Origin of the sequence: Wolbachia endosymbiont (group B) of Erebia ligea, assembly GCF_947179575.1 — a bacterium.
In the GTDB taxonomy this organism is placed as follows: Bacteria; Pseudomonadota; Alphaproteobacteria; order Rickettsiales; family Anaplasmataceae; genus Wolbachia; species Wolbachia pipientis_C.
On sequence record NZ_CAMXBW010000001.1, the window covers coordinates 57,672 to 99,973 of the forward strand.

The following is a 42,302-nucleotide window of genomic DNA, read 5'->3' on the forward strand; positions in this document are numbered from 1 at the left end:
AATTTCATTTTCTGACAAAGCGTTTTTTAATACAAACAATCCATTAGCTGCGTCTTTTAAACAATGGCCAAGTCTCATTACTTCACTATTCCAACTATGAGATAACCTCTCGAAATTTCTCAATAAGTGAGCCCAACAAATTTGTCGTTTTTCATCACTGAAGTGGTTGTAAACTGCATATCTGTCAGTAATTACCAGGTTTTTGTAATCACAAAATGCACTATTCTTTAAAAATTTCATTCCTCTTGTATCTGCTAACTTCATAAGACTTGCTTTATTGTTGGCAAACATCCAGCACCATCCCAATTTGCCTTTGTTGTAGTGACTGGTTTCATCAATATGCAAAATTTCGCTTGCTTTTATTTCTTCCTCTATTTGTTCATAGGCTTCTTTACATTTTGACGAAACCCTTGCTTCACTATTGGACACACTACCAACACTTATACTCATGTTAAAGATGTCTTTCATAATATTCGCTATTTCTCGCTTTGAATTCTTATAAAACCCACTTAGTGATGCAACTACTGACTTAACTCTAGGACCAAAGGTATCCGGTGTAACTCCTTCTGGTAATTTGCTACTCCTTCTTTTTCCGCATTTACGACAGCGACCATGTTCTAATTGATACTCAACTACGTAAGGCTTAATTTCTGGTAAATCAACTTTTTGATAGACATATGGTTTTTCCGATATTGCGATTTCTTCACCACACTCGCATCTATTTGGTAACTCTACCTTCACCACCTCATCTGCTTCCATTTTAGCTCGGCAATTCCCCTTATGTCCAACTTGACCACCTATCTTCCTGCCGCCCTCTGACTTATCTTCTGGTGTGTCTTTTTTTATTTTGTACAGCTCTTTTGAACTTGGTAAAGATGAATTCCTTGAGTTTAAGCCGAGTCTCTCTCTTAGTTCAGCATTCTCTATTTCTAAGATTTTATTTTTTTCTTCAAGCTTTGCTACTTTCTGCTCTAAGTTTTTACATAACTCTACAATACTGATCAACAATTGAAGCATCTAGCCTTACTTTACTATCAACATTTTGTGTTATTACTACTTTAATATATTATGTCAATTGTTTTTTATCCTTGCCACACCTCTGAACGGATACGTTATCAGTTCTTCCATAATAGAGTCATTTGGAACTGCTGCACCGGCGTATTACGTGAAGATTTGCTTAAGAAACAGACGATAACTCCCTTTTTTGTCCTTATCTTCTGTAATGAGATTTTCATATTTTAAATATAAATTTTTAATTAAATCATTAGTTATTGCCTTCCCATTAATAACAAGGTCACAAACAAATTCATATTCACTATTGAAGTCCATATCCAAATCTTTATATGTTCTATAATCAGAACTCTCTGTAGACTGCAAATCAGCATATCTCCTCTCCCTCGCCTTATCTTTCAGCTCATTAATCACTTCTTTTGACATATATACTATTAATAGCTCTTATACTATAATACGTATATAATTATTAACCTTTTAATAATATAGACTATCAACTGTAACCTGAGTTACTTTCCGGTTTACACTTGATTACTCTAACGATAGATTTTCCAATTCCATCTGATCTACTTGTACTTTTTCTAACTCACTTTTTACCTGTTTATGGTATAAGTTTGCTCCTCTAACCCAAGATAGGTCACCATTTATTGTACAAACGTAATTGCCATTGTTCTTTTCAAAAAAAAATAACCCTATTTTGCTTTCGTCTTGACCGATTAATCCATTACGGACTACTTCTACGGTATAAAATTGACCTAAATTTAAACCTATTTCACGATACCTAGAATAATGACACACTAGCGGCTCATATAGTTCTCTGATCTTACCATTTCTTAGATCAACTATTTTGTGCTCTATCTTATCTAATTCCTCTATAACACTCTTCCCTTTTTTCTTCGCTTCATCATCTAACAGCTGTTTCTCTCCCAACCCTTTATAAATAGCAAAAAACCGTAGTTTTTCTTTTTTCGAAAAATTAGATAAACGCTCTGCTAACTCATAGCACATTTTTTCTTGACTCAGTATTGCGCTTTTATATTGAGATAAAATATTAATCGCTATATGTGGACAACTTACTGCAATCAGATCATTATTTAAATCCGTTTTAATAATTTTGCCGGTCTCTTGATTAACATGTGCAGTAATTTGCCCTAACAAAATTCCCTCAGGGATTGTTATATCCTTCCCTATATGAGAGTTAATGGCTTTTAAAGAATCAAAATCTATATATATTCCATCTTCATGTTCTGTAAACTTCTTCAAGAGTGCCAGAGCAATTAATCTAAAAGTATCTATTTCAACAGCAAAGTATGTTCTTTGTTCATCTGTCATGTTATACATATTTTTGAAGAAGTCCTTTATGCTAATGTCTTCGCCATCTATCTTCCATCCCGTATCTATTTCGCTCCAGTCATACTGATGCAAGTCTATAACATGTACTCCTTCAATTCCTTTCAGTTCACGCTTTAAATCATCTATTTGATTTTCTTCGAACCCAGGACCATTGATAACCAAATATATGTCCCTCTCCTCTTTATTTTTTAATTTATGATTTTTGATTATATCTAAGTAATTAAGTTCGCTGTTCTTACCATCAGGTAGAGATGCACCATATACTCTTGGCACCCATGTTAGTATTATTGGTGCTTCATTTGATAATTTACCGATCATTATTCTACCTCAACACACTTATACTATAATAAGCTTTTAGCAAAAAAAGTCAACCGAAAATTCTCGCTTCTGATTAAATTCAGCGCTCTAAGCCATTGACAGCATATATATCTGGTTCATCTATCACCTTCAGTGGCCTGCCAAGGTTGTGCTCTATGTTTATATTACGCTCAGAATTGTACTCTATTTTTGTATCAAACTTAAAGCCCAATTTCTCGCAGAGCTTTTTTAAATATTCAACAATCTTGTTAATAATATCAGTAAGCTTATCAAGCAGACTGTCATCGCCAGCTTTGTAATCTTCTAACTCTTTAGGAATTGTAAGCAACACTTTACCATCTTCATATGTCACATTTCCATCTTTATATTTCAGTTTAAATTCTACTGAGCCGGATAAATTGCACAACTCATGAAAATGACCAAAATACTCAATTTCAGTATCAGTTACAGGAATTCTTTCCATACTAAAGCTAAATTTTAAACGATTAGGGTCATAGCAATCCATACGAAAGGTTCTTTCGCCATTACAATTCGTCAATAATTTGAGTCCAGTTTTTTCCCAATCCTCTATTGAAGAATAACTTTCATAAAGAAATTTAACATATCCTGACTGATTATAGTGAGCTGCCAACTCCTTAATAATCAAATCATTTGGAACTGTTGCGCCAGCGTACCGAAACATTTCATGAAAAATTGTGCTTTCTCCTCTCATACCTCCTAGAAGCTGACGAATAACCTCATTGGTTACTACTGTACCATTAATGATAATGTTATTCACTCTGATAAGATCAGTATATGTAATATGATAGTCAATTTCCCTAGCTTTCAAATTTTGATATTTAAGCTCTTTTACTTTAGCTTTCAGTGCATTAACTATTTTTTTTGACATATTATTCCCTCTATCACATAGATTAATACTAGTATTATATTTTATTGACTGTCAATTATTTAGAACCTTTGCTTTAAAGGACTTTCTATTTTTAATATAGAAAAGTCCTTTGATAACTGTTATGCAAGCGATAGCTTTTCCATTGCTACCCTGTCTACTTCTGTTGCTTCTAGCTTTTTATCCACCTGCTGACAGTATAAACTCTCACCCTTCATCCAGGATAAATCACTTCCTAGTACGGAAACATAATTACCATTATTACAATTAAAAGAAAATGATGGACATTTGCTTACTTTCTCACCACTTAATTGAACAAGAAGAGGTTTTATTGTACTCATTTGAGCAGAATTTAAGCTAAATTCACCAAGTCCGGTGTTAATATAATGAAAGTTTTCAATATTATATAGCTCTTGTATTCCATTGCTTTCAAAGTCTGAAATACATTTTTTTATCTTTTCCTTTGCTTGCTTAATTGTTTCATTTTTGAGTTCTTCATCTTTTATGAATAAGGAAACTCCTCTATCTAATTCTTCTTCTTGTTCTAAGGCTAGAGATAAGCGCTTTTTAACCTCATTACAAGCTTCTTTTTGGCTCAGTATTCTATCTTTATAATTAGACAAGATGCTAACTGCTACACTTGAATTATTTACCGCAATGCAATCATTATTTGTAAAAATCATTAGGTTTTTATATTCGTCGTAATGATTCGAGTTCTTTATATCTACTGCACTTGTGTAGTTCGTATTTCCTTCTTGATCAAGAAAACACGCTATAACATTTCCTAATAAAATTCCCTCAGGAATTGTTATATCCTTCCCTATATGAGTGGGAATGGGTTTTAAAGAATCAAAGTCTATATATTGCACCTTTCTCTCCTGTCATTTTTTCTGAAAGAGCAAGAGCAATTAATCTAAAAGTATCTATTTCAATAGCAAAATACATCCTTTGCTCCTCCGACATATTATACATATTTTTGAAGAAGTCCTTTATGCTAATATCTTTACCATCTATTTTCCATCCTTCATCTATCTCACTCCAGTTATATTGATGCAAATCTACAACATGCACTCCTTCAATTCCTTTCAGTTCACGCTTTAAATCATCTATTTGATTTTCTTCGAACCCAGGACCATTGATAACCAAATATATGTCTCTCTCTTCTTTATTCTTTAATTTATGGTTTTTGATTATATCTAAGTAATTAAGATCACTATTTTTACCATTCGGTAAAGATGCACCATGCACTCTTGGCACCCATGTTAGTATTATTGGTGCTTCATTTGATAATTCATTTACACTATTAGTCATAATTTTACCTTACTATATTGCTATGTTAATATTATAGTGGATTTTTTAATGAAACACAAGTTCCTGCTGGTAAGATCTCATTTATGAAGTCCTTCTCTCCTAGTTCACAATTTTTGTTTCCGTATTTTCCAATGAATCACCATAAGTGACTGCTTTTAGGTAAAATTTTCTTCCTTCTTGCACTTCGAAAGAAATTATTGAATCATCAAGCAGAATGAATTTTTCACCTGCAGTGTGTTCATATTTCTTAGTCCCTTTTTGACCTCTAATTAGGTTGCTAAGCTTATATTTATTTTTATCTATAAGCTTGGCATCTTGGAATTTTATTATCTCTTTGCCAACCAGCGCTAACACAGTTGGATTCATGACGTCTAGCTTACCAAAACGTAGCACTACTGTAATTCCCTCATCGGTAGATTCGATTACATATCCGTAAATAGATTGTGTATTTGCGCTCGCGATGGGCTTATAATTTTTATCATCATACGAAATAAAAAGCGTTGCTCCTTTCCAACCTTCCTCTTCACTAATTAAAGTAAAACTTGCGATATTACCTTTAATATGCGGTAAATCTATCATTTCTACGATAGATTTACTGATGTGAGAAGGAGGGTATTCTTTAAGCATAAGTGATCTTGTTGAAGGAAAGGAGAGCTTGTATATAGAGGGATCATAACCAACTCCTATTACTTGAATGGACATGCTTTCAAACTTTGTTTTTATAATTCTCATCGTATGTCTTTTCTCACCATCTGAAATTGCTATTACATCACTTGGTAAAAGCCATGCATATTTTATCGGTAGCTTAAAGTTGTATAAATTTCTCTCTTGCCACGAAGAATAAAGTAAAACTTCAGCTATATTTTGCGCCTCCCCTTCCTCCATAATGAGCGGTATTGGAACTGTTGCAGCATTGCCCTGCCTTGGGAGTTCAGCATATTTCACATCAATTGGATAGCCAAAGATGTTAATCCTATTGTTTAAATCTAATTGACTAAGCTGTATCAGCTTGGGATTGTGATTGAAAACAGTTTCGTCAACTGGTATACCAGTTGTCACTCCCCTGCCCTTTTGAATAAATTTCAGTTTTGAGTTCTGTTCAACCACATCAAAAAAATAGCACCTTCGCAGCATTTTAATAATTGAGCGTACGGGTTGCTGATCATTTATTACATACCCAGATAGTAATCCTTTAACATCACTTGTATCAAACTGATCGCCTTTGAGACCTACCTTTTGCAACAGATCAGACAAAACATCGGAAACATTAAGTTGTGAAATTTTTCCCTGAATCCAGTGCCCGGTCTGCCAGTTATGGCAGTCAGCCCACATGTCACATAAATTGGGGAAATAAGGAAATGGCCTTGCATCCCACGCCCAGAGGAACATTTTCTGTATCCGTTCAGAGGTGTGGCAAGGATAAAAAACAATTGACATAATATATTAAAGTAGTAATAACACAAAATGTTGATAGTAAAGTAAGGCTAGATGCTTCAATTGTTGATCAGTATTGTAGAGTTATGTAAAAACTTAGAGCAGAAAGTAGCAAAGCTTGAAGAAAAAAATAAAATCTTAGAAATAGAGAATGCTGAACTAAGAGAGAGACTCGGCTTAAACTCAAGGAATTCATCTTTACCAAGTTCAAAAGAGCTGTACAAAATAAAAAAAGACACACCAGAAGATAAGTCAGAGGGCGGCAGGAAGATAGGTGGTCAAGTTGGACATAAGGGGAATTGCCGAGCTAAAATGGAAGCAGATGAGGTGGTGAAGGTAGAGTTACCAAATAGATGCGAGTGTGGTGAAGAAATCGCAATATCGGAAAAACCATATGTCTATCAAAAAGTTGATTTACCAGAAATTAAGCCTTACGTAGTTGAGTATCAATTAGAACATGGTCGCTGTCGTAAATGCGGAAAAAGAAGGAGTAGCAAATTACCAGAAGGAGTTACACCGGATACCTTTGGTCCTAGAGTTAAGTCAGTAGTTGCATCACTAAGTGGGTTTTATAAGAATTCAAAGCGAGAAATAGCGAATATTATGAAAGACATCTTTAACATGAGTATAAGTGTTGGTAGTGTGTCCAATAGTGAAGCAAGGGTTTCGTCAAAATGTAAAGAAGCCTATGAACAAATAGAGGAAGAAATAAAAGCAAGCGAAATTTTGCATATTGATGAAACCAGTCACTACAACAAAGGCAAATTGGGATGGTGCTGGATGTTTGCCAACAATAAAGCAAGTCTTATGAAGTTAGCAGATACAAGAGGAATGAAATTTTTAAAGAATAGTGCATTTTGTGATTACAAAAACCTGGTAATTACTGACAGATATGCAGTTTACAACCACTTCAGTGATGAAAAACGACAAATTTGTTGGGCTCACTTATTGAGAAATTTCGAGAGGTTATCTCATAGTTGGAATAGTGAAGTAATGAGACTTGGCCATTGTTTAAAAGACGCAGCTAATGGATTGTTTGTATTAAAAAACGCTTTGTCAGAAAATGAAATTAGTATTTCAAAGTTCACTAAGCAAGCTAAAGAATTACGAAGATACATACAGTACTGCATGATAAAAATATCTTATATACTTGAAGCAAAAGGAGCTTCACGAACGGTAAAGGGTATTATAAAATCCGAGTCAATGATGTGGACATTTTTGGATGACCCAGAGAATATTCCATTAACGAATAACCATGTTGAGCGACAGATACGGCATTATGTTGTCTATCGTAAGAATTCATATTTTGCACAGTCAGAGCGAGGGAATAGATTTCTTGAGCGGATAATTTCGTTGTATCTGACTTGGAAACAAAAGGAATTAAACCCTTTTCAAAACCTGCTAGCTGTTGTTTCTTAAACCACACCTCTGAACGGATACAAAAAAACTACAACAAGAATTGAGCCTTGTTACAGATAGCTTGAAAAACTTTTCCTCAAGTGTTGAATCAAAGCTTGATCAAGTGGATTGGCAGACTAAGCAAAATATTATTAGAATGTTAATTCATCAAATTGAAATCAATCACAATCACTTGTATATAGTATTTCGCATAAAAAGTCTTGCAAATTTTGATCAAAATAGCCATAATAGAATTATGCAATGTTGTACTAGCAGTCAATATTGTTGGACTGCCGGATAAAACTGTTGCAGAATCGAGAGAGCGTATCAGAGCAGCGTTAAATTCAATCAATCTTCTGTTACCTCCAAAAAGGATTACGGTTAATCTTTCCCCTGCGGATTTGCTTAAAGAAGGTAGTCATTATGACTTAGCTATTGCTGTTGGATTACTTGTTGTAATGAATGTGATACCAGTTGAAAAAGTTCAGTCTTATATAATTATGGGCGAGCTTGCACTAGACAGCAGAGTCATACCAATCTCAGGAGTACTTCCAACAGCAATCAATGCAAAACAGGTAAATAAAGGAGTAATTTGCCCAAGGGGAAATGGAGTAGAAGCTTCATGGGTAAAGAATGTTTCTATTCTAGCTATAGAGAAATTAACCGATATTATCAGACATTTTAAGGGTGAGCAGTTAATTCAGCCGGTAACTTTTAACTATAGCGCTGCACCCAAAGAAAAAAATTCAGTTCTAGATATAAAGGATATTAAAGGTCAAGTTGTTGCAAAAAGAGCAGCTGAAATTGCAGCAGCAGGTGGACACAATATGCTTCTTGTTGGACCTCCTGGTACTGGAAAGTCAATGCTTGCTAAGCGATTTATAGGGCTATTACCCGATTTGACTGAACAAGAGATGATTGATGTTAATATCATCTCTAGCATAACAAAAGCCGGTAACGAAACATTTAAAGTAACTCGTCCCTTTCGTGAACCTCATCACTCATGCTCGATGTCAGCGATGATAGGAGGAGGAAAAAATGCAAAGCCTGGGGAAATCACCATGGCTCACAATGGTGTGTTATTTCTTGATGAGCTACCTGAATTTCCAAGGCTTGTGCTTGATTCTCTACGCCAACCACTTGAAGATAGAAAGGTAACTATTGCACGTGCAAATGTTCACATTACTTATCCAGCTAATTTTCAACTTATAGCTGCAATGAACCCTTGCAGGTGCGGTTATTTAGGTGATGCAAGTAGATCGTGCAACAAAGCTCCAAAGTGCGGCACAGATTATAGAAATAAAATATCAGGACCTTTGCTTGATAGAATAGACATATGCATTGAAATGCCAAACGTCAATATATTCTCTCCTGAAATTTGTTCAGAAGGAGAAAGTACTAAGACGATAAGAGAAAGAGTGATATCAGCGAGAAAAATTCAAACTGAGCGTTATAGTAAATTTAATATTCGTTGCAATGCAGAAGTCAGTGGTGAAGCATTAAATAAATTCACTGAACCAGATCAGGAAGGGTTAGAATTGCTAAAATACGTACTGAAAGAAAATTACATTTCCAATCGAGGCTATACACGTGTATTAAGAGTCGCAAGAACCATTGCAGATCTTGCGAAAAGTGAGGAAATAAAAAGAGCACATATCTCAGAAGCGCTGAATTACAGAATAAGAATGTATAAATAAATTAATTTACTTGACAGAAAACTTTTTTTTGCCATATACTACCATTAGTGAAATTTTAATATTTTTGGAGTAGAGTTATGTCAAGAATGGAAGCAATAAAAAGTAAATATAAAAAAGAGGTTTGGCTAGCGGTTAAAGAAGTGCCTGTGCAAGGTTGGGATCTCGTAAAAGAACATAAAGGCAAGACAATTGGTATTTCTTTAGCAGTTATAGCAGTAGCCTCGCTTACAGCTGCTTATCTCTTAAGCCCAGCTTATGCAACTTTTGTTGGTACAGTTGGAACAAAAGCTGCAACACTTGTTAGTCCTGCTATTACTGCAATGTCTGCATTTGCAGTTGCTCATCCACTTGTTGCTAGTTTGGTAGTTCTTGCTGCAGTAGCAGCTTTAATAACTGCACCTGTGTATGCATATAAAAACAGTAATAAGACAGCTAAAATTGAGGAAGTAAAGCAAGATATACTTAATGCTTGTGAAAAAAATAGTGATGGTAGTCTTAAAACTAGTAATGGGAGTAATCTAACACTTGTTAGTGGTAAAGATCCATCAACAGTATTGTACGGAGTTGCGGAAGCAATTGGATTGGCACTAGCACCGCACCAGCAAAATAAGTAATTTCAACAAAGCAAAAGGGATAGAAGCCTATCCCTTTTTCACAATTTTTTTTTGCATCTTAAGCAGTATGATCTGAAAATCTATAATCATTACATCTATTAATGTTAAGAATAAGTAAATCTTGTTTACTATTTGTATATATCAAAACGAAAAATGTTTGCATATTGTTAAAAAAGCAGTAACTTGTTATTAAGTGAATTCACTAATATTTGAGTAATTTAAATGTCAATTGACCTTAGTTTACCAGAATTACCCATATTGCACCCAAGGATTACTGTTGTGGGAGTGGGTGGTGCTGGCGGAAATGCTGTAAACAACATGATCCAATCCAATTTGCAAGGGGTAAATTTTGTTGTAGCAAATACCGATGCTCAAGCGTTAGAGAAGTCGTTATGTGATAAAAAAATTCAACTTGGTATTAACTTAACTAAGGGCCTTGGTGCTGGTGCTTTGCCTGATGTTGGTAAAGGTGCAGCAGAAGAATCAATTGATGAGATTATGGAGCATATAAAAGATAGCCATATGCTCTTTATCACAGCAGGTATGGGTGGTGGTACTGGAACAGGTGCTGCACCGGTAATTGCAAAAGCAGCAAGAGAAGCAAGAGCGGTAGTTAAAGATAAAGGAGCAAAAGAAAAAAAGATACTGACTGTTGGAGTTGTAACTAAGCCGTTCGGTTTTGAAGGTGTGCGACGTATGCGCATTGCAGAGCTTGGACTTGAAGAGTTGCAAAAATACGTAGATACACTTATTGTCATTCCCAATCAAAATTTATTTAGAATTGCTAACGAGAAAACTACATTTGCTGACGCATTTCAACTCGCCGATAATGTTCTGCATATTGGCATAAGAGGAGTAACTGATTTGATGATCATGCCAGGACTGATTAATCTTGATTTTGCTGATATAGAAACAGTAATGAGTGAGATGGGTAAAGCAATGATTGGTACTGGAGAGGCAGAAGGAGAAGATAGGGCAATTAGTGCTGCAGAGGCTGCGATATCTAATCCATTACTTGATAATGTATCAATGAAAGGTGCACAAGGAATATTGATTAATATTACTGGTGGTGGAGATATGACTTTATTTGAAGTTGATGCTGCAGCCAATAGAGTACGTGAAGAAGTGGATGAAAATGCAAATATAATATTTGGTGCTACTTTTGATCAGGCGATGGAGGGAAGAGTTAGAGTTTCTGTTCTTGCAACTGGCATTGATAGCTGTAACAACAATTCATCTGTTAATCAAAACAAGATCCCAGCAGAGGAAAAAAATTTTAAATGGCCTTATAATCAAATTCCAATATCAGAAACAAAAGAATATGCTTCAACTGAGCAAACAAATGAAAGAGTTAAGTGGGGCAGCAATGTTTATGATATACCAGCTTATTTAAGAAGAAAAAAATAATGCAATTTTGGCTACTAAAGTCAGAGCCAAGTGAATACTCGTGGCAAAAAATGGGAAAGGAGCAGGTGACGCAGTGGAATGGTGTATGCAATTATCAAGCTCAAAATTACATGAGAGCTATGAAATTAGGCGATCTTGCATTTTTTTATCATACAGGTAAAGAGAGAGTTATACTTGGAATAGTTGAAGTATTAAAGGAGTATTATCATGTTTATAACTCCAAATTTGGACTAGTGAATGTAAAACTTTTAAAACCTTTAAGTAACCAAGTGACGTTAAACAGTATAAAACAAAACCCACTTTTGAAAAATATGGTTATATTAAAACAATCACGTTTATCAGTTTCTCCGGTTTTAGAGACTGAGTGGAATGAAATAATAAGGATGAGTGATGTGTAATACCTGTTGCCAAACAATATTACCTCAGCACACAACATACAGCTGTATGAGTGTTTGTTTCGAAGTAGCCGATTTTGCATCAAACACAAAGCAGTGCTTGACACTGGAATCCAGCTGTAATGCAACCACATTAAAAATGTTGTGTTTTAATATAGCTTTTATATTCACTCACCTAATGTCTAATCAGAATTCCTGGATCCCAGTGTCGGAGCACTGGGATGACATACTTCTAGTGTACAATATTCGTATAGTTGTGTGTATGATACGATGGTCTATAATTCTTCTTTTTTGGGTTCCAATGTCAAGTGATGGGATAATGTCAAGTGATGGGATAATGTCCTTTCTGGTGCTTTATTCATGTTAGAAGTAAATATTCTTGATAAGAGGTGGCATAGTATTACGAAGGACCCACAGAGTTTTGTATTAAATATTATTAATGCTTCTCTAAAAGAATTAAAAATAGATCATTATAAACCAAATATATCAATAGCTCTCGCTGATGATAACTTGCTACATCAACTTAATCTTAAGTTTAGAGAAATAGATAAGCCAACTAATGTACTATCATTTCCATGCGAACAGTTATCTAGTGAATGTGATCTAGGAGACATAGCAATTGCAGTAGATACAATAGAAAGAGAGTCTCATGAGTACTGTATATCTATCCTCACTCACACTGCACACATGTTAGTTCATGGATTGCTGCATTTACTTGGCTATGATCATCAAAAAGAAGATGAAGAAATTATAATGAAAAGTTTAGAGAGCAAGATTTTAGCTTTGCTTGAATTTGAAAAGGAAAAGTATGGTAGATAATACCAAAATATGTTATTTACAAAAAAGGGGTTTTAGCTGTAAAAGGTAAGCAATATGGTTCAGTTTTCTTTACCAAAAAATTCTAAAGTTAATAAAAAGGGCAAGGTTTATCCTACTCCTACTGGAGCAAAAAATATTAGAAGATTTCAAATTTATCGTTGGTCTGCTGATGATGATAAAAATCCAAGAATAGACACATTTTTTATCGATATGGATAATTGTGGCCCTATGGTACTTGATGCATTAATAAAAATAAAGGATGAAATAGATTCAACCTTAACTTTTAGACGCTCTTGCAGAGAAGGAATATGCGGATCTTGTGCAATGAATATTGATGGTACCAACACTCTCGCATGCACTAAATCTATACATGATATAAAAGGTGAAGTAAAAATATATCCACTACCTCATATGTATATAGTAAAGGATCTAGTTCCAGATCTAAGCCAATTTTATGAGCAATACAAATCGATTAAACCTTGGTTACAAACAGATAAATCTGCCTTACAAAATAAAGAATACTTTCAATCTCCTGAAGATAGAAAAAAATTGGATGGTCTGTCTGATTGTATACTATGTGCTTGCTGTTCGACTGGTTGCCCAAGCTATTGGTGGAATGGTGATAAATTTTTAGGGCCAGCGATATTACTGCAAGCTTATAGATGGATTGCTGACAGTCGTGATAATAAGAAAGAAGAAAGACTTGCTTCTTTAAACGACCCATTTAAGTTGTATCGTTGTCATACAATAATGAATTGTACAAAAACCTGCCCGAAAGGGCTTAACCCAGCAAAAGCGATAGCGAAAGTAAAACAGCTTATGGTAGAGAGAGGAGGAATTTGAGTGTTATTTCTGGCACTCTTCGTAAGAAAATAGTAGACCCTCTGAAGCATAGGGTATTGTTAATACTCTAAACGTTCTTCCGTTCATGAAATGTATTGTTTCACCATATGATTCCAGTAATCTTTTGAACAACTCATGTCTTTGATTATTAATAGTTTGAAAATCATTTTTTCCTAAAAGCTTTTTAGATTCAAATAGGTGAAGCATAATCTCGTGATAAGTTGGATAAGACTCCAAAAATTTTGGATCAAACTGAAAAGTTTTTATAAAAGCATTATTATAAAATTTTAGCTTTTGATTCTTACTATATATCGCTACAGCAATCGATAGCTTCTCAAGCAAACTTTCTTGTGCAGCTAAACAATTGCTTAGCTCAGTATGTAATTTTTTTTCATCACTAATATCTTTTCCATACATTACTATGCTATTAGAATTTTGCATTGGAACTTCAACAAAATTAAAAACCTTAGGTTCGTTCTTGTAAGTTATTACACACTCTCCTGGTTTTACGTTATAGGAGCCACTCGCAACAGTAAATTTTTTAGAGCTGCCTATATATTTATCATAAAATAAGTTATAAAACCTTACTTTTTTATTCTTATTGTGCTTCAGTATTGGAAATGGTAAAGAGTCAAAAATTTTTTTATAGTTCTCCAATTCTCGCATAAGCTTACTATTTTCTAACTCAAGTTCATTAGCTTTTATCTTATAATCGGAGATATTCCTTATCCACAACAACACACCAATCACATTATTAGAATAATCTATTATGCTTTTACCATAACATGTGCAATAAACCTCACTGTCTTTTGACTTTAAATCTAGAGTAAAAGATTTATTTATTTCCTTTGCCTCAGCAAAACTTTTAATTAAGCTTTCTGATTGCTCAAAAAAATTTACAAACTCATTAAATGAATAAAAAACAGTATTAAGCAAAATTAGTAAATTGGGAGAAAATTTTTCTATACGTTTTTTTGCGTCCCAAATATAAAATCCATCATTTACAGTATCTATTAAATTATTTATGATAACATTTTGATGTTGTAAGTCCTTAATTTTATTACTAATTTTTAATTTAGAATATGAGAAAAAGAAGAATACTAGAATTAGTAGTAAAACTATTTCATACAAAAAAAACATAGCATTCTAAAACAAATATAAAAATTTATAACCTCTCAGCAAAGAGATTGTACTGAAGAGGTATATAAGTGAAGATTGCCCAATACCCTAAAGCCTAATCTTTTATAAAGGTTTACAGAAGGTTTCATGCAATGTGCTACTATGTATTTGCATTCAAATTGCCTAGCTATCTTTATTCTTTCTAGAACCATTTGAGTTCCTATTCCACGACCCCTGTAAATTGGTAAAACTCCATCACTATAAAAACCAGCTATGCTGTCTTGAATATAAAGACCGCATGTTCCAACAATTTCGTTATTTAGCATTACAAGAAAAAATCTTAACCTTGAGCTCTTATCATCATAATTCGATAATTGGCGAAAAAATGTGCTAACAATACTAATTCTATGATAAAAAATTTTAGAAGTGTGTAAATCTAATTGCTCTAAGAGCTCACTACTATTTACAACATTGAACTTCAAATTTGGAACAGCATCATCAGGCAAAAAATAATCTTTTATATTGAGTAAAACTTTTTTTGGTGTGCTAACGTGTTTTATTTCGCATTTTTCTAAAATACCCCCTATTTTTATACGTGGACTTATTATCCATGTTGCTTCTATATTTCGTGCTTTGAGATAATTTAGAGTTCTGTATATGGAAAGCTCAGTACATTGATCTTCACAAAACACAAAATTAAATAACGATTCTCTGGTACCATTTACTGTAAATATAACATTATCAAATTCGTCATGTATTTCCCACTTGGACAAATTCGTTGCATAAAGTATATAATCCTTTAGGTTCTGAATAATTAAGCTTGAATAACAAATTTTTTTATTCTGCATAAACCAACAATAAACAATAAAAGGCTCCTATAAAAACAAAGGCTAAAATTGCAGCTACAACATCATCTAGCATAATACCTAAAGGACCTTTTGTATTTTTATCAATCAAATTTATAGGCCACACTTTTATTATATCAAAAAACCTAAAGGAAAAAAAGCACACCAACAATACAGAGCTATTCATTTCTTGTTCTAATAATATTGAAACTAGAAGTACTGTCAGCAATTGACCAACTACTTCATCAATTACTACCTCTTTTGGATCATGCGGAGCTTTGTAATGTTGTATATAATTGCCTGTAGACCATAATCCAACTAAGAATAAAAAAAAAATAATTGCTGTACCTAAAATTCTGTCATTGAGTAATATAGGAACAATTGGGTAAGCAGCCAAGCTGCCTATAGTACCTGGCATGTTTTTTACCGTGCCAGATAGCCACCATGTTGATATTAATTTATATAAAAATTTCACAATATACCGAAATATAAAACTAATTTACAAGAACAGAAATAGTATCTTCTATAGAAGTATTTTCATATAGCAATCTATAGATCGCTTCACATATGGGCATTTTTATCTTTAGCTTTTCTGCTAAATCAAATGCAGACTTAGCAGTGTTAAAACCTTCAATTACCGACTTACCTTCTGATAAAATCTGCTGAGCACTAGAACCATTACTATTAGCTACTTTAGATCCAAAAGATAGATTTCTTGAATTTAATGATGTGCATGTCACAACCAAATCGCCTAAGCATGCTGGTCCAAGTAGTGTATTTATATCTACATTGCCGTCACCAACTTTTGCTGAGTATAAAGCCTTAATTTCACTCATACTTTTCGTAATTAATGCTGCATGAGCATTAAACCCAAACCTACCTAGAACAACCCCACATGCTATAGCAAAAACATTCTTTAACGCTGCACAAACCTGTATTCCTATAACATCGCTACTAAGGTACAATTTAATATTTTCTTGCTGTAGCTCTGATACTAATTTTGAACCTAATACTTCATTTTGACATGCAAGAACCATCGAATATGGTAATTTTCTTGCAACTTCTATAGCAAAGCTAGGACCAGAAAAAACAGCAAGAGGATTATTAGGTAAAACTTCATTGACTACTTCACTAGGTAATTTTAATGTAGATTTTTCTATTCCCTTACAAGCCAAAATTATTGCTACATTTTTTTTTAGGTTACAATCATTCAATTGATGACATATCTCCCTTAGAGACTGAGTGGGAACAGCTAGAATTATTACTGAAGCATTAACTGCATCTTCAATAGCTAATTTTACTGATACATTATCAGAAATTGGACAATCAGGTAGCTTGTCACTTTCTCTTTTCTCTTTAATTGATTCAAACATGGCCTTATTGCGAGTCCACAAAATTACATTTTTCTTACTACTTAATGAAATCGCAATTGCTGTACCCCATGCGCCAGCACCTAAAACTGATATTACCACTCAATATTCCTGAAAGTATTACTTATAATTTAAAACTGTAGAATAAGTAAATTAAAAATATAACATAAAAGTATAAAATAGTTTAAATATCTATTAACCTAAGTATTCTTTTAATAAAATAGCTTCTATTCAATATTTACTAAAAATAGTATTATTATAGTATATCTATTGTATTTTAGATCTATTTGTATAATTTTGGAACGACACATTAACTATTAATTAATAAGTGTAATTTCTATTATTCATTAATAAAAATTTGATTTGTTACTTTCCTTGGTTATATATATTACTAAAATTATAAATTATTTATGGGGTGTAAAATATGCGTATATTATTAATTGAAGATGATCAAGTAAGTGCAAAGACTGTAGTTAATGCCTTAACTTCTGATGGACATTTTTGCGACGTTGTTACTTCTGCACAAGATTATAACAATAATATGGTTTCCTCGGGTGGAGACTATTACGATCTAGTTATTCTAGATATACACCTGCCTGGTGATATTGATGGATATGATATACTGTTAAGATTAAGAAGTGCAAAAATCAAAGTTCCTGTTTTAATACTTTCGTGTATCTCCGCTGCCAACCATAAAGCTAAAGGACTTGGGTATGGTGCCGACGATTACTTAACCAAGCCATTTCACAAGAGCGAATTATTAGCTCGAATTAAGGCCATAGTCCGACGTACTAAAGGTCATCCCGAATCAGTGATAAAGATTGGTAATATGAATATCAATTTTGATCACAGGATTGTTGAGGTAAAAGGCAAAACAGTTCACCTTACTAACAAAGAGTATTCCATGATAGAATTGCTGGCATTGCGTAAAGGAGCAGTGTTGACAAAAGAAATGTTTTTAAACCATCTTTACAATGGCTTGGACGAACCTTCAGACAACAAAATAGTTGATGTTTTTATGTGTAAATTACGTAAAAAACTTGAAAGTGCAAATGATGGAATAAGCCACATAGAAACCGTTTGGGGTAGAGGATATGTCCTAAAAGAGTATGTTGACGATGAAGAATACTCTAGTGCTAATATAAGCGAAAGCAGTAGTGACTATCAAGCAGAACAAGTGAAGGACAGCGCATGAAATGCTTTATTCACCCATTCATTGAAGCAACAAAATAGGTAGATGAAATAAGATAAAAACCAATCGTAAAAGTGAGGTAACATGGTTAGTCTTTTAGAACTTTACAAAGACTTGCAGCAAAAAATAGAAAAGTTGGAAGCTAAGCTAAAAGTTATAGGTAAGAAAATAAGGTTTTAGAGATAGAGGGTGATGAGTTAAAGGAAAAGCTTTGTTAAGTTCAAAAGGAAATACAAAAAGAGATAAGCCAAGAAGTAAAAGGAATATAGGTGGTCAAATTGAGCGTACAGGGTATGTGAAATGTTTGATACATTTACATAGTATGGCTGACATTCATGCATTGCGGGAACGTTCAAAAAAGTGTGTCAAACCGAGAAGTAAAGTAATAAATTGATATAAAAAATGGAGGTTTGATATGAGTCAAGCAAATAGAACTAATGGGTTGGTAGATTATAAAGAATTAGAAACAAATATCCTGTCATCTATACGAGAAGGAAAACCATTGACAGGAAAAGATGGAGCATTAACACCGTTTATAAAAAGGTTGCTAGAGGCAAGTCTGGAAGGTGAAATAGAAAACCACATGTCAGCTAAAAGTGAAGAAAATAACCGAAGAAATGGGAGAAACGCAAAAACTTTACGCACGAGTGGAGGCTCATTTGAGCTGCTAACACCAAGAGATAGGGAGGGAAGTTTTGAACCACAAATAGTTAGAAAAAGGCAAACAAGCCTACATCCAGAACTTGAAGCAAAGGTATTAAGTACATACGCCAGTGGCATGGGATACAGAGACATAGCTTCACACGTTGAGGAAATATATGACCACAAAATATCAGCAGCAGAGATATCCAGTATTACTGATAAACTGCTACCAATAATCAATGAATGGCGCAGCCGTCCACTGCAATCAGTATATCCAATAGTGTTCATGGATGGCATGTTTTTTAAGGTTAAGGAGGATGGACATTGTGTAAGCAAGTGTATGTATAACATATTAGGCATAGATCAAAATGGCAGAAAAGAAGTATTAGGTTTTTATTTGGCTGAAAGTGAGGGAGCTAATTTCTGGTTGGGAGTGCTAAATGACCTCAAAGAAAGAGGAGTAGAAGATATTCTAATTGCCTGCATTGATGGGCTAAAAAGCTTTTCTACAGCTATAAATAGTATATTTCCTAAAGCAGAAGTACAACTATGTATAGTGCATCAGATAAGGAATTCACTGAAATATGTATCTAGCAAAGATGTAAAAGTTTTCATGAATGATTTGAAAAAAATATATCGTGCTTCAAGTAAAGAAATTGCCGAAAATTATTTGCTTGAACTGGAGGAAAAATGGGGCGAAAAGTATCCATTAGTCATAAAATCTTGGCAGAATAATTGGGAAAATTTGTCCAGTTATTTTAAGTATTCAGGTCCTGTTAGGAGGCTAATTTATACCACTAATCCTATTGAGGGACTGCACAGACAGATTAGAAAATTTACTAAAACCAAAGGCTCATTTACTAATACAAATGCCTTGTATAAACAGGTATATTGTGCTATAAAAAAAGTAGAGCAAAAATGGGCTATGGCTTTACCTAATTGGGCTTTAACTATATCTCAACTTGATATCTTTTTTCCTGATAGATTAAAAATTGAGTTGAATTAAAAATACGGTTTGACACACTTTTTTGAACGTTCCCTGCATTGCCTAGGTGAAATATAAGCCGAGTTCTGTTTATGTAGCTATTTATCTGGAGTAAATGTTACCATTTACTTCATGCGATTTACCCGAGTAGATATGAGAAAAACATAAAATCTACTTCTATTTAATCTTGCTCCTAGTGTTGGTTACTTGACTACCAATGTTGCCATTGTTATGGTGTGCTCTTACCACACCTTTTCACCCTTGCCTAATAATATTTAGGCGGTAATTTTCTGTAGCCCTATAACTGGAGTTACCTCCGGCGGGCGTTACCCGTCACTACCTTTTCTTGGAGCTCGGACTTTCCTCTGCTGTGTTTATCACACAACAGCAGCTACTTATTGCACCTAGGAATTATACTTTAACATTAAAACCACAAAAGCAAAAGAAATTTTCCTAACAGTCTACATACTAAAAACATTCAGACAAATAGCTAAAGGTGATATTCCGGTACATCATCGCTATCCCAAGATAAGCTTTTTTCACTTTTAGATTCTAGCTCAGTCAGTCAAGACCCTTGTCCACCGCTTGAAGACGATGAGCTACTTCTTGACCGACTACTACTCTCCACCGATATACTGTTTAGCACTGTTTCAGATTGATCCATAGTTCGCATAGATATATGTCTCATTCTGTTATTAGCGATAAAAATTTCTTCATCGCTATTGCCACTTGAAGATGATCGCCTTCTATCATTGAAATTAGTTAGTTCTAACACAGGAGCAGCATTACGACCCTTAACATATTTGTATGCTATGAATCCTATAATTCCAGCAATACTTATTATCGCTCCAACCAAAGACCCACCTATCATTCCTGCCCTATTAGACTCTATAGCAAGCTGAGTGGGCTGTGGTGAAGGAGTAGTTTGAGGAAGTAAAGTTGTAGTGAACAGAGGAATTGTTACCTTTGTTCCAGTATTTGATATAGTGGACACTGTTTGTATAGTTTTCTCTGAGTTTGTTGTTGGCGCATTAGTTGGCATTGTAGTAATCATAGTTGCTTGTGAAGTCGCAATAGTTTCAGCTACTGTTGTTGGTTCTGATGACGTACTCATCTTAGTTGTTAATTCTGTTAAAGGCTTACTCATCGTAGTACTGCTTGCTGTAAAAGTTGACTCAACAGTCGCTGCTGTAGATTTTACAGTACTTGTCTCAGTTTCCGAAGGCACACTAGTTGACGTTTTAGCAACCGTGGTCGTTTGTGAAGTAGAAGTTGTTTTTGCTACTGTTGTTGGCCCCACTGTTACTGTACTTGTTTGAATTGTTGACTCTGTTGAAGGCCTACTCGTTGTAGAAGTAGGTGCAGTGGTAGTTGATGCTACTGTTGTTGACTCCACTGTTACTGTACTTGCCTGAGTTGTTGACTCTGTTGAAGATTTACTCATTGTGGAAGTTGGTACAATGATAGTTGATGCTTCTGTTGTTAATTTGGTAGTCTTTACAGTGTCGGTTTCTGTTGTGCTAGTAATTGCAGCAGTCGTCGTTTTCTTAGAAGTCACAACCGTCTCTGTAACAGTTATAGGAGCCACAGTACTGCTGGAAATAATACTAGGCATCAATTGGCCGTTAATGATATTAACAAAATCACTGAGAGCTTTGATACTGCTTGTCGGTATTATCGTTGCTTCAGAAGATTTTCCAGAGCTCTCTCTATTAAAAGTTATAATACTCTCTCCACTTACCGCAGTGACGATAAAACCTCCTTGGCCATTGTCTTTAACGTACAATTGTTCTATAGGATCTTCACATTCACAAACAGTAAAATTTGATGTATCCGTTCAGAGGTGTGGTTTAAGAAACAACAGCTAGCAGGTTTTGAAAAGGGTTTAATTCCTTTTGTTTCCAAGTCAGATACAACGAAATTATCCGCTCAAGAAATCTATTCCCTCGCTCTGACTGTGCAAAATATGAATTCTTACGATAGACAACATAATGCCGTATCTGTCGCTCAACATGGTTATTCGTTAATGGAATATTCTCTGGGTCATCCAAAAATGTCCACATCATTGACTCGGATTTTATAATACCCTTTACCGTTCGTGAAGCTCCTTTTGCTTCAAGTATATAAGATATTTTTATCATGCAGTACTGTATGTATCTTCGTAATTCTTTAGCTTGCTTAGTGAACTTTGAAATACTAATTTCATTTTCTGACAAAGCGTTTTTTAATACAAACAATCCATTAGCTGCGTCTTTTAAACAATGGCCAAGTCTCATTACTTCACTATTCCAACTATGAGATAACCTCTCGAAATTTCTCAATAAGTGAGCCCAACAAATTTGTCGTTTTTCATCACTGAAGTGGTTGTAAACTGCATATCTGTCAGTAATTACCAGGTTTTTGTAATCACAAAATGCACTATTCTTTAAAAATTTCATTCCTCTTGTATCTGCTAACTTCATAAGACTTGCTTTATTGTTGGCAAACATCCAGCACCATCCCAATTTGCCTTTGTTGTAGTGACTGGTTTCATCAATATGCAAAATTTCGCTTGCTTTTATTTCTTCCTCTATTTGTTCATAGGCTTCTTTACATTTTGACGAAACCCTTGCTTCACTATTGGACACACTACCAACACTTATACTCATGTTAAAGATGTCTTTCATAATATTCGCTATTTCTCGCTTTGAATTCTTATAAAACCCACTTAGTGATGCAACTACTGACTTAACTCTAGGACCAAAGGTATCCGGTGTAACTCCTTCTGGTAATTTGCTACTCCTTCTTTTTCCGCATTTACGACAGCGACCATGTTCTAATTGATACTCAACTACGTAAGGCTTAATTTCTGGTAAATCAACTTTTTGATAGACATATGGTTTTTCCGATATTGCGATTTCTTCACCACACTCGCATCTATTTGGTAACTCTACCTTCACCACCTCATCTGCTTCCATTTTAGCTCGGCAATTCCCCTTATGTCCAACTTGACCACCTATCTTCCTGCCGCCCTCTGACTTATCTTCTGGTGTGTCTTTTTTTATTTTGTACAGCTCTTTTGAACTTGGTAAAGATGAATTCCTTGAGTTTAAGCCGAGTCTCTCTCTTAGTTCAGCATTCTCTATTTCTAAGATTTTATTTTTTTCTTCAATCTTTGCTACTTTCTGCTCTAAGTTTTTACATAACTCTACAATACTGATCAACAATTGAAGCATCTAGCCTTACTTTACTATCAACATTTTGTGTTATTACTACTTTAATATATTATGTCAATTGTTTTTTATCCTTGCCACACCTCTGAACGGATACGTTTTTTTTGATCAAGCGTTCTTTCTTTCTCTTCTTCAATTTCTTTCAAATGCTGTTTCATTGTTGTGATTCTTGGTTCAAATTCTTCTTGGCTTATAAACCCTTTAGCATAGCTATCAATAAATTTTTTGATACTTAATCTTAACTTACTTTCTTGCTTTTCACGTGTTTGATTATGTAAAGGTTTTTTGTTCTCTGATAATCTACGTTGATATTCATTTGCAATCCTATCTGGCTCTTTCAAGATACTCTTGACTTCTTCCCATATAACTCCATCTAATATATCAGTGCGTATTGATTTATTATCGCAGATTTTATTGCCATTGAATTTGCTAGAGTTTGTACCAGAGCAACGATAGTAATAATATGTCGACTTTTTATGAACGTGGTTTGTACCACAATAAGTATATTGACAACGTTGACATACCATTAAACCTTGCAATAAATATGTTTCTCTTCTTTGTCGTACTCTTGCTCTTTGCCTATTTTCAGTTAGTTGTGCCTGCACTGAATCAAATAAATGCTCATTGATTATTTTTGGTACTGGAATATAAGTCCAATTCTCTTTATCACTATTAAAGCGACCACTTTTAAGTTTACCACAAGTTCCTTTTTTTGATTTTTTTACTTGTGGTTTTGAGCATGTCCTAGTTTTACCATAAGCTGCTTGTCCTATATAAGCAGGATTTTTTAACATGTTCCAAATAGTGCTCCTTTTCCAATACCTTTTTCCTGTTCGTGTTATTACCGGTATCTTATTCAGTTCATGTACAACTTCTCCTATACTTGCTCTTTCTTGGCCAACCCGACTAAATATTTTACGCACTATATTTGCCTCTTCTTCATCAACCTCAAATTGAGCACTTCCTTCACCTACATGTTTTGCTATGTAGCGATAACCGTAAGGCGCCCTACCCATCACACTTATACACCCAGCTTTGGCCGCATGAAGTTTACCTCTACGGTTTCGTTCCATAATCTTTGCACGTTCATACTCTGCTATTGCTCCCTGAATCTGTAGAAATAAATGGGAATCCGGATTATCATCAAACTTATGATTCAAAAATACTATTTCAGATCCAGCCTTTTTAAACTCTTCGAGTAAGATCATTTGATATGAAAATTTACGTGATAGCCGATCAGGTGAATGAATATATATCTTATCAATCTTACCTTCTGCTACTCTATCACGTAAATTTTCTAAGCCAGGACGTTCTAAATTTGATCCACTATAACCATTATCGACAAACTTATGCTCATCTAATAACTCATGTCCATCACTACCAATGCGACGCTCCAATTCTACAATCTGACTCTCTATCGTATTCTCCTGTGCCTGTTGTCTTGATGAAACTCTTGCATACAAGCTTACGGTTGTCATTTTCTTCTACCTCCTTTGTTTTACATTTCAATAATTGTTCATAAGCATCTGCTAGATATGTATCTGCCAATCGATTAGGCTTATAACCCCAATAAATAGCCAACTCTCCTTTTTGCATGTTTTTCTTCCTGTGAATTTTTTTATAGGTTAGGAGACTTCTATTAAACTAAACCAATGCATACCTTATGTCTCGTTTAAGAAAGCTATCTAGTTCACACAAATTCTCCCTAATAAATATACAAGATTTGAAGAAATTATGTCCAAAAAATCTTTGCCTAAATCATCATATTATGTATAACATGGCTTATTTAATATGTTATGGAGATTTATCCAAGTCATAAATTCTGGGAGAGCGACTTAGAAGTTCCTGTTAACCTTTTATTAGATCGTTTTCAGGATTCTAATATACGTCAGTCTTGGTTAGATTCCCTTTCTGGTAAACAACTGAGCATTATTTTTCAGCATTGCTTTAAAAATCATTTAAATGGACAACTTTTTCAAGACGGAGACTACGATGATAGATCCACTCAACAAAAACGTAAGATACTTGCCAGTTACTCTGACTCTCTTTTTAACTATTATCTCATTAGCTACTTTGATCGTACGAAACTTGAAGCTACAGTCAGTGAAGTAGCAAGATTTGCCCTCACTCAAGAGTTAATGAGATCGTACCTGATAAAAAATAATACTAAGTATGATAAAAGATCCTTGTTATTTTTACTGTTTCACATAAATTGTGAACTTCTAAAATCTGTCTATCACTTTGATAAAGTACAAAAGAGAGGTTTCGTATCATTTGCTCTACAGAAATCACCAAGACAAATAAACACTTCATTCAAGGAATTTATGTCACAAGAAGCTGTAGAGCAGATACTGAAGTTTGAAAACCAATTGCAGGGTTTTTTCCATCATCAAGATCGGATATATATGTTTGTACGTCGAGGAAGTGACATGGATTTACTGCTTAATTCAAACAAAGTTGTTCATGGCCATAAACTTGAGTGGATGATTTTAGATTTTTCGATTGATGGTACAAAGGTTAATCTCTGTGCTAAAAATACCAATAAAGCTGTGGAAATAGCAAATAGTATTGTAAGTGGTTATTTTAACTGCGAATGTACTTTTGTAAATATACAGGATAAGAACTTTCTACTACAAGTGCATAAATTCCTTCAAGCATGTATAGAGGGTTCTGACCCTAATATTTGTATATTTGAGTTAAATTTTAAGTCAGATTATTTTAAAAATAGTAATACATATCTTACTTTGAGTGTAAAGCCGTACGATCCTATTGCACCAGAGTTACATATTTTAAAGCCGTCTATTGGCAACATACTACAATCTATTCAATCAGCTAAAGTAATGTTCCAAAACAAAAAGGTAACATTTTCTTTCAAATCAAGTGGGGAAATTTATTATTCAGAGCATCCGCTCAATAAAAAAGAAAGAGAGGACCTGAAGAAACATATGGAACAATCTTATGGTCTTAAAATCCTTTCACGAGCAAATTGCTGATCTTTTAAGTTCAAATAGTTCTTGGGTTAATCCAAGTCAAAATCACATTAAAGCAGCAAGATACTTATTTGATCTTGGATTGATAAAAATGCAAGAAAGGTACTATATTGTTTGCTCTCGTGAAGAAGATCATCTTGATTGGCCAAATGTAATTGATCCAAGTTGTAGCAATGAGATTTTTATCGATCCAGACTTTGATGAAGCATGTGATGACGCTATTTGTGAAAACTGTTCTCGTCATATTTTGCCTAATACTTATAAAAAACAGAGATTTCATCTCTTATCCATATACTTAAATATAGAGAAAATCATAGACTGGTTTGAAACAAAGTTGAATGATTCAAGACTTATGTGGGGAAAAATGGAAAAAGGAGTTTATTATACTTGTGATCAAGGTCATATTGTAAATCTAATAATCCTTGATTTTTGTACTGATGCGATATTTTTAACCATAGATAAACTGAGAGTCCATCCGACAGTTCTCATTACTCTAAAAAAAGATATACCTAATCTATTATTGAGCCTATATGTAGTGCGAATGGTAGAACTGTTTTGCCAGTATAAGACTGTAACTGAGATATTCCAAGAGGCAGCTAAAAAAGGAGTACCAGAGGTAGTAGAAAATACTTCTTTGCAAGTTTTACCAGCTTCATATATTTCGCTTAAACGTGTTGAACCAATTGTGCCAATAAAGCTTTTGGAGTTACAGGTAGTTAAAGGTATGGTATATGTTAATAGCGTTGAAGTTATAAATAAAAAAGCTGCATCATGCCTTAATATTTTTCGAATATTGTTCAAGCAATTTTTACATGACTGTGAGAAAGAGTTACCACCTGAAAAACATACACTTCTCAATATTAATCAGTTAGAAAAACTATTGGGACTTAGTTTAGAAGCAGATTTAGAACATCAAATCAGAAAACCATTAAACAAGATGCAAAAAACGATCAAAGCTACATTGGCTGAGAAATTAGGATTAAGTATTGAACGTGATGATGTAATACAAACCCTTGGTTGGCAAAGATCATCACATGGTTATCGTATTAACCCTTTTACTTTGACTATAAAAAAAGGGAACGTTCAAAAAAGTGTGTCAAACCGAGAAGTAAAGTAATAAATTGATATAAAAAATGGAGGTTTGATATGAGTCAAGCAAATAGAACTAATGGGTTGGTAGATTATAAAGAATTAGAAACAAATATCCTGTCATCTATACGAGAAGGAAAACCATTGACAGGAAAAGATGGAGCATTAACACCGTTTATAAAAAGGTTGCTAGAGGCAAGTCTGGAAGGTGAAATAGAAAACCATATGTCAGCTAAAAGTGAAGAAAATAACCGAAGAAATGGGAGAAACGCAAAAACTTTACGCACGAGTGGAGGCTCATTTGAGCTGCTAACACCAAGAGATAGGGAGGGAAGTTTTGAACCACAAATATAGTATTTTCTAAAATGGATGATAAAGTTCCATTATGGTATTACCAACCAAAAGCTGTAAGTCTGTATATTTATACATGAGAGGTCTGAGGCGGCTTTTGATGGTATGCCAACAGTATTCTATAGGATTCAAATCTGGTGAATATGTTGGAAGATACAGCAAATGACAGCCAAAAGACTCTATTAATGATTTTGTTTTAGTGGTCTTATGAAATGTAGCATTATCCATAACTATAGTTGTGCCAAGTGGCAATTTAGGTAATAACATCTTCTCCAACCATGTATTGAATACCTCTTTGTCACACCCACCTTTGAAAGTCATTGGTGCAATAAATCTCTTTCCAATCCACCCGGCTACTATACTGATTCTCTCTCGAGTTCTCCCTGGAATATCTGCATAAATTTTCTTTCCTCTTGGAGCGCGTCCATATTCTCGGTATAACTTATTATCAACTCCTGCTTCATCTATATATAAGATGCTGGAATGGTCTATTTTTGAGATTTTATCAATAAATTGCTCCCTATCTTCTTGATTGCGCTCTTGATATAGTGTGACTTTTTTTTAAAGTAATTTTTAGCTGTTTTAGTCTATACCAAATTGAGTTTATTCCAAATCCAAGATTTTGTTTCATCTCTGCCAGAGTATGATCTGGATTCTTTGTAACATATTCTTCGAGTATTTTGGGGTCTATTTTTCGAATAAAGCTACCGTTTTAGATGGCTTGAGGCTTTCACCAGCAGCTTTCTTTTTTAACCAACGGTACAGAGTTGCTATTCCTATCTCCATAAGCTCTGCTACCTCAACCTTTGTCTTACCTTTTTCTATCATCAATACTGCCTTTTCCCTTAAATCCACACTATATGCCATTATAACTCAAATACTTTATTATACCTTTATCATTTACTTTAGGAAATACTATAGTTTGTGATTCATCTAGAATAACCTTAATATCAACTCCACGCTTTTTAGCTTGAACCAAGGATTCAGCAATAGGCTTTGAGGTAAATTGGTATGCCTGAACCAACAAGGATTTTTTAGCATGACCCACGGAATCAATTATTAGGTTGGTGCAATTTTCTCCAGGCGTGAAGCAGACTGTGGCTTTTGGGCAGGAAACACATCCCGATAAAAGCGAACAAGTTAATAAAATCAATAAATACCTAACCATGGCAAAATACATCCTTTCAATTGACGGCGGAGGCATAAGAGGCATCATACCAGCCATTATTCTAGCAGAAATAGAAAAAAGAACAAGAAGAACTATAGCTGAAATCTTTGATCTAATGGCTGGTACTTCAACCGGTGGGATTGTTGTGGCAGGATTATGTAAAAAAGATAAACCTCAATATTCTGCTAATGATTTAGTCGAGTTCTATCGGGAATATGGACCATATATTTTTAAGTCTTCATTTTTGAGAAGATCAATATTATCTTGGTTTAACTGTACACAATACCCACATAAAAATATTGAGTATGTACTTCATAAATATTTTGGCGATGATGTCTTTAAAAACACTTTAAGTAATGTGTTGATTACGAGTTACGATATTCACAATAACTGCCCATTTTTCTTCAAAAGCTGGAAAGAGGATAGGAATTTTATTAAATTAAGGGATGTATTAAGAGCAGCAACTGCAGCACCTACTTACTTTGCACCTAAATATCTTAAAATTAACCAAAAGGAAATGGTATTAGTGGATGGAGGGGTTTTTGCCAATAATCCAGCGGCTTGTGCATATGCAAGTAGTAAAAGGTTATTTCCAAATGATGATATTGTACTGTTATCGATAGGTACTGGAAGAACAGATAGAAGCATAGAGTATGCCAATTCAAAGAGATTTGGAAAAATAGGCTGGGTAAAACCACTACTACATGTGATGTTTGCCTCAAGTTTAGATGCAGTAAATTACCAACTTGATCAAGTTATAGCTGATAAATATATACGCATACAATCGCAATTGAAAATAGCATCACCTGACATGGATAATATTACATCAAAAAATATCAAATCTCTTCAGCAAGAGGCAAAGGCAATGATAGAGAATAATCAAAAAGTAGTCGATAAATTTTGTAACATTGTGTCTTAATTTACATCAAGTAAAATATAAAGCTTTCATTGAGCCAGAAAAGTAAAATAAGCAAATTTGCCTTGTTGAGAAATCTTATTATCTTTGTGTACTACTTTCTTTTTCACTACTAAAAAATCCACGTAAATGGTTAAAAACCTTTTCAATAAAAAGCTCGCTTTCCTCTCCTGTAAAAGCTTCTTTTATTTCATGCAAACTACTTGTTACCTTATTGCTATTTTTTATGACTGAGTAGCTTTCAATAGCTTGGCAAGCAGACAAAATAGTTATTGCCCCTATTATAGTTGAAACAATTATGGCAATTAAAGGTGCTATTGTTGTAAGTACTGCTGCAATTAATGAGATGCCAACACAAAACGCAATAGCTGAAATGCAAAATGCTACTGTATGTTTCTTTTCATGACTAACCATACACACCTTCTTAATAAATCTGTTAAAAGGATAACTTATTTTTTTAGTACCGTCAATATTTTTAGAAAAATTGGCATACTCAAGATAATCATTTGTGATACCAATGAATTACATTAAGCAAATTCTAATTTAGTTAATTCACTTCAATCTATTTGAACATTATATATTAAACACAGAAGCACAAGAATTTCATTCAGTAATTTAGATATATTAAATATACAATTATTTTTATTGATATTTTAATGTATTATTTATGAGTAAGTAAACTACTGAAATCTTTAATCCAGGTTAAGTTTTGAAAGCATGATTTTCAAGCTCCTCAATAGAAATGTCCAGCATAAGTAGATTATTTGCAACCTTTATCTATATTAAGTATATAACTACTTTTACTTATATCTTTAACACAATTCAATTTTCACACTCATCAGTAGTTAGGCCACTTGCTCGCACAATAATATCAATAGCAACACCTGCCTTTGCTAGATTTTTCGCAACTTTGATCTTTTCTATTTTTTTAACTTTTTTCTTGCCATTTTTCATACTTTCAGATAGAGATTTGACTAGTGATTCTTGTTCTCCGTACTCATCCATTAAACTCAATAGCTTTTTGCTTTCTCTTGTTTTAGGTAGCAGAACTTTAATATTCACTGATAATCCTTCTGCTATTTGATATAATTTGTCAAATGATATGGCAGTGTATCCTATTTCATATTCGTGTATTTCCTTGAGTGCTAAACCAACTTTATCCGCCAAATCTTTTTGAGTATATCTTCTTATCAACCTCCATTCTCTTATTCTTTGCCCTATTCTGTAGTATATAGAATCAGTGCAGACTTCTTTCTCTGTATTATCATACTCGTAAATAGATAAGCCGGTTGCTTGGGAAATTATGTCAACTGAAACTCCTTCTTTAACTAGATTTTTTGCTACTTCTAATCTTGCCTCCTCTTGATTGATTTTCTCGCTAATATGAACAAACCTGATTAATGAAGGTACTATTTTGCCTAACTTTTGATTCTCATATATTTTTGTTAGATAGAGTATTTCTTCGTCTTCATCTTCATACTCTCTTACTGTTATTGGTTTAGGTAATAGATCTACAACATTAACTGACAGTACTCTTGCTATTACATATAGTACTTCAATCGGAATAGGAATATACCCATTTTCATAATTGGTTACTTCTTTATATGCTAATCCGATTTTACTTGCTAACTCTGCTTGAGTACACCTTTGCATTAATCTACAATCTTCTATTTTTTGCCCTATTTTGTAGTGTATAGAACTAACATCTCTTACAGAAACAAACATATATACCTTACTTAGAAATAAATTTTCATGCAATTTGATCAGCGGATAAACCAACTATTTGCAAAATAATATCAATAGAAATTCCCCCTTTTACTAAATCCTTTGCAACTTTGATCCTTTCCGCTTTTCTTACTTTTTCTTCACAAATCCGTATGCCTTCAAACAAAGATTTTATTAGTGCATTACGTAGTTCTTGACTTTCAATCTTTTTGTATTCTTCAATTAAATTCGGTAGTTCATTTTCTACTTTACTACCTTCCTCTATTAGCAGATCTGTAATATTAATCGATAATGTTTCTGCTATTACATATAATTTTCCCAGTGGAGTAGCTACACGTCCTTGTTCATAGTTGCTTATTTCGTGACGGGTTGTATTCATTTTCTTTCCTAAATCTTTTTGAGTATACTCTTTTACTAGCCTCCATTCTTTTATCTTCCTTCCTATTTGGCAGTAAATAGAACCAACTTTTTCTTCAACACATTCATCAGCAGAGAGACTGATTGTTTTTGCAATAACATCAACAGAAACTCCTGCTTCAACCAAACCCTTTGCAATTTTTACTTTCTCTGCTTTCCTACTACTTTTTTCACTAACTTGGACAAATTGGGTTAATAAACAAAACATCTTACGTAACTCCTGATCATTAATCTTTTTATATTCTCTTACTAGATTTAATATTTCTTCTTCCTCATCTTCAAGACAGATTTTTTCATTTGATACAGGAATAAGATCGGTAATACTGATTGATAGTGCCTCAGCTATAGCATATAACCTTTCAATTGAAATTCTACGATTCCCTTTCTCATATTGCAGTATTACCCAGTATTTTACACCAATTTTCTCAGCTAAATCTTTCTGAGTATACCCCCTCTCTAACCTCCAACTTTTCACTTTTTCCCCTACTTCATAGTCTAGAATTTTTTCCACGCAAAGAACCATACATATAATATTTTCTACTATAGCTCAAAGGCTCCAGATATAACGGTAGAAAAAACCTCTGGAACCTTAAAGTTTGCTGTAGACGCATTAAAGTTCCCTAAAGGTTTCTTTACTACCTCCACATACCCTATTTACCCATGAAGACAATACTTCATCATTGCTAATCTCTTTTATAGCATACTTTTCATTCCATATGCCACATCTAGTGAAATTACCTCTTTCTACCACTTCCTTAAGCTTCACTCCCCCAAAGAGGCAATTTTTTCCAATTTCTTCGCCTCTTTTTTGTAACTCAGCCCACATTTCCTTGTTTTCTACTCTGACTTGTACTTGATCATATTTTTTTACATCGTGGTACAATATAATATTTAGCTTACCAATGCTTGTAGGAAACTCTAATATAATAGAGCTTTCATCTGACATATCGATATAGTTTCTTATACCTCCCTTCTCACTTTTAACCTCAACTGCATCATTGCCAATTTTTAAAATATTAATTCCTAACTCTCTCAGTATTTTGGCTACCTCTACCTTGCTATCCCCAGAAAATTCTATATACGATGTTGTATTATCTATCTCAACATCTATTAATTCTCCTTCTTGCATAGCATTTTCGCCAGCTTTCTCTAGTTCTTCTAGTCTCTCATCTATCTGTGGCTGAACTTCTGGCTGTAGCTCATTATAGATTTCACCTATTAGTTTATTCTGCAATAAAGTATCATGAAAATCTGCACCACTTAGCATTAATTTACGCATTATCTTTTTTCGATCAGTCTTATCAAATTTATGAAAATGTGTACCCAATACTACATACTCTGCAATGCTCCATTCCCCATCGTTATATGCATTTATTCTTGCTCCAGAGGCTAGTACTTGGTCTATAGTTTTGTGCAATTCATTTACGTTTTTTGCCTCTACCACTTCACTTTTAAACCAGCTCAACTTTTCGCTTTCGCTTATACTTGGCTTTATTTTTTGCAAAGCTGAAGCAAATGGATTTAACCCTTCTGGATAATCTGCTTGATTACTCAAAGGTTTTGTGCCATAAATATAGTCAAATCCTTTCCCATAGTTGATTTGGTTTTCGCGAACTTCTCTACAAGGGAAAGGTACTACTTCTTTATCTCCAAGCTTTTTAGCATTATTAATTTTGCTTACAAAGGTGGATTGCTCCTTAGTACGACCAATTCCTACAATAGCATTTAACATCTCACCTTTTGATAATCTATCAAGATCAACGTTTAACTCGTAAACACCCCCCTCTTTATCACTAAAAGGTACAATTATTTTATTATTCATATTAGCCTCCGCTATTAAATATACTTTCTAAGTGTATAGTTATTATACACTGTATTACTTATTATAAATTATAGTGAGTAGATTTGCAAATACTTTCTGCTATAACAATCCGTTTTCTCTAAAGCTAAAATAGCCACCACTTGTGATGATAATGTGATCAAATAACCTAACGCTTACAGTACTACATGCTGCTGCTAAGCTCTTCGTTACTTCTTGATCTTCTTCTGATGGTTCTAAGCGTCCCCCAGGATGGTTGTGTGACATTATTACTAATGTTGCATTCTTTATTAATGCTTTTCTTATAATTTCCTTTATGTATACTGGTGCTTTTTCCATTTCACCAATATAGGATTCTTCTCCAATTAGTTGACGCCTTTTATTCAAGTACAGTATTTTTACACATTCCCTCTCTGCATGACCTATACTTACGTTTAAGTACTCTACTAGCCCTTGTAAGTCCATTATTGGCTCACTCTTAAGCTTTTCTTTCAGTACCCTTTCTAGTGTTTCCTTAACACACATAATCATTGCTACTGCAGAATCAGTTACTCCTTCTATAACTTTCAGGTCATCCATTTCTCGGCCTAAAATCCTTCCTACTCCCGTATAAGTGTTCACCAGATTTTTAGCAATTTCTTGAGCTTGTGGTCTTTCATGTACTGCACTTAAAAACGTTTCCATTATTTCACGATCAAGTAGTGCTTTGCCTTTGCTTTCTAATATTCTGAATTCGATTTCTTCTTTACTTTTATTCATATAATTTACCCTTCACTAACAACAAACTTTTTTTAAATATTTACTGCTGTTTTTTTATCAGCATTGGCATAGAGCCATAGCTTTCGAGTGAAGTCAAATCAATTTTTCAATCTTTTTTACTTATTTTTTCATTAAGAAGTAAAAATATTAATATATAATGATTTTTTATTTTAAATTTGTTGAATTTCGTTCAAAGAGATGCCTACCGCTTGCAAAATAATATCAACAGAAATTCCTTCTTTTACTAAATCTTTTGCAATTTTGATTCTTTCTTCTTCTCTAATTTTCTCCTCACAAATTTGTATGCTTTCAAACAGAGATTTTATTAGCGCATAGCGTAATTCTTGACTCTCAATTTTTTTGTATTCTTTTATTAAATCAGGTAGCTCACTTTCTACTATCTCATCTTCCTCTATGAGCAGATCTGTAATGCTAATTGATAATGTTTCTGCTATTGCATATAATTTTTCCAGTGGAATGGCCACACGTCCTTGCTCATAGTTGCTTATTTCATCACGTGTTGTATCCATTTTCTCAGCCAAATCCTTTTGAGTATACTCCCGTACTGCCCTCCACTCCTTTATCTTTTTTCCTATTTGGTAGTAGATAGAACCCGTTTTTTCTTCAACACATTCATCAGCAGACAGACCAATTGTTTTTGAAACAGTATCAACAGAAACTCCTGCTTTAATAAGACCTTTTGCAATTTTTATTCTCTCCGTTTTTTTACTATTTTTCTCACTAACTTGAACAAATTTGGTTAGTAAACAAAACATTCTACGTAATTCCTGATCATTAATCTTTTTATATTCTCTTACTAGATTTAGTATTTCTTCTCCCTCATCTTCAAGACAGATTTTTTCATTTGATACAGGAATTAGGTCTACAATACCAATCGACAATATCTCTGCTATAGCATACAACTTTTCAATCGAAATTTTACGTGTTCCTTTTTCATATTGTAGTACTACTTGATACGTTACACTGACTTTCTTCGCTAAATCTTTTTGAGTATATCCTCGCTTTAACCTCCAGTTCCTTACTTTTTGTGCTATCTGATACCTTATTGAGATGTTTGCCATAAATATTATACATGTTAATACTACCAAACAAAGATATACAAAAACTTCTATGTTTGCATTTTAGTTGAATATTTCTTCAGAATTGTGTATAATTATTAATGCTTTTTAGGTACTCTTGCTATGGCTCTCTCGAAGTTTCTGGATCCCAAGAATGATGTCGCATTTCGCCGTATCTTTGGCACTGAAAAGAATAAAGACATCCTCATTCACTTTCTCAATGATATTCTGGGTTTTACTGGCAAAAATGAAATAAAGGATATAGAGTTTTTAAGTACTATTCAAGACCCTGATATTGCCTCTAAAAAGCAAAGCATTGTTGATGTATTATGTAGAGATTCCACGGGGATGCAATGGATTATTGAAATGCAGGTCGCTAAAACCAAAGGCTTCGAGAAACGTGCCCAATACTATGCTGCTAAAGCCTATTCAAGACAAGCCGATAAAGGTGATCAATACCAGGACCTTAAGGAAATTATCTTTATTGCTATAGCAGATTGTATTTTATTTCCTGATAAGTCTGAGTACAAATCAAAGCATACTATTCGCGATGAAGATACTAATGAACGTGATCTAAAAGATTTTTACTTTATATTTATTGAGTTGCCTAAATTTCCAAAAACAAAAGAAGATCAGCTTTCAAGTATAGTTGAAAAATGGGTCTACTTCTTTAGATATGCAGATGAAACTAGTGAAGAAGAGCTAGAGAGAATAATAGGAAGTGATCTAATAATTAAAAGAGCGTATGAAGAATTAAATAGGTTCAACTGGTCAGAAAAAGAATTTATAGCCTATGAACAAGAGATAAAGCGTATTCGTGATGAACAGGCTGTCCTCGCTCAAAAACTCGATGATGCCACTCAAAAAGGTAGACAAGAAGGCATCCAAATCGGCCATGAAAAAGGCAGAAAAGCAGAGAAAATTGAGGTTGCAAAGAATCTACTTAAAGCAGGAGTTTCTATTGACATTATAACTCAAACTACTGGTCTTTCTGTTGATTATATTGAGAAAATTCAAGAAAAGAAGTTTTAGCCATAACGTTTTTTTATTAAACCCTCTATTCTGGTAATTTTAATATTGCAATCCATTCTAATTTCTGTATAATGCCTTTTTTACATGACACTGTTAATACTTAATAGGGGGGATAATGCCAACACAGAAAGAGCTTCGGGCTACGATGTCCAAAAAATTACAGGAAGCTATTAAACATCCAGATCCAGCAGTTGTTGCCGGGAGGAAGTCAGCTATCAAGAGATGGGTGGGAGTCCTTCAAGATAACTTTATGGAGCACATAAAATACTTTAAGGGTGATAAGTTGAAGTTTTTGCACAATGTATTTCAAGATGAAGGTTGCTGGTCAGGTGTAAGGTTGGATAATGCTGCTTTAGGTCAAAGGTTTACTGAAGAAAAAATAGGTGGAATAGATAATCCACTTCGCAAATATGAGATGGCTTGTAGTTACTGTGTAGTGGATAAAATTCATCCTCTCTTTCAAAAAAGATTTGAATCTTATAGGAACAAGTTTCCTCCTGGTGCATTTGATGGTAAAACTGAAACTGAATTTGGCAAATACGTACGAAACTCGTTACTAGATAGCATAAAGAGGAAAGGTCCTGTATTTGATTTCTGGATCGATAGAGAATCTGGGGAATTAAAGAAGTATGATGCAGTAGAAGGTTTTGACAGTGCTGTAAAACTTAAGTGGAGTGAAGGGGTAGAGTATTTTTATAATCATTTAAAAGAAGAAGATAAGGAAAAGAAGCTCACAGAAGCTATTCTTGCTCTTTCTCGCGTTCAATCTGTTGAGAAAGACGCCCCTATTTTAGATTTTTGTGTAAATAAGATAGTCGATAAAGATACTCTTTTACAGAAATTATCACAGAAAGATAAAGGAGTATATTCCCTTTTTGCTGAATTAATAGAGTCATGTTTTTTTGATACGGTTCATGATTTGGTACAGTGCTGGTGTTATAAAGAAGTTTCAGCAAGAGGAGACTGTTCGGACAAAATATTCTCACAGCGAGACTATGAGCTTTTTCTTTCCTCTCTTTCAGATGTGATGTTGAAAAATCCTGAATCAAATGTTCAAGCTAGATCTCTTATTATGGAATTTTGGGAATGTGGTAGCTTGTATCAATACAGAAAAGCTGCTGTTAATACTTCTAATTATACAGTTCCTACAAGTGGTGTATTTGCAGAGTTAATAGTCAATTGGAGACGAGAAGACATTTATAAGACTGATGAAGAAAAAGAAATAGAGAAAAAAGAAATATTAGATATGATGTCATTTGCCAAAGATTGCTTTCCTGAAAAGTTTGAGCTCTTTAAAAAACTAATAATAAGAGACCTTAGATTATGCGGTAGGGAAGGTAAAAGAGTAAATGTAGATTACGGTCTGTTTGCAGAAGAATTATTCTCTGAGTTAGAGAAAACAATTTTACCACCTGGTCCTGTAGGTGATGGTCCTTGCAGTAATTTGCGATCACGATCTAAAGCTCATGGTAGTAAGAAAACAACTTTGCCAGTTGATGATAGTCCGCAGTCTGAGCTTGGAACTCCTAGTGTAAGTGGTGTTTCTTCTTATAAGAAAAAAAGCGTCTTTACGCTTAGTGGTAATAAGTAATCCACTTATGAACTCTTGGTGTTTCTGGTCGTAGTAAATAAGGGGTATTTTGTATGAGTAATGGTGATGGACTTATTAGGAGTTTGGTGGATGGAGATCTTGAAGGATTCAGACAAGGATTTGAATCTTTTTTAGATCAATGTCCATCTTTCTTGTATCATGTAAGTGCAGGTCGTTTCCTTCCTGTATTCTTTTTTAGTATGTTTTCTACTGCACATGATGCTAATATCTTAAATGCAAATGAGAGAGTCTATTTTCGTTTTGATAACCATGGTGTTAATCCACGTAATGGTGAAAATCGAAATACGGCAAACCTAAAAGTTGCTGTTTATCGTGACGGACAGCAAGTTGTCAGATGCTACAGTATTTCTGATCGTCCTAATAGTGATGGGTTGAGGTTCAGTACAAGGGAGAGAAATGCTCTAGTACAAGAGATTAGACGGCAAAATCCAAATTTAAGGGAAGAAGACCTAAATTTTGAGCAATACAAAGTATGCATGCACGGAAAGGGCAAGAGTCAGGGAGAGGCAATTGCAACGGTATTCGAGGTAATTCGTGAAAAAGATCGTCAAGGTAGGGATAAATTTGCCAAATATTCAGCATCTGAAATCAATCTTATTAGACGGCTCTTAGGAGATCACAGACTAACAATTAAGGAAATAGAAGGAAGACAACTCAATCAAAATCAGCGTAGACAACTTGGTAGGTTGGTCAATTTTGCGCAAGTAGCACAGGGTCAACAAGGAATTGATAATTTTATGGAAATGCTAGCGAGTGATAGAAGACAAGATGTAAGAGATAGAATACGCAGAGAAATTTTGCCATACATAACTGACATCTATAATAATTACAGACAAGTACTGGAAAATAATATTGAAAATCGCAATCAAAGATTTGAGGGTCACGGGTTTTTATTAGGTTTCTTAGCAAATTTTAGTCATCGCTACACAATAGGCATCGATCTTGATTTATCTCCTAGAAACACACATGTTGCATTTCTTGTACGTCATCAAGCAGAAAGAGAAAATATTCCTATTGTTATTAATCTTGCTATATTTGACACACCGTCAGATGTTACATTAAACTGTGCCATAGGCTACGCTGGAAGGTTACACACTTCTTCATTTATACCTATCCATACTGAATCAAGAAATACTGTCTGTGTTGGATTAAATTTTAATTTAGATCTAGATCCTTTTAGTGTTGATACAGTAGAACTTCAACAGGATAGATTTCCTTTAGTACAAAGATTATTTGAGTGTTTGGAGAATGAAGGCATTAGAGAAAATGTTAGAGATTTCTTGCTTCACCATCTTCCTGCTGAAATACCAAGAAATGCAGAGAATTATAATAGAATATTTGATTGCATAACTGGCTTTGCTTTTGGAAGTAGTGCTTTTGATAGGCACCCTTTAGAACTAGAAGAGGAAGACGAAGCACCTATAACAAAGTACATATTTAGACATGGTGATGAGGGTTTAAGATGTTTAACTATGGTCTTTCATGCTGAAGGTTCTGATATAGTTATACTTCATATTAGAGCTCACGATGCGCAACAACAAGGAGCCATCAATTTACAGACTCTTAATGTTAATGGAAATGATGTTCATGTGTGGGAAGTTTCATGCACACTTAATAATCAACTTGAACTAGATATTGATCTACCAAATGACCTTGGTTTATATCACGATTACCAAAATAATAATGCAAATAATTTTCTTGCTGGTGATCTTGTACAAGTGCCCAATACTGAAAATGTACATAATACTTTAAATCAAGTTGTGAATGATGGCTGGAAAAATATAGCTCAGCATAGAGGATTATTTCAAGAGATCTCTGGAGCATTGATGCCACTTGTGGATACAATAAATGTTAATAGTGAGGATAAGTTCCGTTCTATACTACATGGTACATTTTATGCTAGTGATAATCCTTATAAAGTGCTTGCTATGTATAAAGTTGGTCAAACATATAGTTTAAAAAGGGGGCAGGAAGAAGAAGGAGAAAGGGTAATACTCACAAGAATTACAGAACAGAGATTAGATCTTTTATTATTAAGACAACCTAGAGAGAATGACCTAGATACTCACCCAATTGGATATGTGTTAAGACTTGCTAATAATGCAGAAGAAGTAGGACAACAGCAAAATGATGCGAGACAAGAAATCGGAAGACTTAAGAAACAACACAGAGGATTTATACCTATTACTTCTGGAAATGAGGTGGTTTTGTTTCCTATTGTGTTTAATAGAGATGCACGCGAAGCAGGTAATCTTATACTTTTCCCAGAAGGGATAGGAAGAGAAGAGTATGTACACAAGCTTGATCGTCATGTTCGCGGTTCAAGACCAGGAGGATTAGTGGGACCTGAAAGTGTTATTGATGAGAATCCACCAGAAGGTCTATTATCAGATCAGACTCGTGAAAACTTTAGGCGTTTTTACGAAGAAAAAGCACCAGGACAAAATTCGATTTTTTTGCTTGATATAGGCGACAATCTACATGTTCCGTTTAGTTACTTGCAAGGTACTAGAGCACAGGTAATAGAAACATTAAAGTCAAGAATAAGGGGAGGTGGTACTCCTACAGCACAAGGAATATTACAACAAATAAATGCTATCCTTCGTAGAAACAACGCTCGTGAGATAGAAGATGTGCATGATCTACTTGCACTAGACTTTGCAACAGATAATCAAAATTATCGTTATTGGCTACAAACTCATGACATGTTTTTCGCTGCACAACAATATACTTTCTATGATGATCGATCTAATCCAACTAATAATCGTCATGATTTTACAATAACTTCAGTAGGAGTCGATGGAAATCAAAATGATCCAACAGGTAGGGGCTTATTAAGTAGTCACATAGCTAACTTTAAACAAAAAGTAGATTCGGGTGAAAAAGATAGATTAATTGCTATTATTAATGTAGGTAATCGTCATTGGGTTACATTAGTTATTGTACACCAAAATGGAAATTATTATGGGTATTATGCTGATTCACTTGGTCCAGATAGTGGTATTGACAATAATATTCGAGGAGCTTTAAGAGAATGTGATATTAACGATGATAATGTCCATAATGTTTCCGTTCATCAGCAAACAGATGGCCATAATTGTGGCATATGGGTATACGAAAATGCTAGGGATATTAACCAAGCTATTGATCAAGCTTTACAGGGAAATAATAACTTTGGAGAGAAAGGTGAGGGTATTATAGGTTATATACGTGGTCTTCTTAGTGTAGGCATTGGAAATGACACTAGACAATCTCAAAGAAATGAACAATACTTTAAAAATCGGAGAAGAAATATTTCACAATTATTCCAAAATGATCCTCTATCTTCTCCTAGGGGTAGACTGATTCAAGATCATCCAGGAATTCAACATGAAATTGATCCATTACTATTACAATTTTTAGGACTCCAATACCCACAGCGTGGAGGTGGAGGAGCATTACAATTAGGCGGAGAAAGAGTGATATCAATTGATTTTGGTAACCCGCAGTCTGCATTAGATAAAATTGATGGAGTGAGTAGAGTTTATAACCATAGCAATAGTAGAGGTAGTAGGTAGAAGTTAATAGGTGGATGAAGTTTTCTTTACTCTATATTTACGCATTGGTTGTAATCGGTCTTCTAGGTTGTTTCTGCATATTTTATCTTACTATTACCCACAAATATAAATGTTTGTTGCGTAGCTCTTAATGGCATAACTTTTGCTTGAAATAACTGTTTATATGGTGCAATTTACAGCTTTTAGTTGCTAAAATTATAACTCTTAGTTTAATAATTTTAATCCAATAAGTTTTCAGGTTAATAAAATTAAATTATTTGAGTAAATACAATACTATGTTTTTATTTGTGGGTAATAGTAAGATATTTTATGGTGGTGTTTATTAACAATAATATAGAAGACTATTATTAAGACTCTTGTCCGTAAAGCACCTTCATTTGCTCCTCTCATGAGAGTGATATTTCCTTCAAATCAGCTAGTTTTAGATGCTGAGGTTGTGTGCCGTTTAAAATGGCTTCCTTAATTTTGGGTATCAAATAATTTAAACGTAAGACCCATTGTAAAAGATAAGATTTAATTTGAAAGAAAAATTGATGTGGTTAAAACTTGACCTTGCGCAGTATAGGAATATTTTTTATAAAAAGAACAATATCGATTTGAAATGTAAAATTATCATAAATTTTTCTTTTTATTCTCAAATGAATTACTATTAATTCAGTAAACTATATTATTAATATCTCAAGTAAATCAACCATTTTCAGCGCTCAAAACCAAGTGCGGTGAGAACAAGTTTTTTTGGTATGGATTGGACTACCAAACGATACATACGAACTTTTTAATATAGTGATTTTGCTATACGCTAAAACTAGCTATATTAGCGGATTTCATCGATATCTACATACGAACTGTTTTGCCCAAGCTTATGAAAATAATTTAAATCCTCTATTTTTATAACCTTATTTTTACGCGGCTTGTTCTCACAAATATACGACCTTTT

General features: G+C 34.0%; 36 protein-coding genes, 1 other RNA gene and 4 pseudogenes (1 of these 41 only partly in view). 17 read left to right on the forward strand and 24 right to left on the reverse strand.

Going from position 1 to position 42,302, the window contains the following annotated elements:
- The 6 genes and pseudogenes from tnpC (OM962_RS00260) to OM962_RS00290 form a co-directional block, all read right to left on the reverse strand.
- On the reverse strand, window positions 1-1,005 hold the 5' portion of the coding sequence (tnpC, locus tag OM962_RS00260) for an IS66 family transposase (RefSeq protein ID WP_264330462.1). 348 nt of this gene lie to the left of the window's left edge; the window shows 1,005 of its 1,353 coding nt (coding positions 1-1,005); its start codon is at window positions 1,003-1,005; its stop codon lies beyond the left edge, outside the window.
- A 156-nt stretch (window positions 1,006-1,161) separates the two neighbouring features.
- Window positions 1,162-1,437, reverse strand: a complete 276-nt coding sequence (locus tag OM962_RS00265) for a hypothetical protein (protein ID WP_264330433.1) — start codon at window positions 1,435-1,437, stop codon at window positions 1,162-1,164.
- Between the two features lie 105 nt (window positions 1,438-1,542).
- On the reverse strand, window positions 1,543-2,682 hold the full coding sequence (locus OM962_RS00270) for a hypothetical protein (RefSeq protein ID WP_264330434.1): 1,140 nt from the start codon (window positions 2,680-2,682) through the stop codon (window positions 1,543-1,545).
- Window positions 2,683-2,761: 79 nt separating this feature from the next.
- The gene (locus OM962_RS00275) at window positions 2,762-3,571 is read right to left on the reverse strand and encodes a hypothetical protein (RefSeq protein WP_264330435.1); all 810 of its coding nucleotides are present in this window, start codon (window positions 3,569-3,571) and stop codon (window positions 2,762-2,764) included.
- A gap of 119 nt (window positions 3,572-3,690) precedes the next feature.
- Window positions 3,691-4,879: pseudogene (locus OM962_RS07705) on the reverse strand (hypothetical protein).
- A gap of 99 nt (window positions 4,880-4,978) precedes the next feature.
- A pseudogene (locus OM962_RS00290) lies at window positions 4,979-6,289 on the reverse strand (phage tail protein); the annotation flags it as partial.
- Between the two features lie 90 nt (window positions 6,290-6,379).
- Here OM962_RS00290 and tnpC (OM962_RS00295) point away from each other — a divergent pair.
- The 7 genes from tnpC (OM962_RS00295) (at window position 6,380) to OM962_RS00330 (ending at window position 13,486) form a co-directional block, all read left to right on the forward strand.
- Window positions 6,380-7,732, forward strand: a complete 1,353-nt coding sequence (gene tnpC, locus OM962_RS00295; RefSeq protein ID WP_264330462.1) for an IS66 family transposase — start codon at window positions 6,380-6,382, stop codon at window positions 7,730-7,732.
- 209 nt (window positions 7,733-7,941) lie between these two features.
- On the forward strand, window positions 7,942-9,408 hold the full coding sequence (locus tag OM962_RS00300; RefSeq protein ID WP_264330439.1) for a YifB family Mg chelatase-like AAA ATPase: 1,467 nt from the start codon (window positions 7,942-7,944) through the stop codon (window positions 9,406-9,408).
- 86 nt (window positions 9,409-9,494) lie between these two features.
- Window positions 9,495-10,022 carry a hypothetical protein gene (locus OM962_RS00305; RefSeq protein ID WP_405196965.1) on the forward strand — a complete coding sequence of 176 codons (528 nt, stop codon included), beginning with the start codon at window positions 9,495-9,497 and terminating at the stop codon, window positions 10,020-10,022.
- Window positions 10,023-10,244: 222 nt separating this feature from the next.
- On the forward strand, window positions 10,245-11,429 hold the full coding sequence (gene ftsZ, locus OM962_RS00310; protein ID WP_264330441.1) for a cell division protein FtsZ: 1,185 nt from the start codon (window positions 10,245-10,247) through the stop codon (window positions 11,427-11,429).
- Complete coding sequence (locus OM962_RS00315; protein ID WP_264330442.1) at window positions 11,429-11,827, forward strand: EVE domain-containing protein; 399 nt, start codon at window positions 11,429-11,431, stop codon at window positions 11,825-11,827. Before ftsZ ends, OM962_RS00315 begins: the two co-directional genes overlap by 1 nt.
- 357 nt (window positions 11,828-12,184) lie before the next feature.
- On the forward strand, window positions 12,185-12,643 hold the full coding sequence (gene ybeY, locus OM962_RS00325) for an rRNA maturation RNase YbeY (protein ID WP_015587883.1): 459 nt from the start codon (window positions 12,185-12,187) through the stop codon (window positions 12,641-12,643).
- A 54-nt stretch (window positions 12,644-12,697) separates the two neighbouring features.
- Complete coding sequence (locus tag OM962_RS00330; protein WP_006014752.1) at window positions 12,698-13,486, forward strand: succinate dehydrogenase iron-sulfur subunit; 789 nt, start codon at window positions 12,698-12,700, stop codon at window positions 13,484-13,486.
- A gap of 3 nt (window positions 13,487-13,489) precedes the next feature.
- On the opposite strand, the gene OM962_RS00335 is transcribed toward OM962_RS00330, so the two are convergent.
- The 4 genes from OM962_RS00335 to OM962_RS00350 are packed head-to-tail and all read right to left on the reverse strand — an operon-like array spanning window position 13,490 to window position 16,922.
- Window positions 13,490-14,626, reverse strand: a complete 1,137-nt coding sequence (locus tag OM962_RS00335; RefSeq protein ID WP_264330443.1) for a hypothetical protein — start codon at window positions 14,624-14,626, stop codon at window positions 13,490-13,492.
- A gap of 35 nt (window positions 14,627-14,661) precedes the next feature.
- Window positions 14,662-15,453, reverse strand: coding sequence for a GNAT family N-acetyltransferase (locus OM962_RS00340; protein ID WP_264330444.1), 792 nt, complete (start codon window positions 15,451-15,453; stop codon window positions 14,662-14,664).
- Window positions 15,443-15,925, reverse strand: coding sequence for a phosphatidylglycerophosphatase A family protein (locus OM962_RS00345; RefSeq protein ID WP_015587887.1), 483 nt, complete (start codon window positions 15,923-15,925; stop codon window positions 15,443-15,445). The genes OM962_RS00340 and OM962_RS00345 overlap by 11 nt, the downstream gene beginning before the upstream one ends.
- Window positions 15,926-15,944: 19 nt before the next feature.
- Window positions 15,945-16,922, reverse strand: a complete 978-nt coding sequence (locus OM962_RS00350; protein WP_264330445.1) for an NAD(P)H-dependent glycerol-3-phosphate dehydrogenase — start codon at window positions 16,920-16,922, stop codon at window positions 15,945-15,947.
- Between the two features lie 322 nt (window positions 16,923-17,244).
- Here OM962_RS00350 and OM962_RS00355 point away from each other — a divergent pair, with 322 nt between their 5' ends.
- The 3 genes from OM962_RS00355 (at window position 17,245) to OM962_RS00365 (ending at window position 19,660) form a co-directional block, all read left to right on the forward strand.
- On the forward strand, window positions 17,245-18,015 hold the full coding sequence (locus OM962_RS00355) for a response regulator transcription factor (RefSeq protein WP_264330446.1): 771 nt from the start codon (window positions 17,245-17,247) through the stop codon (window positions 18,013-18,015).
- A gap of 208 nt (window positions 18,016-18,223) precedes the next feature.
- Complete coding sequence (locus tag OM962_RS07710) at window positions 18,224-18,406, forward strand: hypothetical protein (RefSeq protein WP_405196966.1); 183 nt, start codon at window positions 18,224-18,226, stop codon at window positions 18,404-18,406.
- A 21-nt stretch (window positions 18,407-18,427) separates the two neighbouring features.
- Window positions 18,428-19,660, forward strand: a complete 1,233-nt coding sequence (locus tag OM962_RS00365) for an IS256 family transposase (RefSeq protein WP_264330447.1) — start codon at window positions 18,428-18,430, stop codon at window positions 19,658-19,660.
- Between the two features lie 38 nt (window positions 19,661-19,698).
- Here the strand turns inward: OM962_RS00365 and rnpB are convergent.
- From rnpB to OM962_RS00390, 4 genes and pseudogenes are all read right to left on the reverse strand, one after another.
- An RNA gene (rnpB, locus tag OM962_RS00370) (RNase P RNA component class A) lies at window positions 19,699-20,047 on the reverse strand.
- A gap of 157 nt (window positions 20,048-20,204) precedes the next feature.
- Window positions 20,205-21,449, reverse strand: a pseudogene (locus tag OM962_RS00375) (hypothetical protein); the annotation flags it as partial.
- A 40-nt stretch (window positions 21,450-21,489) separates the two neighbouring features.
- Entirely contained in the window at window positions 21,490-22,842 is a 1,353-nt protein-coding gene (gene tnpC, locus OM962_RS00385) for an IS66 family transposase (RefSeq protein ID WP_264330459.1), read from the reverse strand.
- Between the two features lie 77 nt (window positions 22,843-22,919).
- Window positions 22,920-24,329 (reverse strand): recombinase family protein, encoded by a 1,410-nt coding sequence (locus OM962_RS00390; protein WP_264330450.1) that lies wholly within the window; start codon window positions 24,327-24,329, stop codon window positions 22,920-22,922.
- 318 nt (window positions 24,330-24,647) lie between these two features.
- Here OM962_RS00390 and OM962_RS00395 point away from each other — a divergent pair, with 318 nt between their 5' ends.
- The 3 genes and pseudogenes from OM962_RS00395 to OM962_RS00405 form a co-directional block, all read left to right on the forward strand.
- Complete coding sequence (locus tag OM962_RS00395) at window positions 24,648-25,844, forward strand: hypothetical protein (protein ID WP_264330451.1); 1,197 nt, start codon at window positions 24,648-24,650, stop codon at window positions 25,842-25,844.
- A complete protein-coding gene (locus tag OM962_RS00400; RefSeq protein WP_264330452.1) occupies window positions 25,810-26,958 on the forward strand; it encodes a hypothetical protein in 1,149 nt (382 codons plus the stop codon). Before OM962_RS00395 ends, OM962_RS00400 begins: the two co-directional genes overlap by 35 nt.
- A gap of 29 nt (window positions 26,959-26,987) precedes the next feature.
- Window positions 26,988-27,281, forward strand: a pseudogene (locus tag OM962_RS00405) (transposase); the annotation flags it as partial.
- 9 nt (window positions 27,282-27,290) lie between these two features.
- Here OM962_RS00405 and OM962_RS00410 read toward each other — a convergent pair.
- The 4 genes from OM962_RS00410 to OM962_RS00425 are packed head-to-tail and all read right to left on the reverse strand — an operon-like array spanning window position 27,291 to window position 28,506.
- Window positions 27,291-27,791, reverse strand: coding sequence for an IS630 family transposase (locus OM962_RS00410; protein WP_319606738.1), 501 nt, complete (start codon window positions 27,789-27,791; stop codon window positions 27,291-27,293).
- Between the two features lie 10 nt (window positions 27,792-27,801).
- Complete coding sequence (locus OM962_RS00415; RefSeq protein WP_319606739.1) at window positions 27,802-27,981, reverse strand: IS630 transposase-related protein; 180 nt, start codon at window positions 27,979-27,981, stop codon at window positions 27,802-27,804.
- On the reverse strand, window positions 27,969-28,148 hold the full coding sequence (locus tag OM962_RS00420; protein WP_264330453.1) for a transposase: 180 nt from the start codon (window positions 28,146-28,148) through the stop codon (window positions 27,969-27,971). Before OM962_RS00420 ends, OM962_RS00415 begins: the two co-directional genes overlap by 13 nt.
- The gene (locus tag OM962_RS00425) at window positions 28,138-28,506 is read right to left on the reverse strand and encodes a phospholipase D-like domain-containing protein (RefSeq protein WP_405196967.1); all 369 of its coding nucleotides are present in this window, start codon (window positions 28,504-28,506) and stop codon (window positions 28,138-28,140) included. The genes OM962_RS00420 and OM962_RS00425 overlap by 11 nt, the downstream gene beginning before the upstream one ends.
- Between OM962_RS00425 and OM962_RS00430 the strand changes: the two genes are divergently transcribed.
- Window positions 28,448-29,368: a patatin-like phospholipase family protein gene (locus OM962_RS00430; RefSeq protein ID WP_264330454.1), complete on the forward strand. Its 921-nt coding sequence runs from the start codon at window positions 28,448-28,450 to the stop codon at window positions 29,366-29,368. The genes OM962_RS00425 and OM962_RS00430 overlap by 59 nt on opposite strands.
- A gap of 78 nt (window positions 29,369-29,446) precedes the next feature.
- Here the strand turns inward: OM962_RS00430 and OM962_RS00435 are convergent, their stop codons facing one another.
- The 6 genes from OM962_RS00435 to wmk (OM962_RS00460) all read right to left on the reverse strand — a co-directional run bounded on the left by OM962_RS00435 (window position 29,447) and on the right by wmk (OM962_RS00460) (window position 35,167).
- Entirely contained in the window at window positions 29,447-29,779 is a 333-nt protein-coding gene (locus tag OM962_RS00435; protein WP_264330455.1) for a WD_0736 family protein, read from the reverse strand.
- A gap of 408 nt (window positions 29,780-30,187) precedes the next feature.
- Entirely contained in the window at window positions 30,188-31,090 is a 903-nt protein-coding gene (wmk, locus tag OM962_RS00440; RefSeq protein WP_264330456.1) for a WO male-killing family protein Wmk, read from the reverse strand.
- Window positions 31,091-31,115: 25 nt separating this feature from the next.
- Window positions 31,116-32,030: a WO male-killing family protein Wmk gene (wmk, locus tag OM962_RS00445; protein WP_264330457.1), complete on the reverse strand. Its 915-nt coding sequence runs from the start codon at window positions 32,028-32,030 to the stop codon at window positions 31,116-31,118.
- An 87-nt stretch (window positions 32,031-32,117) separates the two neighbouring features.
- The gene (locus OM962_RS00450; RefSeq protein ID WP_264330458.1) at window positions 32,118-33,329 is read right to left on the reverse strand and encodes a hypothetical protein; all 1,212 of its coding nucleotides are present in this window, start codon (window positions 33,327-33,329) and stop codon (window positions 32,118-32,120) included.
- A gap of 99 nt (window positions 33,330-33,428) precedes the next feature.
- On the reverse strand, window positions 33,429-34,085 hold the full coding sequence (locus OM962_RS00455) for a JAB domain-containing protein (protein ID WP_264330402.1): 657 nt from the start codon (window positions 34,083-34,085) through the stop codon (window positions 33,429-33,431).
- 170 nt (window positions 34,086-34,255) lie between these two features.
- Window positions 34,256-35,167 carry a WO male-killing family protein Wmk gene (wmk, locus tag OM962_RS00460; protein ID WP_264330403.1) on the reverse strand — a complete coding sequence of 304 codons (912 nt, stop codon included), beginning with the start codon at window positions 35,165-35,167 and terminating at the stop codon, window positions 34,256-34,258.
- Between the two features lie 120 nt (window positions 35,168-35,287).
- Between wmk (OM962_RS00460) and OM962_RS00465 the strand changes: the two genes are divergently transcribed.
- The 3 genes from OM962_RS00465 to OM962_RS00475 all read left to right on the forward strand — a co-directional run bounded on the left by OM962_RS00465 (window position 35,288) and on the right by OM962_RS00475 (window position 41,365).
- Window positions 35,288-36,196 carry an Rpn family recombination-promoting nuclease/putative transposase gene (locus tag OM962_RS00465; RefSeq protein ID WP_264330404.1) on the forward strand — a complete coding sequence of 303 codons (909 nt, stop codon included), beginning with the start codon at window positions 35,288-35,290 and terminating at the stop codon, window positions 36,194-36,196.
- A gap of 115 nt (window positions 36,197-36,311) precedes the next feature.
- Entirely contained in the window at window positions 36,312-37,787 is a 1,476-nt protein-coding gene (locus tag OM962_RS00470) for a hypothetical protein (RefSeq protein WP_019236549.1), read from the forward strand.
- A 53-nt stretch (window positions 37,788-37,840) separates the two neighbouring features.
- Window positions 37,841-41,365 carry a cytoplasmic incompatibility factor CifB gene (locus OM962_RS00475; RefSeq protein WP_019236548.1) on the forward strand — a complete coding sequence of 1,175 codons (3,525 nt, stop codon included), beginning with the start codon at window positions 37,841-37,843 and terminating at the stop codon, window positions 41,363-41,365.
- Window positions 41,366-42,302 lie beyond the last annotated feature (937 nt).

Excerpts from the sequence above, each read along its gene's own strand:
- OM962_RS00315 (WP_264330442.1), top strand. The coding sequence starts at position 11,429 with ATGCAATTTTGGCTACTAAAGTCAGAGCCAAGTGAATACTCGTGGCAA.
- OM962_RS00435 (WP_264330455.1), bottom strand. The coding sequence starts at position 29,779 with ATGGTTAGTCATGAAAAGAAACATACAGTAGCATTTTGCATTTCAGCT.
- OM962_RS00455 (WP_264330402.1), bottom strand. The coding sequence starts at position 34,085 with ATGAATAAAAGTAAAGAAGAAATCGAATTCAGAATATTAGAAAGCAAA.
- OM962_RS00400 (WP_264330452.1), top strand. The coding sequence starts at position 25,810 with ATGGTCTTAAAATCCTTTCACGAGCAAATTGCTGATCTTTTAAGTTCA.
- OM962_RS00420 (WP_264330453.1), bottom strand. The coding sequence starts at position 28,148 with ATGGCATATAGTGTGGATTTAAGGGAAAAGGCAGTATTGATGATAGAA.
- OM962_RS00425 (WP_405196967.1), bottom strand. The coding sequence starts at position 28,506 with ATGGCTGGTATGATGCCTCTTATGCCTCCGCCGTCAATTGAAAGGATG.
- OM962_RS00430 (WP_264330454.1), top strand. The coding sequence starts at position 28,448 with ATGGCAAAATACATCCTTTCAATTGACGGCGGAGGCATAAGAGGCATC.
- OM962_RS00465 (WP_264330404.1), top strand. The coding sequence starts at position 35,288 with ATGGCTCTCTCGAAGTTTCTGGATCCCAAGAATGATGTCGCATTTCGC.
- wmk (WP_264330457.1), bottom strand. The coding sequence starts at position 32,030 with ATGGTTCTTTGCGTGGAAAAAATTCTAGACTATGAAGTAGGGGAAAAA.
- OM962_RS00340 (WP_264330444.1), bottom strand. The coding sequence starts at position 15,453 with ATGCAGAATAAAAAAATTTGTTATTCAAGCTTAATTATTCAGAACCTA.
- OM962_RS00355 (WP_264330446.1), top strand. The coding sequence starts at position 17,245 with ATGCGTATATTATTAATTGAAGATGATCAAGTAAGTGCAAAGACTGTA.
- OM962_RS00365 (WP_264330447.1), top strand. The coding sequence starts at position 18,428 with ATGAGTCAAGCAAATAGAACTAATGGGTTGGTAGATTATAAAGAATTA.
- OM962_RS00275 (WP_264330435.1), bottom strand. The coding sequence starts at position 3,571 with ATGTCAAAAAAAATAGTTAATGCACTGAAAGCTAAAGTAAAAGAGCTT.
- OM962_RS00475 (WP_019236548.1), top strand. The coding sequence starts at position 37,841 with ATGAGTAATGGTGATGGACTTATTAGGAGTTTGGTGGATGGAGATCTT.
- OM962_RS00305 (WP_405196965.1), top strand. The coding sequence starts at position 9,495 with ATGGAAGCAATAAAAAGTAAATATAAAAAAGAGGTTTGGCTAGCGGTT.
- OM962_RS00450 (WP_264330458.1), bottom strand. The coding sequence starts at position 33,329 with ATGAATAATAAAATAATTGTACCTTTTAGTGATAAAGAGGGGGGTGTT.
- OM962_RS00390 (WP_264330450.1), bottom strand. The coding sequence starts at position 24,329 with ATGACAACCGTAAGCTTGTATGCAAGAGTTTCATCAAGACAACAGGCA.
- OM962_RS00330 (WP_006014752.1), top strand. The coding sequence starts at position 12,698 with ATGGTTCAGTTTTCTTTACCAAAAAATTCTAAAGTTAATAAAAAGGGC.
- ftsZ (WP_264330441.1), top strand. The coding sequence starts at position 10,245 with ATGTCAATTGACCTTAGTTTACCAGAATTACCCATATTGCACCCAAGG.
- ybeY (WP_015587883.1), top strand. The coding sequence starts at position 12,185 with ATGTTAGAAGTAAATATTCTTGATAAGAGGTGGCATAGTATTACGAAG.
- OM962_RS00470 (WP_019236549.1), top strand. The coding sequence starts at position 36,312 with ATGCCAACACAGAAAGAGCTTCGGGCTACGATGTCCAAAAAATTACAG.
- OM962_RS00270 (WP_264330434.1), bottom strand. The coding sequence starts at position 2,682 with ATGATCGGTAAATTATCAAATGAAGCACCAATAATACTAACATGGGTG.
- wmk (WP_264330456.1), bottom strand. The coding sequence starts at position 31,090 with ATGTTTGTTTCTGTAAGAGATGTTAGTTCTATACACTACAAAATAGGG.
- OM962_RS00335 (WP_264330443.1), bottom strand. The coding sequence starts at position 14,626 with ATGTTTTTTTTGTATGAAATAGTTTTACTACTAATTCTAGTATTCTTC.
- wmk (WP_264330403.1), bottom strand. The coding sequence starts at position 35,167 with ATGGCAAACATCTCAATAAGGTATCAGATAGCACAAAAAGTAAGGAAC.
- OM962_RS00265 (WP_264330433.1), bottom strand. The coding sequence starts at position 1,437 with ATGTCAAAAGAAGTGATTAATGAGCTGAAAGATAAGGCGAGGGAGAGG.
- OM962_RS00395 (WP_264330451.1), top strand. The coding sequence starts at position 24,648 with ATGGAGATTTATCCAAGTCATAAATTCTGGGAGAGCGACTTAGAAGTT.